The organism is Methanothermobacter sp. K4, from assembly GCF_022014235.1.
Lineage (GTDB): Archaea > Methanobacteriota > Methanobacteria > Methanobacteriales > Methanothermobacteraceae > Methanothermobacter.
Genome location: NZ_JAKLTD010000003.1, coordinates 224,998 through 282,668, shown reverse-complemented (window position 1 = coordinate 282,668; position 57,671 = coordinate 224,998). Strand labels below are relative to the sequence as shown.

The following is a 57,671-nucleotide window of genomic DNA, read 5'->3' as shown; positions in this document are numbered from 1 at the left end:
TTTTCAAGTCCGCAAAGTTTCATGAGACCTGGTGTTTTTATACTGTATGAGATTGCTATTGCAGGAACACAACTTGAAAGAGCCGCTATGTTTGCATGCATTCGCGCCCCCAAGAAAAGATCACAATTCGATATGACATATTTAAGTTCCTCAGAATTGTAATCCGCCTCCAAATTAAAAACTTTTTCCTTATTTTTTACTTTATCAAAAACCTTTCTGTTTATTACACGGTCGTCATTTATGCCCTCAATGGTCACATGAGCTACAAGTATAACATTAGCACCATAAGTCTCAATGACTTTATCAAGTATTGGCCATTAAAGCCACATAATCATCATAATTTCCGCCGCTCCATGTGGATATGGCATCGCTAATTGAGAAACCTATCAAATTTTTTCTCGTTAAAAACTCATTTAGAGTTGGATCATTAACTTCCTTTTTATCAAGAAGAAAGGCTGTGTCTGCAGTGAGGTAAATTGGTGGCCTAGTAACTCCAATTTCTTGGATATAGTTATAAGATATTTTGTCCCTTGTTGTAATAAGTGAAACTCTGTTGAGGATACTTTTAGCTATAAAAGTTGTCAATCTAGTTTTAAAAGGTCCAATAGATTCCGCAAATACAATTACAGGTTTTTTAAGTAATATGGCCATGAATAGACCGCAAAATTCTGTTAAAAAATTGAATATACCATAATCTTCAGAAAGAACATCTCCTCCTGTTGTAACGATTATATCTGTATTTTTAATAACATTTAAACCCTCATTCCATGTGAAAAGAAATCCAAATTCTTTGATATTTGACAAAAACGACCAGATAGCAACTGATAGAAATATAAGTGGTGTTTGTAGAGCTACAAATGACGGATATATAAGACCAATCCTCTTGTACGAATTAAACTCATAATCAGCTCTTGGAATAGCTAAAGGATTTATATAGGGTATAAAAAACGTAGATTCATCTAAGAATTTTGTTATAACACTGATTCGACTTAAAATTAAAGCTTCGGTTCCTCTATTTAATCTATCAGTGGGGCCCAGAATCACTATTTTCGACATTTTCAACCTCATTAAAACATTCTTTTACAAAGAACTATTCATTCAGATTATTGAAACTGTTCAGAACTTTTTCTAAATCTTCACGCATTTTTTTTAAACTAAACTCCTTTTCAGCCATTTTCCTTGAATTATTACCCATCTTCATCAAATCATCTTTTGAAAGAGATTTAAACTCATTTATTCCTCTCAAAAGGTTTTCAGGTTGATTATCCTCAACAACAATTCCACACTTATATTTCCTGACAAATTCTGCTGCATCCCCCACATCTGTTGTGAGTATAGGTTTTCCCATAGCAACGTATTCAGCAAATTTAGTGGGTGCAGCGACTTCAGCAGATTTATGAGATGGTCTTGGAAGAACCAATACATCACAAGCACCATAGTAATATTTAACCTTATTAAATTCAACTTTTGGTAGAAATAACGCATTATGATATCTTCTTTTATTTTTTGGGAATCCCACATATAAAAAGAAAACATTGTTATCATTTAAGAATTTGGTTGTTTTAATGAGATTATCAATACCTTGCCATCTGTCATCTGCTCCGATGTATCCAAATGTTAGTTTATCAACTATTCCCAGATTCATTTTCATATTTTTTATTTCTTGATTATCTAAGGGTTTGAAGAGATTTAAATCCGTGGCATTTGTTACGTAATGTAATTTTCTCCGTGGAATTCCCCTCTGCATCAGATCTTTAATCATTAAATGTGATACACAGATTATTACATCAGATACACTAAAACTCAATGAAGAAATGATTCTATAATAAATGGATCTCAGTAACCCTGGTTTTAATAAGTCCATTTCACTTATCAGATCCCCATGATTATCTAATAATATAGGAATCCCTTTTATCTTAGATAGAGAACATATGAACGCTGTTGGAGCCAGATTGCAGAATACTAAATCATATTTTTCCTTCGATATTTTAAGAAAATGTTTTAAATGAACACTTAAAGGTGATACTCTGATAACTGAATACTTAAACGAAGGTTCAAAAGTCAATTTCTGACGACTATAAAAACACAATTCAACTTCATGGCCTAATGAAAATAAAAGCTCCGCTTGTTTTTTTATTCTAAACCACAATGAGGAATCCTTATCAGGTGCTCCAATAATAACACTTAAGATTTTCATGGTACACATTCCATATGTTTGGTTACTTCTTATTTAGTGCTCTAAACCATTAAATAACATTTTGCAGGTTTAGCCACTGCTAGATCCTAACTTTACAGTATTCACTATAGGAAATTTTTAGATCCCCTAAAAAAGTAAATAATCATATCTAAAGGTTGATGTGATTCCTAAGGAGCCTTCTAATTAATTCTTTACAATCTCCGTGTAAAATATTAAATTTAAAAGTTTCTGCTAATTAATCTCAGTGCACTGTTTAATTGCAAATTTCAGAATATTGCTTACTCTTGCATTCGTTGCATAGTTCTCCATATGTTGGCTTTTGGTTAATTTCTTCATAATCATTTATTGGCCAGTTAGAACAATTTTTACAGAAATGCCAAGTATCACTCCCTTTTCGTCTACGGTATGTACGGTATGTCAACATTTTACCCCTCCTTTTTTGACTCCATAGGAACCACAGGATGGCTACATATACAATGCAGTTTATGTATAGGATTTAATATCTCACGATAAAAAATTTTACACTCAGTATAATATCATACTATGCTATACTATGCTAAGACTATACGTTGGAAATAATAAAATTAACAAACTCAGGATCCTCCTAAAATTAGTGTACCACCATTGTCATAAATCCTATCTTTATCTCCAATGAGATTTTTATAGTCCCCAATGGGTTCAACATTGTCCATTTTCAGTTTACCCCCAATGAATCTAGGTGGCCTTCCAGGTGAATCCAAGAACACGAGTCCCCTATTCACATTTGCCCACCTTAGATAAATGTAACCCTTCTCCCTCTTTGTTTCATTTGTGAAGAACTCTGTATTCAATTTTGGAGGGTTATAGAATCCCTGAAGTATCCTTGAGTAACCAAAGGTATCCGTGTTTACTGTGAAGTTTCCACCGTTACTTGAAAGCCATTTTGCAGCTGTCACCTCACTCGTAAAAATAAAGGTCTCATACCTCCTCTCACCTTCACTGTTATATGCATAGGAGTAGGGTATTCCTGCAAAGTGATAGTTGAGATAGCTGACACAGGAAAAGAGCAGAACGAGAACAAGAAGGATTATGGGTAATTTCAGCGATTGTCTTTTAAGTAAACTCACAAGTTCCTGGATACCCATTATAAAAAGAGGTGCGAGGATCACAAGCATCTGCGTGAATAATCTTGTACCCCCATAACCCTTTGATATGAACGGAAGTATTATAAATGATGCCAATAGACCCATTGAAATTAATATTACTGCTGTGTACTCCCTGTTTATATCATCCCTTCGATGGAATATAATGCTTAGGAAACCCACGGCTATAAGGAAGAATACTGTATCATGTATCATGACACTCATGAAGTTTGGAAGCTGTGCTATACCAATCCCCACTACTGACTGCTCTGCGTTGTTTCTCATATCCGCGGCGAAGAAATCTGCCATACTTGAAAAAGTTGTCTTGAAGAATTTAACCGCATCATCGAATGGAGCCCCTGTTGCCTGTGCATACCATGCAAAGACAACCACAAAGAATAGTACAGCCACTGAGACACCGAAGAAGTAACTCCTTTTTGGTCTCCCAATCGAGAACCTTTTAATGAGCCATGCGACGGGTGGGATGAGAATAGTGAGGATTGCAAAAACATATGCTGTTGTGTAATGGGAGAGAACCGTTGAAACCATGAAGATTATAAAAAGGATCTTCTTATCTCTCCTCCGCAAACTTGAAGTTAAAACCATTATCGCCAGGGAGAAAAACACGAGGGCGATGAGCTGTCTGCACCAGCCGAGAATATATATAAATGAGAACTGGAATATGAAAAGGAGGGCTGCGTAGAAAGCCATTGTCCTATCCTTCAGTATCCTTTCACTTATAAGGTAAACTGCGAGTGGCATTATCGCCCCAATGAATCCATAATATAATTTAAAGATGTAGACCGCAGGCACATCAAGAATCAACCGGTATATCGCAGGAAGTATCGTGATGCTGAGGCAGGCATTGTATGCATTGTTAATTGCACCTGAAACGCTCCAGTACCCATTCATGATTACCGTGCGGAAAAGGTAATATTCTGTATGGATATCCCTACCTATTAGGTAATTTGAGGGAAGCCCATTCATTATGAGAAGTGAAAGACCGATATTGAAGAGAGCCATTGGGTATGCTGAGTGATGTAGCCGCTCCCCAAGCAGTGTTAGGATTATCAGGTAAATGGGTATTATGAGAAGGACACCCAGAAGAACCGTGTTAATGTGATAGGTGTTCATTAAATAGGAGCCAATAACCGTCAGGACTGGAAAAACTAATGAGAGCATGACAGGAGAAAAAAGAGTGTTCCCAGAATTAAATTTATGCGCCTCAGATGGTTCTGATCTCAGGTAGTATCCTGTTAAGAGTATAAAAATAAGGATGTTCAGTGCAACAAGCACGGGTCCAATGGTTATTGGTTTTGAAATAATGGGGTAGGTGGAATTAAGTAAGAATCCTGTGAATATTAGAAGGGAAATACTGAGTCCTGCCGATAGTAGAGATTTTTCAAGTAATTCGAGATCAAGTCGCATGATCTTTACAAGTAGATAGCCAGGGACAATATTAAAGAATATAAACGGTATGGACTGTCTTAGGACTGGGATGTCCATTAGGATAGTTATATCCACGAGCGCCAGTAATATCAGCAGGTAAAATATATCCTTTCTCATTTTAAACATCTACCCTACTCATGAAGTTAAAGATCATCTTTTTGAAGAAGGTCTTTATAAATACTGATTAACCTTTCTAACGTAACCTCTATCTGGTATTGTTTACAGGATTCATAAGCCCCACGCTCAAGTCCCTCAAGGATTGATGGATCTTCTGCAATTTTATTTATTAAGCTTGTAAGTTCACTGACATTACCCGCTTCAAAGAGAACCCCATTATAACCATCAGTTACGAGTTCGGGTATTCCCCCTATCCTGCTTGCAATTACAGGTGTCGAGTTCATAAAGCTTTCATAAATCACTAGTGGAGAGTTATCATAGCATATTGAGGGCAAAACCGTCACATTGGCCCTTCGGTAAATAGCAGCAAGGGCCTTGCCAGATAAAAAGCCATGAAATATTATCCTCCAATCGTCCTTCGCCATTTTTTTAAGTTCTTCCTCTATTGGACCTCTCCCAACAATATGCAGTCTCAGATTATCGGCATCAATATCCCTGAAGCTTTTTATAAGAATATTTGGTCCCTTATGCCTTGACAATGATCCCACGAAAAGAATATCAATTGTGTCGTAATTTTTTTTAATTTTACAATAAGTTTCCTGTTCTATTGAATTTCGAAGGACTAATTTAGGAACCTCATTGAAAAAACCATTTGAACTCAGTTTTTCAAGTACAAATTTGGAAGGGGATGTGAAGACTTCGACTTTTCCATTTACCAAAAATCTTTGTAGTCTTTTATATAATTCGCAAATAAATGGAGGATTTTCACAGATCATTTCTTTTGAATTTAGAAGAGTGGAACGTACACAAAGAAGAGAGAAATCATGTGCTGTGAAAATTAAAGGTATTTTGAGGTCCTTAACAGCTTTAAAAGGAGCTGCTGAAAGACCCTTATAGTTATGTATGTGTACGATATTAGGTCTTTCTTCTTCTAGGATCTTCCTTATTTTTCTATATGAATCCACATTAAACAAATCTAAAATATGATAGATTATTTTTTGATAAATTGGTTTTTCAGAGGCTTCATAGGCACACGAAACATTGAAAGGGGATATCCTATAAACTCTCACATTATTTATATCTTCAGTAATTTCCTCTTTTGATTGTGATGGTGTTATAACAAAAACATCATAGCCTCTTTCAGCAAGTTTTTCGGCTATTTTACCAACATAAATTTCGGCTCCTCCCTTTATGTATGGCTTATAAAATCTACTGATGAAACATATCCTCATGATGTATCCTCCTTTAAAATAGTTAATATAAGCGGAGAGATGTCCATCAAATCCATTTCTTCAGAAATAGACTTTAAATTTGTATTGTAGACAAATAAAACTGGAGTTTCAGCCCTATGATTACCTGAGTGAAGTTTATGAGAGGAACTTTCTGAAAATATTTCCTCATCCACATCCCATCCAACTCCCCATTCATCAACAAGTTTAAAAAGTATTTCAGGGTATTTTTCAAGGTGATCCCCCTCATATACATCTTCCCTTCTAGCGGCCCATTCAACCAATTTTTTTCCTTTGGGATCTTTTATCGATAATAAAAGATCAATTAACTCTTCTCTTAGGGAATCATAAGAATCAATGACCTCTTTATTTATTCTGATTCCAGCATAACTGTAGGATTTTATACCTCCCGATGGGTCGGAAAGATAAGCCAAACTCAGAGAGCCATCAATGAGAGTTGTATTAACATAATACCTCATTGCCCTAGGGAATAATCTTAAAAACAGAGAAGCCAGCTTACCGACTGACCTGTGTTCGTCCACCACAGATAAGATAGTCTTTTTAATTTTATTTATAAGGTTACTTTTAATATCCTTTTCATCTGCTAACTTTAGAAATCCTTTTCTTCTTAAAATTTCGTTGATATTGACAACTTTAACAGGTCGCATAGCATGTCCATGATCACTTAGAACAATCAAAGCTGTTTCATCGTCTAAATTATCCATTAAAGGGCCTATAACATTCCTATCATAAAACATGTAAAAATCTAGGATAACATTTTCATATGAATTACCTTCTTCATAATAAGGGTCATCTTTATCACAGTACATCCAAAAAAGATGTTGAATATTATCTAATGAAGATGAATAATAAAAATAGAGATCCCAATCAATGTCATTGAAAAGCTGGAGAGCCACTTTCATCTCATTTAAGATAACTTTCTTTGTTGGTTCAATTATATCCCCAATATTCACCGGGTATGAAGTAAGTGGTTTAAGACCTTTAAGATCATAATTAGAAACTAGCTCCTCTGGCCAGCATTGGATATCGAAATCCTTTATATCAACCTCAGTTGTACGCCCAATCATGATACCATTAACTTCCCAAACCGGGTAGCCCATGTGAGGAAATAATACGCACACTCGTTTGCCAATACGCCCAGCAACATCCCAAAAAGTCCTTCCTGAAATGTCATTTCCAATATAACTTCCATATTTTATCTCATTAAAAGGATCTCTGAAGGATATAATTCCATGTTGGGCAGGATTCTTTCCAGTATAGATGGATGCCCATGCAGTAGGTGAATCAGGAGGAAATACTGATTTAAGTCTTATATTAGGCGAATTTTCTTTCAAAATTCTGAAATTAGGTAAAAATTCCTCAAATTTATTTAACAACTCCCTGTCTAAACCATCAATGCCTATTACGACAACTTTCATCCAAGCACATCCTTAAAAACTATATCTTCAATAAACAACTTATTTCTTTCAAGTTTATCGTTGCCATCGACCCTTATCATCTTGTATTGATCCGCTACAAAATCATAAAGACCAATTCTCTCTTGAAGATATTCTAAGGAGGGAGTATCATCTTTCCGCTTAAAAGCAACATTTGCAGAAACCTCTACATAAAAACATAAATCAGGTACGGATAAAAACCTTAAAAACATGTCAATTTTATCCTTAAGATCATTATAAGAATAATCCATGTCGACAGCTAAGTCAGTTACTATCGTATCAAAGATATACCTATCACATAAAACGTTTCTTCCGAAGAGCAAAGGTATTTTAACTTTCCATAGTAGCTGCATTATATAATCGAATAGCATTATAAGGTAATAAATCTTAAAAAGGTATTTATGTTTTGAAATTTTTTTCTTTTTTGTGTTTGAATAATCCCTATAGTCCGTAAAAATGTCCTTTTTTCTTAGGAATAACCTGCGACCAATAATTATAAATGGCCTCAGAATAATAGGTTCTAGCCTTCCATACACATAACTGCAATCAATACCCTTTTCCCTTAATGAATTGACCAGATGTTTTGTATAGGTAGTTTTTCCAGACCCATCAACACCGCTGAATGTAATTAAAATTCCACTAGACCTTTTTGTAGGCATCCAAGAGTCTCCTAGAAATATTTATCCATGAGTAATCCTTAACTTTATCATGTGTTTTGATAGTGAGATCCTGGTCTTTAACAAATTCAACAGCATCTACTAATTCACGAACATTTCTAACAAATATCAAACCATCACCCTCATCAAAAACTCTACTAAGACCTCCAAAATTTGTCGTTATTACAGGAAGGTTGCACGCCATTGCCTCAATTACTGAAAGAGGCATATCAATACAGTCCGCTTCGCTTTTTCCAACGATATTTTCCCTATAAACAACAGGAAAAACATAGCAATCCGCAAGGGCATATATGTTCTCTATATCCTCAAAATACCTGTTCCATATTATACATCCTACGTCCTTTAATTCCCGTAACAATTTTTTATCGGAACCCTGTGATACTGCCCCTACAATTAAAACTTGGACATTTTCAATACTCTGTATATTAGAAAGCCATTTAAGGTTTCTGCCATTTTTTATAGAACCAACATGGAGAACTAAAAAGACTTCTGGTTTTAAATTGAACTTTCTTCTTAAACGAATCTTATGTGTTCTAACAGAGGGATTAAATCTACTCATATCAACTCCCACAACGGGTAAGAAAACCGTGTTGAAATCTAGATTTCTGAATCTTTCTTCTGTTAGAGATGCTTGAGCAATTAAAATGGTAGGTTTGAAAAGTTTAATAAATCTTAGTGAGATTGCTGAAAAAGTTGGTCTCATAATAGAAATAATCGACTTTGAACCCACAGCCATGCTCACAAGTTTCAGTATCACAAAACTTAGAAGGGACGAACCGCTTACATAATGTACAACTGATGGTCTGAAATTTATGAGATCCGTCCAGAATTTGAAGGAAAGGATATCTCGTGGATTAAGTATTAAGACCTCATTTTCCCTAGAGAGATGTTCATATAAATAGAAAGCCGTTTTTCGCATCGCCTCATCAAGTTCGACGTCAAATTCACCAAGTAAACATATCCTCATGAGATTACCTCTTTAAAGACTCTCTCCGTCATTCTTGCTGATTTATCCCATGTGTAATTTTTCATTACCATTTTTCTACCATTTGATCCCATCTTAGCGGCAAGTTCCTCATTATCGAGGAGTCTGGTTATTGCATTCGCCAGCGCCACCGGATCTCCAGGAGGTACAAGAATGCCCGTTTCACCATCTCTTACAACATACTTTATTCCGCCGACCTCTGAACCTATAACAGGTGTGCCACAAGCATTCGCCTCAATTAGGACCATTCCAAAACCTTCAGCCACGCTGATTGTTGGAAGAACAAGAAGTGATGAGAGTCTGTACAGTTCAATGAGTGACTCTTCATTTATAAAGCCTGTGAATATTGTTCTATCACCGATTCCAAGTGATTCAGCAATCTTCTTATATTCTGGAATCATGTCACCTGTACCTGCAAGTATCAGGTATGTTTCATCTGATTCAATTCTGCTGAAGGCCTTTAAGAGGATTTCAACCCCCTTATGTGTGTGTCCCCGATTCATTGAACCGACAAATAGTATAGACTTTGATTCCTTATTTAATCCATATTCAATCATTGCACTGCCTTCGGAGGGACTGTAAAGTTCAGGGTCAACGCCTGGAGGGATCAACACTAATTTTTTGGAAAATTCTTTCATTATATCTGATTCATTATAAACGTATGGTGATGGAGTTATTATCCTATCAGCAGCCCTTAGGGTGATCTGGAGGAGGGTGTGATTATAAAGAGATGAAATCAAACTCAAAGGCCCTCTATTTTTAACCACGTCATTATGGTAAGTTAGAACAAAGGGGACTCCTGCCCTCTTACTTACAATTGCAGACATGTCTGCGTAAAATGGTACCGGCATGTGCGCATTTATGATATCAAAGTTTTCTTCCTTAAGAATTCGTGAAATAAAATGTACTAGATGAATGTCTAGAGGCGTGTTTGAAAGAAAATTTTTGGTTTTAAGCCTCCTGACCATTATGCCATCCAGTATTTCTTCCTTAACACCACCTGTACCCGTGGTGATTACGTTTACATCATGACCCCTCTCCAGAAGTTTCAGTGATATATTGTAGGTGTAATGTTCAACCTCCCCTGTTTTTGGAGGAAAATATGGTGTTACGATGAGTAGTTTCATGAAATCACCGCACTACTGAACTATAAATTGATATGAGTTTTTCCACATTCTCTGACCAGCTAAACTTCTCAGCATGTTTTCTTGCGTTCTGTGACATTTCATTTAGTATATCCCTGTTTTCTTTAAGAAATCTTATCTTTTCAACCATCTCACTGGTATTATCAACTACATATCCATTTAGACCGTCACATATAAGATCAGCGTGTCCTCCACTATCCTTCACAATAACAGGAAGTCCAGAAGCTAGGGCCTCAAGCATTACTAATGGGGAAGATGCTTCACCCTTTCTCGAAGGGAATATAAGAACATCTGCACTCCCATAGTATTCTCTTAATCTCTTTTTATTTGAGATAATTCCAGTAAGGATTACATTTTCAATTTTATCCCTTTTTAGCGTTTCCTTAATTTCATCCATCTTAGGACCATCACCTAAACAGATAAAAATTGCTTCATCTCTCAGATTTTTCGCAACATCGATAACAATATCTATACCCTTCTTATAGGTGAATCTGCCAACGAATAAAACTTTAAATTTTTTATCAGATTTTTTATTATTATGATTTTGAATAAATTTTTCAATTTCTACAGCATTTGAAACCACTATGGAGTTCCTAGCAAACCTTTTAGAAATATAATTCTTTATTTCTTCTCCTACTGAAAGTATTACATCCACATTTTTCACGACATAATATGAAAGCATTTCATTAATGCTAAACAGCATTCTATAAAGCGATTTTTCATATTCAATAAAACCAACATGTACTGTTAAAACAACTGGTTTACCCAATTTTTTCGCGATCTTAGTGGCAAAAAGGGAACTCACATAATACCTATCATGGACATGGACAACATCAGCTTCCTGAATAAATTTTTTTAAAATTTTTTTGAGCTCAAATAAATTAAAAAGTGGCTGGGGTATATCAAAGTTACGATATAAAAAATCACTTGCAGAGACCCTATAAACAGTTATGCCACCGTAGTTCTCTATTTTTTTCAACTTTGTCTGGTTACCAATGTTGCTTGTAATTACAGTGACATCATGACCCCTCTTAACAAGTCCCTTGGCCTGTTGAAACGCTACCTCCTCAAGACCACCTATGAAAGGATAAAAATGATGAGCAATGATCACTATTTTCATCGAAACACCATTATCTTAACCTCTCAAAGATGAGCGTCTTGAAGATTCTGAAACCATCAGGGAGGGATGAAAGCTTGGGTTCATCGGACCTCCTCCTGTAGGAAATGGGGACCTCGACCATCCTGAGGTCTGACCTTGCAAGTTTTGAGAACATCTCCGCCTCCAGTTCGAATCCAGGATACTTCAATCCCCTCTCTAGGAGGTAATCTATGGCCCTCCTCCTGAAGGCCCAGTGCCCGGTGCAGACATCACTCACCGGGTTGTACAGGATGGTGGCTGTGAAGCTCAGTATATGGTTCCCGATCCTGTTGAGACTGGATATTGCACCATCCTCCATTTCCCCCCTCAGTCTTGAACCGAGGACCACATCAGCACCCCTATCCTTAAGCACATCTATCAGGAGTGCTGAATCCTCAGGAGAGTATGTGCAGTCGGCGTCCATCATAATGGCATACTCCGTCCTCACATTCCTGAAGGCTGCGAGCATGGCATTCGTCTTCCCCTGCCTCCCCTCAAAGATGACCCTGACACCACGTGATGCTGCAATCTCAGCAGTCCTGTCAGAGGAGTTGTTATCAACCACGATGATCTCAGCGTCAGGGTAGAGCATCATTATCCTGTCAAGGAGTTCCCCAATGGATCCCTCCTCATTGTAGGCAGGTATCATGAAGGTTACATCATCCAGTTAGGACACCCCACATGGCAGTAATACTGATATCAACATTGCAACACCATTCCTATAAGTGTGAATGATTTTTCTATAATATGACCTTTTCCATTATAAAAAGGTTTCCGTTTAAGGAATTCACCCACCTTTATATGGGGCGCCATTCAAAATTGTAATGGGGGGATAATATTGAAAAGATTTTTTCCAGTAATCCTTGGCCTGATTTTTATCATTGCATGCAGTCCATCCCATGCAGTGGATAACAACACAGACTGCAACGGGACACCCGACCACCTGAACCGCTCATACTACCTGGACAGTTACCAGGAACTCCTCAAAGGGGCAGTTAAAAATAATACGAGGATAAGGAACCACCTTTATACGCGGTACACATCCACAGGTGATAGAAGGTACTATCAGGCATACATAGATGCAGGATATGCCGTTAAACTCTTCTTAGGGATCAAAGGTAAGCGGGCCCTGAGGAGTGATGAGAAGATCATCGAGATCAAGACCATACAGGCCAATAACGCCTACTACTCCAGGAAACTTTCACCATCAGAGACAACAGTAACTGTATTCAACAGCAAAGCCTGTCAGTTCAGGAACATGCCAGTACCGGAGTTCAGGAGCAACCTGCCATTTGTCTACTACAAGAACAGGGGATGGCATATTTACCCTGTAACAACATCCAACCTTGCAGGTGGCTGCAGGAACACCTCTGACTTCCTTGAAGTGCTGGATGAGCAGAAACTCACGGTAACCTTCAGGACATACAGGGGCATGCGCTACGCTGTATTCCCCATGTACTTCGACTACCATGGATCAGGTACCGGCTGGCTTGACAGCTTCGCCCAGGGAAACCTTGCAGGCCACTACGCCAGGGCATACAACCTCACAGGTAACAGGGGGTACCTTGACATCTCAAATTCCCTCATAAACAGTTTTCATGCCCCAACCGGCCTTGTAAAACCCACGAAATACGGTAACTTCTACCTCCACTACAACTTCATGAGGGAACACTACATCCTCAACGCACACCTCATCTGCACACTTGGACTCCACACCGCCTACAGTTACACCGGGAACTCAAGAGCGCTTAACCTCTTCCGAACTGGCGTTTCAACCTTCAGGAGGATGAACTGGATTTTCGACAGTGGGCGATGGACATATTATGCTGTGAGCGGCAGGTACTACAGGCCGGCATGGTTAGCCAGTGAGAGCTACCACAGACTCCACGTACAGCTTGCAAACAGGGCCTGGAAAGCAACAGGGGACAGCTACTACCGCAGCATTGCCTTAAGGTGGAACAGTTACCTCAAAAGGAAGGGACTCAGACCCGAGAGGATCTGATCTGATACAGAGGAAACACTGCCTATAACCTCATGAGGAACTCCTTCAGCCTCCTCTGCAGAGTCAGGTGATGGTGTTGAGAACCCCCGGAGGTCCACACCACGGGGACCCTGTGCTTTTTCATTATGGCCCCCATTGTGGTGTAGTATTCAGGGGACATGGAGTAACCCGGTGACCTGTGGTGGGCCTTCAGAGGGACCGCTTAGATCACCATTCTCTTTAAGGGTGAGGCGCTGGTCAACCGCGTATAGGTGCCAGTGGCTGCATTTCCACTCATCAGGGATGCCTCAGCCGCGGATCTGAACCCAGTATGGTGTTATCAGGGAGTATGAACTCATTCTGTGATAAGGATGAAATGTAGGAAACACTTCAAGTTTATCAAGAGTATGAACTCATAAATAATCCCCTTCATGGAGACCCCTGAGGGTTTCTCTATTAGGCACATCCCACTGATATCATCCAGTAAAAGTACTGGTTCCAGTAAAATAAAAATAAATTGTTTTTTCAGGCAGGAAACCTGCCCCGTGTTGCGTTGGCTATCCTCACAAGTGCAAGCATCACCGGGACCTCCACCAGGACCCCAACAACCGTGGCGAGGGCCGCCCCTGACTGTAAACCGAAGAGTGATATGGCCACCGCCACCGCCAGTTCAAAGAAGTTGCTTGCACCTATGAGGGCTGCGGGTGCAGCCACCGCATGCCTCAGCCTCCATAGGCGGGCCCAGAGGTAGGCCACCGTGAAGATCAGGAAGGTCTGTATTATGAGGGGAACAGCGATTAAACCTATGTGGAGGGGGTTCTCAATTATGACCATCCCCTGGAATGAGAATATTATGATGAGGGTTAGGAGGAGTCCGATGACCGTTATGTTCTCGAATTTCCCCAGGAACTCCTGGAAGTACTCGGGTCCCCTTGAGGTGATGAGCCTCCTCCTTGTGAGGTACCCTGCAAGTAGCGGTACCACCACGAAGAGCACCACAGAGAGTATGAGGGTGTCGTAGGGTACCTGGATGTTACCTATACCCAGGAGGAAGGCCACTATGGGGGCGTAGGCGAAGAGGAGTATTATGTCGTTCACCGCCACCTGCACCAGCGTGTAGGCCGGGTCACCCCGTGTGAGGCTGCTCCAGACGAAGACCATGGCTGTGCATGGTGCCGCCCCGAGTAGTACCGCCCCTGCAAGGTACTCCCTCCCGAGTTCAGGCGGTATAAGATTTGAGAAAACTCCGAGGAGGAAGAATGATGCCACGATATACATGGTGAATGGCTTTATGAGCCAGTTGGTCCCGCAGGTAACAGTGAGCCCCCTGATTTCCCTGGTGGCGCGTATTATGCTTGAGAAGTCTATCCTGAGCATCATGGGGTATATCATTAGCCATATCAGTACCGCCACCGGGAGGGATACCTGGGCGTACTGTAACCTGTTGAGGAGGGCCGGGAAGGCGGGTATGAACTGTCCGATCCCAACCCCTGTGATTATGCAGAGTATCACCCAGACTGTGAGGTACCTTTCGAATATTCCCATCTCTTCACTTTCCATGACATCACCGGTTACACATCAGTAAATTCAGATATGTTGATTTATTATTAGTAGTTTCCCCTCAACCGGAAAGGTTTTTATGAAGTAAAAAACATGAATGTAATTATTAAGTGTTCATGGTGGTAAATTTGAGACTCAATGTGAATAGAAATGGTGAACCACTGCTGAAGTGGCTGAACAGTAAGCTGAATGTTTTAAGCTCCGTATTCGGGATACTTGTGGGTGCAGTTGCAGGGACACTCACCGCGTTACTCCTTGGCGGTGTCCTCATGGACGGATTCATGGACCCCATATTCTTTGTATTCATTGTAGCCTTCGTCTTCCTCTTTGTGGAATCCTTCGTTGCAGGCCTGGGGGCTGAAACCTACAGTGAATCCCTGGTGAACTCAGGGTTCCTGGTACTCATCTACCTGACCATCGGTATGGTGGGGCTCATGGCAACAACCACTGGTGGCATGATGGCCCTCTCAGCCATCTCACAGGTATTCCCTGACACCGGTGGGGACATGACAGGTGCAGCGGAACCCATGGGACTGGCACCTGAACCCACCTACGCACCAGCCGATTACCTCCAGCTCATATCAGGGATACTCATGGTCATTTCACTGATACTTGCAGCATTCGTGGGGGGCCTCCTGGCGGTCTACATCAGAAGAAGGTTAAATACGGGGTGTAGCACCCCATAAACTATTAATCTGGAGGTTTGCACAGCAAATTAAGCAATAAACTTTTTTCTTCCATTAAGTAACCCTCCGTGAAGGGAAAACATTCAGAACCATTAAATCCGGGAAAAATCAGTCCCCGTACCTTCTGAGCCTCCCTATAAAGAGCCTTGCCCAGAGGTAGGCTATGAGGCTTCCCCCGATGTCACCTGCAACCACACCCCACCAGACTCCAACCTCACCGAATCCCAGGGTCACACCCAGGAGGTAGGCGAATACAGCAACAAGGAGGACCTGCCTTATAACCGAGAGTGTGAGGGACGTGAGCCCCCTCCCGGCCCCCTGGAAGATGGAACCTGACATTATACCCGGTGGGAGGAAGAGGTAGAAGAGGCAGATGACCCTCAGGAACCAGGTTATCCTGGGTGCCAGGTCCGCGGATGCCTGGGAGTACGAGAATACCCATGAGATCCAGGGGGCAAGTATGAAGGTCAGGAGGGCGGTGGCAGCGGCTATCATAAGCCCCAGCCTTATGGAGTACCCGTGGACCACCTCAAGGTTTCTGAAGTTCCTTGAACCATAGGCAACCCCCGATACACTCACAAGGGCAGTTGCAACCGATATCACCGGGACGATTGCCAGCATGACTATCCTCCACCCCGCTGAATACACTGCAACTGCACTGGTACCTCCGACGGCTGTGAGTATCCCGTTGAGTACCGCGGTTACCAGGGACATGACAAAGAACTCTGCACTCGCAGGTACCGTCACTGAGAGTATTGAGAGGGCAACCCCACGGTCGGGTCTGAAGTGTTTCATCCCTATGGAGGTGTAGGTTCCGCCCCCAAGGAACCAGTAAAGTACAACGAGTGAGACCGCAAGCTGGGATATCACCGTGGCCCAGGCCGCCCCGGCTATACCCCACCCTGCCGTGTATATGAGGAGGGGGTCAAGGACCATGTTGAGGACCGCTGAGAGGCCCATGGCATACATTGGCCTCTTTGCATCACCCTCGGATCTTAGTATCCCGTAGGCTGCCCCTGTGAAGAGTGTGAATATGGTACCTGCAAAGACCACGCTACCATACTGGAATGCCGGCTTCAGTGCATCACCTGCCCCCAGGGAGAGGAGTATGTCGCCGAGTAGAAGTTCAAGGATCACTGTGATTACAACTGAAACCGCAGCTGTTATTATAATCGTGTGGGTTGCGCTGTTATTCACGCCCTCAGCGTCACCTGCGCCCAGGTACCTTGAAACCGATGATGCCGCCCCGGCCCCGAGGCCATTGGATAGCCCAACGAGTACCATGTAGAGGGGTGTCACGAACCCTATGGCTGCGAGTGCCTCACCACCCAGGCCAGCCACCCATATGGCATCCACCAGGTTGTAGATGGATGTGAGCAGCATCGCGATTATCATTGGCCCTGAGAGTTTCAGGAGGGCCCTCTTCGGGTCCCCCCTCATTATCTTAACACCCTCTGTCATCTTCCACACACCTTATCCTCATTGCCTCCTCTGCCAGTCTCCTGCAGATCTCCATAAGTGTCTTCCGCTCCTCATCTGTGAGGTTTTCAAAGAGGAGGTCTGTCCACCTATCCTCAACCTCCCTTATCAGGGGTATCAGTTCCTCCCCGTGAGCTGTGAGGCTCAGCATATACCTCCTCCGGTTTTGGGGGTCCTGTTTTCTCATGATGAGTCCCTTCTCCTCCAGGCGCCTTGTGATCCTGGCTATGGTCCCCTTGTCCACCTGGAAGAACCATGAGAGTTCATCCTGGGTAACCCCTGGTTGCCTGTGGATCCTGAAGAGGCAGGCAACCTGGGCGTCTGTGAGTTTAAGGTGGGATAACTCCCTTGCCACGAATACACGGTGGCTCCTGAGTATGATTGATAGGAGCCCCCTGAATGGTATGTCACTGTCGATCATCATGTCCTCCTCAATGTTCCGGTGCTGAAGTTATCTGGATAACACCATATAAATGTTGTCATTGCAACTGTTGCACCTGCAACATAAATATATATTAAGCCATCAATTCATATCAAATAATGCAGAAATAGTTATCTGTGAACTGCAGGTGAGATGGGATGGCCTCAGTTAAACTTGAGCTTCCAGTAAAGATTGAAAAAGAGGGAAACCTGTTCGTGGCGATATGTGAGCCCTTTAACATAGCCAGTCAGGGCATCAGCAAAGAAATTGCTCTTGAGAACATCCGGGAGGCGCTTGAACTCTTCCTTAGCGACGAGGATGTTCTTGAAATGTATCAAGACCTTATAAGCAGTTACACTGTACCTGAAAAAGAGGAACATGTGAGCGTTAAGATAGATGGCTGGCAAAAAAGGAAAACTATCAGGAGTGAAGCTCTGTAAGATCCTCCAGAAAGAGGGATTTACGTATTCTGGAGGAAAGGGTAGTCATGTGAAACTCAAAAAGATAGATGAAAATGGGAAGAAACTCATTGTGATCATACCTCTTCATGATGAAATTGCCCCCGGAACCCTGAAATCAATTCTTAAACAGGCTAAGCTCACATATCCAGTTCATGAAGCTCATGAATTCCAGAAAAAGAACATGAATGTCTATTTCTCAGAGCCATGAAAAACCTGAATCCTGAAGCCCTCCACCTCAACCGGTGTACTGGCCTCAAGCAGCCCCAGGAGCTCATCCGGTCTGTAGAGGAGGCTGTACTTTATATGGGCCGCCACATCCTCCGGGAGGTGCTCTATGAACTTGTTCTTAACCATCCTGTCAAGGCTGTCATGGAGCCTGAGGGGGAAGTCCTCCTCAGAGATGATGGATGGGATCTCATTCAGAGTAGATACCACGTCATCGTAGTCGACCTTTGCCCTGAAGCGCGCCGCAAAGGCATCATCCCTGACACGGTATGCATCATGCTCCATCCTGAATATATCTGAGATCAGGCCGTTAACCCTCTCCCCTCCAAAGGTGTGGATCTCCACATCCGACCCGACACTCACAGGGATAACATCCCTGGTTAAACCTGCGGCAGAGGCCCTGGCCATCTCAGATAGGACCCTCTCCCTTGATGCATCATCGAGCCACATGAGGAGGTCCCGGTTGAAGTTTCCAAGGATGATGTCATAGGCGTGCCTTGCAACCTCAAAGCTCACCGGGGCACCGCCCCCACTCCAGTCAGGTATATTCGCCTTCCTGGAGCAGGGCTTAACCTTAACGATGAATCTTTCATGGTCGATCTCCTTCACAATCCAGTTTTCACCACCAAGCACGAAGCCCCTCCCCTCCTCAAGGTATTTTACAGCGAAGAATGCGTCAAGTGTTCCTATGATCTTCGTGCCGTGCTTAACAGTGAACTCATAGGTTGGGTAGAACACAGAGTAGAACTCCAGGAAGTTCATCTTACCGAAGACCTTCTCAAAGTTGAAGCCATGGTAGAGGTAGGTCCCGTGTTTCCTTATAAAATCATTCTCACCCATGAAGTCAAGAAGGTGCCTGAAGTCCCCTGAATTTATATCAGAGAATACATGGGCCCTCCCCAGGCCCCTGTATATCTCGGCGGGCCCCGGTTTTTCAATCTCAAACACAGAGCTGAGGATCTGGTGGAAGTATATGTCAAGGGGCCTTCTGGGTATCCTGAGCATCTCCAGTTTACCTGAAAGTGCCAGTGAGACAACCGAGAGTGCAAGAAGCACCTCACCCTCATGGAATATGATGGTCCTCTGTTTGCCACTCCTCCTGCCGCTTCGTCCGGTCCTCTGGAGGAACTGGTTCACGGTTGCCGGGCTCCGCAGGTGGACCACCACGTCGATGTCACCCACATCTATACCGAGCTCCAGTGTACTGGTGCTCACCATGAAGGCCGCTGATATGGATTTGAATTTCTCCTCTGCCTCCTCCCGTGACTCCCTGTTCAGGGAGGAGTGGTGTATGAAGACGTCCACATCCAGACACCTTCTTATGATGTTGTAGTACTTCTCGGCATCCCTCCGTGATGGGACGAAGATGAGTACCTTCCTGCCGGTTAACCTCCTTAAAACATCAACGACCCCTGCTTCTCCACCAGAGAATATCCTGTACTGGAGTCTCCTATCAGAGCTCTCCTCCACAACAACACCCGAGGGGCTCATCCACTCAAGGACGTCCTCAGGGTTTCCAATAGTCGCAGAGAGCCCTATCCTCTGGGGCCTCACAGCGGTGTACCTCTCAAGCCTTGCGAGGAGGGAGTTCAGCTGGACACCCCTATCCGACTCTATGAAGTAGTGGATCTCATCCACTATGATGTAGCGGAGGTTTCTGAAGATCCTCTCCCTCTCATCCAGGGTCCTGTTCACCATGATAACCTCAAGGGACTCTGGTGTTATGAGGAGGATGTCCGAAGGGTTCTTTATGAACCTCCGCTTGGTGTCTGGCGGGACATCCCCGTGCCACTTCATGACCTCAAGGTTGAAGTGGTTGCCCCAGTACTCCAGTCTGCTGTGCATGTCATTTATGAGTGCCTTGAGGGGTGAGACATAGAGCAGGCTGACCGGTGGGAGGCCATCTGTGAGTATGGAGTTGAAGACAGGTATCATGGCTGCCTCGGTCTTACCCGAGGCTGTGGGTGCAACTATGAGTGTGTCCTCGCCCCGTCCTATGGCTTCAAGGGCGGATTTCTGCACATCCCTCAGCCTCCTCCAGCCGAGCCTGTTGGCGAGGAAGTGCCTGAGGCGGGGGTTGAGTGAGTCGGAAGACATCAGATGACCCCTCAGAGGCTTATCACCCTGGAATTAAACCCAGTCCTCATCCTCGAACTCCTCAAACTCCATCTCCTTCTCTTCGAAGAGGTCAAGGATCTCCTCCTGGGTCCGGAGTTCAGGGTTCTGCTGGACAACATCAAGGACACTTATGAATGACTTCACAAAGTTTCTCGGTGAAATGTAACCTGTGAGTTCCGCGTTGGCCTCATGCCTTGCTATTATACCATCAAGGGACTCCCTGACCGGTTTGGCCTCCCATTCATAGACCTCCTCGTGCATCCTTATGAGGCGATCTGATAGCTCCATGAGGTTATCCTTCCTGAAGCCATCAAGTCTGATTATGGGTTTCCTGAGGTCCTTGAAGTCCGTGTTTAGGACGTCCTCTATCCTCTCATTGAGTGCGGTGTAGGATGGCACGCCCATCTTCGGGTCCTCAAAGAACTCGGGGGTCCCTGCGAATATGAAGAGGGTGTTGTGGAATCTGCCGAGGCTGCACTCATCGTATATAAACCTCATGTAGTCGTAGGCTGTGTCCCTCAGCTTCTTTGTGTGTAGGGTCATTATGTGCTCTGCCTCGTCTATGAGTATTATGAGCCCTGCGTAGTTGAGTGCCCTCAGGAATGAGGAGAGGGCCTCGAGGTACTTGAAGGCGTTTTCCCTGTCAATATCACCCTTGACACCGAACTGCCTTTTTATGGTGTAGGGTATGTTCTTCTCACCGCTAAGCCAGGCCATTGCATACTTTGCTGTCTCCTGGTCACCCCGCGCAGAGAGCTTGTAGTAGTTTTCTATTGCAGCGGCGAATGTTGTGGCGTGTTTACGAACCTCCTTGAGGTCGTTGTTTATGTTGTCTATCACTATCCTCTCCTGCTGGTAGGGGTCCGTGGTTTCCCTTAGGGCCATCATGCGGAGCTGTGTGGTCCACTTTTCAATTATGTGTTCAAGGGATGTGCCGGTCTTGCAGCGGAGCGAGGCAACGATGCTCCTGTAGACGACCTCGAACTTGTTGAAGGGGACGTCGCGGCTGAGTGTCACCTTTGCGACGACGAAGTTGTCTGCAAGGGCCCTTTCCTCCAGGAGTTTCAGGAAGAAGGACTTCCCCGACCCGAATTCACCGTTTAGGAACCTTGTTACCGCAGCCCCCTCCTTAACCTTACCGAATATCTTGTCGAACTCCTCCAGTTCCCTCTCACGCCCGACGCATATCTCGCCCACCCCCTCCGGGGGGACGTTGCCATTTTTAAGGGCATTTATGATACTCTCTGCATTCATATTAAGCCTCCTATTCCAGGGATATCAATCCAAAGTCTCTTCCAGCCCCTCTGCTGTTGTAGAGTGTTACTATTCTCTCGGGATCCCGTGACGGGTAGTGTTTTATACCGGTCCTCCAGGCGTTGATGGAGTAGAATTCCTCAAGTTCATCATATGACTTGTTAATCCCGTAGGACTGGATGAATTCATCAAGGAGTTTTATGAAGGATTTTATCTCCATCTGCTTCCGGCCATCGGCCTTTCTGAGCATGCTGTGGAGGCCCATGATGGAGTTCAGGATGAATTCATCCATGCTGAAGGATACCTCCTCAAGGTAGGCGGGGAATTTCTCTATGAACTTTGCCCTGGACCTTATGGTCCTGAAATCAGCCTCATCTATCTGTCTGTACTCAGATTTGAGTGCAGATGACCATTTTTTAGAATCAAGGGAAACAAGTTTATTCTTGAATTTAATTAGGGGTATGGGGGGGTTGAAGAACTTTATCCCCTTGAGCTTCAGCTTCCTGGGGGATTCATAGTAATCATATAGGCTTTCAGGGTCACTGTATACCCTTTCAACCAGGGTGTATGCAACAAATGAGAGTGTCCTCCGTCCATTCAAGGGGATCGGCTTGAAGAGGAATATCCTGTCACCGGATCGAATTTCATTTATAAGTTTACCCCTCTTCCTTACGGAGCCAATCACGAGGTTCTCGGATATATCTTCAAGTATATCATCATCTACCCTGTGAAGCCAGTATCTGGACTTACCCCTGGGGACCAGCCTTTTCTGTTTTATTATGTTAAAAACCCCCTTTACGGCATTAAACTCATTTAAATGTTTCTAAAAATTGATAGATAAATTTTTTTATAACCCTGTAAATGTTAATGATTTAAGTATCTGTAAAAATATTAAATTTATACTGTATTGAGGGGAGTATGCCATATGGATAACTGTGTCCTCTGCTGTAGAGAATCAGATAAACTTTTATGCCTCTCCTGCGGCAGTGAATCATCTTCTTCATCCTGTGAAAACTGCAGCTCTGAGAACCTGGCCGTTTGCAGGGAATGCTACGATAAATATCGGATTTTAAAGGCCATTGAAACACTTCGTGAAATGGAGTCCTTCACCTTCGATGACTTTAAGAATGAGAAGGACCTCGACGCCTGGCTCTTCTGGATTCTCCTCAGGGAGGGATTCATAAAGAAGCATGTCAGCGGTGAAGGGAACGGGTTCATAAAGAATCAGGGATTCAATAGCTTCAGAACCCTTTACGTTTTATCTGAGAAATGCGATGACTTCATGGAACTCAACCTGGGCTTCAAATCCGCAGCCGAATCACTTTTCAGGACCGCCATGAGACCTGAAGAATCCATGAATGAATCTTATAATCCATCCAAGGATGAATTCCATTCTGAAAACCCGGACGATGACCTCTGGACTGATGAACCCGGATCTGATGGCAATCCAGTCGACCTGAAAGCAGGAACGATACTGGAGAATGAAACCAGGGATTCCACCAGCGCAGAGGAAACGGATCAGACAGAAGATGAAGAAGCTCTAACGGTAGGATCCCATCAAAGAAAGGATTCATTACCTAAAGTATCCGTCAGTGGCCTTGAACTCTGTTCTGGCTGCCATGAAGAGCTTGAAACCGAAACTGAGATGTCCCAGGGGATCTGCAGGGAATGCTCAAGGAAACTCTATGCCCTCGAATCCCTTGAGAGAATCCTCAGAATTTTTAAACCTGAGGATGAAATTAAAGTTGACATTTACACAGCCGGGATGGATGATGTGGAGAGGACAGAATTCACAGCCATGATCTGGATACTCGAAGAGTTCAACCTCCTTGACCACGACGGGGAATCAGGGACCTACATTTTAAAACCCGAAGAGGATGTCCAGAAGTTCATCATAGAGAATGTGGATCTTAAAAGGCTCAAATCAGCATCAGCCGATCCAGTTCAGACCGAAAGCACCGCGACCCCTGAGAAGGATGAACTGGAGTGCTCAATGTGCGGGGAGGTAAAACCCGCCACAGAATTCAATTCATCCGATGGAACCTCCCCCATATGCAAGGAATGCTCAAGGAGGCGCTGCGCTGCAGAGGCCCTCGTTAAGATAAGAAAGCTTGTTGAACCAGGTGTGGAATTCGCTGTTGACGACATCATAGAAAGTGAGGATGAAAGGGTTATAGTCATGGGCCATATCTGGCTGCTGCAGGACTTCGACCTCATCGATAGCAACCCGGCCTTCGATACCTACACCCTTAAACCAGACGAGGAACTCAAAGCCTTCCATGAAGCCTACGGTGAAGGGGAACTTGTTACAGAATCAGATATGATCAGAACCTGCCCAATATGCGGCAGGAAACTCAAGAAATCCAGCTTCTACAGTACAGTTGATGGGAAAAGAGATGAGTGCAGGGAATGCTATGACAGGATACTGGCATGGGACATGTTCAAGGACATAAGGGAAGCCGTAGGTGAAGGACCCTTCAAAAAGGAGGACCTGACTGAATACTTTGATGAACCCAGCACACTTGATTTCAGTATATGGACCCTCCAGGAGCATGACCTCCTTGAGGAAGGCCCCGAGGGATTCATTCTTAAACACAACTCCGAGGTTGAGGAGCTCTACCTAAGGTACCATGGATCAGATACTGAAGAAGATCAGGATACACTGACTTCAAAACAAGAAGAAACCCCGGTTACAGCAACAGAACCTGTCCCCTCAGAGGACATGATCCACAGAAAGGAGATAATCTACATAAACCCCAGGGGCGAAAGCCTCAACCTCATGATGAACGGACTTGTAAGTGGTAACGGTCTCATGGATACCATGAATGAACTGGGGGACCTCCTACCATCAATGAAGAAGTGCATGATCCTAAGGAATGATGAGTGCTTTGAACTCCTCATTGAACTAACTGTAGAGAAGGAATCACTTGATGACATCCTGGGGGTTCTTGAGGGTATGAACTGGGAGAACAGAATCCAGGAAAACAGCTGATCAGATCAAACCCACATATTCCAGCACATCGGTTGTCTTCTCCCTGAGGACCTCCTTTGATCTCTCATAGCAGAGTTCAACAACCTCTTCAAGGTCTTCCTCTCCCTCCCAGTACTCTGAGAGGAACTCGTAGCCATAGACGTCCGCCAGGATCCTTATGACGTAGGCTGTTATGAAGATATCATCAATGTACCCGTATGCACCGTAGACCGTCTCAGGGATGACATCCATGGGCACAACATAGTAGGCTATTGCCGCGCTTATTTTGAGTCTGAGGTGGCTCTTGAGGTGTTCATAGCCAAGGAAGTCCGCCAGGAGCTTGAAGAGTTTAGGACCGTGATCTATGAAGGATGCATATTCCCCGTTGAAGGATTCAAGGTTCTCAACCAGCACGTCATAGAAATCCTTAAAATCTGCCGCTGTCATGGAAACCACTGTAATTCTCTTGGAGATAATAATACTTATCCTTTACCCCCCATCCCACGCCAGATGGACTCCACGTCAGGGTCACCCCCGGATAGCTTACCTGTGAATTCACCTATCTTCACCATTGCAGGGACCGGTGCCATGAGCCCAACCACAACCGCCTCACCGATATTCAGGGACGGTAGATGAGATAGGAGGTCGTCACTGAGGGCCTCGCTGGCCCTCTGAACATGCATCTGGTCATTGGGTTCGATCAGACGCATTATTATCATGTTATTGGCCTGTGAGAGGGCTGCAGGATCAAGGGACTTGGGGCTCTGACTCACAAGGGCAAGTCCCACGCCGAACTTTCGCCCCTCCCTTGCCACGCGGCTTATCCAGTACCTTGACTCTGTGGACCGATCAGCGGGTGCAAGGATATGCGCCTCCTCAAGCACGATGAATACTGGGGTTTCAAGTCCCTCCCCATGGTTTATGTAGTCCTTCCTGCTCTGGAGGACCTCCTGGAGGACGTGGCTCACTATAACATCAGATCCCGTCTCATCCACCAGGCCAAGGTCGATCACATTGGCATGGTTTAACCTGAGCCTCTCGATTATCCCCCCTGTCTCCAGGTCTATTATCTCATCATAGGCTTCTGCCATGTACTCCAGCTTGTTCTGCACATCGATTATGCTCCTCTTATCGCTGCTGTTTTCTGCAAGCAGATGGTCCAGCTCCTCATGCATCCTCCTCAGGAAGTCCTCAGCGGATACCCCACCACCCTCAAATTCAGGTGCCACCCTCCTGTGGGCCCTTGAAAGGTACCTCTCCTGAACGTAGGCGTTCTTTGTAACATTTGAAAGCCTCTTGATCTCCCTCAGGGAGAGCCTCGCCGGGTTTATGGCAGCCCCTATAGGGTTAACACTTCCATGGTTGAACTCCGCACTCACATACTCTGAGTGCATATCAAAGATTATGACCGTTCCACCGGCCCGCAGGAGCTCATCAACTATCACGGCCACGGTGTTGGATTTCCCCGCCCCTGTAACTGCAAGTATCGCGATGTGCCTTGTGACCATACGGTTTATGTCAACCCGGAATGGTACATCAGCAGAAAGTAGCCTCCCAAGAGTCAGGCTTCCCCGCCCGAATATCCTCCTGAGGGTTTCTGTGTCTGCTGATCGGACCTCTGTCCCGGGCCCTGGGGGTACACGTGGAATTTCAAGTGTCTCAACATCTCCAAGTATTCTAACTGTGCCGCGGAGATACTGCCGCCCCCCTGTAACCCTAACTATCCTCTCAACCGTCTCGGGGTCATTGAGGTCCTCTGTGACCCCGGGGACACCCCGCAGTAGTGACTCTATCATGCCAAGCACCCGCCGGCCATCATACTCCATCACCACGTACTCGCCAACATGTGGCATCTCCCTTGAGACAAAGCTCACCCTTGATGGTGACGTCTCCCCATAGCACTTACCTGTGAATCCCATTGCGAACCTCCACTCTACCTGTAAATACCCTCAAGGATCAACCCTGCGATGGCATCCATGTCCTCATCGGTGATACGGACATCATCCTTCACCCTCCTGAGAAGGTGTGGGTAGCCGCCAGCAGACGATGCCCTGAGGCTCTCAAAGTGGTCCGCCACGGCATCAGCACTGATACGGCGTGGAACCTCAAACTTGAGGACCCTCCCGTTCTCCTCGAGCCTGGCATAGAATACAGTGAATTCTAGGCTCCTGAAGAATGCGTCCAGTACAGGGAACCTCCCCTTGAGATGTGATAGTTCCCTGTGAACCGGTACTGAGTATCCAGGCCCATCTGTGAGTTCATCGAAGACCGTCATATCAGGTATGTCCTCAAAGATGTCAGACATGGTTGACCTCTCAGAGACCGCTATTATATTCCTGGTCTTTTTAAGGAGTTTCCATGCTGATATGAGCCTCTCAAGACCCTCCAGGTACACAAGTGGCCTGTGAGACTTAAATTTATCCTTCAAGGTTTCCTTGAATGACCCTGAATGAACCGCCATGGTATCAGGAGATGCTGATATTTCTCTAAGGCAGTTTCTCCTTATCCATCCCTTAACATCAGCCTGGAGGGTTCCATCATACCTTACTGGCCTCAGGATTGTGCCTATGAGTGATCCATCCATGAGGAGGATGTCCGGTCTGAGTTCAGATACAGCCCTTAAGCTGTTCCTTAATTCAGAAATTGCTGTGAGGTTTCTGACCCTTTCCCTGAAGCCGGCGTGGGCCTCCAGTAGATCCAGAAAGCTTCCCTCAACCACATCACCAGAATCAGATACCGTGGCTGTATTTACGGCCACCAGCCTCAGCCCCGAGAATTCCCTGAACCCTGATGCCCCATCACAGGCTGCAGTTGATAGTGAATCATCCTCACCATCATGGCTGAACCAGTACTCCCTGGCGTCGGGGAGTTCATCCAGCCTCAACCTGAGGTAACCCCTTATCTCATCTCTCCTCAGTGCTGCTTCTTCATAGAGGGATCCAGGCAAATTAAACACCATCAGTATCTTAAATGTGATCATTATTATCATTTACTGAAAGCAGAGGTTTTCATATAAATGAGCATTCTGTAGATTCATTTTTTCTGGGGGAGCTAAAGTTATCAACCCATTAAGATCCCTATCTTCACCTTAGAATATTAATTATTACTTAATACAGGCTTTAATTAAAATTTTTAATAATTATCTATATAAACATATTATAAGAATATTTTATTGAAAGCCAAGGAGAGGTGAAATAATTAAAAGGTATCTGTTATTGATACTGATTCTACTAGCATTCCCGGTGATGGACACTGTGACAGCTGCAGATGAAAACGTTACCATCCATGGGACAGTAATGAACAACACCACAGCCGCGGGGGGCACCATGATCACCATCAGGGACCCCGCAGACAATGTAACACTCATATCAACGGCTGCAGATGTTGGGGGCAGATTCAATGTGACATTACAGACAAATCTTACACGTCTCCTTGTTGAGATGAACTACAGGGGACAAATTTACAGGACCACCGTAACACCAGCAGGGGCTCCCAGGACTGCTGAGGTGAACCACAGGTTCGGTGTGCCCCTTATAAAGGAACCCCTTAAGATGATGATACTCACAACGGGGATAAGTGGCTTTGAGAAGCTCATTAACAGCGCCTATCAGGATATGCTAATGGATGGTTACCGGTTCCAGCTGAAACTGATACCTGCAGATAGATTATACGAGAACAGAACGCTAAATGTCTTCAAAGAGGAACTCCAGGATACAGGGGTGCTTTTCTTTTTCTTCAGCAGCATTAACCCTGATCTTGTTTCAGTCATCACACCCATCCTCCAGAATTCCACAGCAAAGATGTATGCCAACTATAACTTCAGGGTCACCGGCACCAACATCACAATCCTAGGAGGGGAGTACTCAACTGTTGCACCGGGATACACGATACTAGCACTCCTCAATACAGAGAACATGAAGAAGGTCATACTGGAGGTTCTGAGGTTAAGTGGCTATGCCGAAGTCTCAAGGGATGAAACAAGGATCATAAGTGGCAACCCTGCCATGACAACCATTCCAGACTTTGCATTCCACCCATCAACATCAAAGGTGTTCTATGACAGGGCATCCTATCTAAACTGGTACTCCTCAAGCGGCCATTACAGACCAGGAGCACCCTGGGTTGGTATGGTAATCCACTCCTGGCACTACACAGCAGGACAGCTTGAACCATACAGTATGATCATAGACGCCCTTGAGAGGAGGGGATGCAATGTACTCCCCATCGCCTCACATGTCAGTACCACCAGAAGGAACACTACCATGAACTTCTTCATGGAGAACAACTCATCTGCAATAGACCTCATCATCCCGATACTGGTAAACGCCTATGGATACACCGTTAATGAAAGCTATGAGATATTCAGGATGCTCAATGTACCGGCCCTCAGTCCCGTCTTTACCACCGATGTAACCTTTGAGGAGTACCTTGAGAATCCCCTGAACCCGGATTACAGTGTCGACATATCCCGGTGGTATCTTGCAGCAGAAATCGATGGAAGGATAGAACCCATATTCATAGGGGGTTTCAGTTATTCAACCGACCCCCAGACCGGGATCCTTGTGAGGACACTGAAAGGTTACCGGTATGGTGTGGAGCAGCTGGCGGATAGGGCGATTTCATGGATCAACCTCAGAAGAAAGGAAGCATCAACCAAGAGGATAGCAATTATATATGCGGATAGTGCACACGATGAAACGGTACCTGTTGCTGATGGATTAAACGTGATAGAGAGTCTGATAAGCATACTTGGCATGCTCAGGGAGAATGGATACTGCATCGGGAACACAACACCGACGGCTGAATACCTGATCAACAGTATAAGGAGCTGTGGCAGGAACGGTAACTACAGCAGCAGCCAGCTCAAAAAGCTCGTTGAATCAGGCTGTATCACAGTACCGGTTTCAGATTACCTCCAGTGGTACTCAAAGCTCCCTGCAACCCTCAGGCGTCAGGTTGAGGCGATCTGGGGTCCGGCTCCAGGGAACATCATGATCCACAATAACAGCATAGTGATCCCTGGCTTCATCCTCGGCAACATGTTCATAGGTCCGCAGCCGGTCTGGAAGTGGAACGGGACCCTTAAACTCAACAACGGCACCCTTCCACCGACACACCAGTACATCGCATTCTACCTCTGGCTTCAGAATGGATTCAGGGCCGATGCCTATATACAGATGGGAACCCATGGAACCCTTGAGCTTTTACCGGGTCGAAGAAGTGGTATGGCAGAGAATGACTGGCCAAACACTCTCATAGGGTCACTGCCACACATCTACATCTACCGGATGGACAGCTTCGGTGAGACGGACCTCGCAAAGAGACGATCATACGCGGTCATAATATCCCATATGATACCACCGGTTGCATCAACAGAACTCTATGGTGTCTACGCAGAATTAAGGGATCTTCTAAGCGCCTACAGAACAGCCTCAGAATCAAATGACACCGCAAGGATTTTAGAACTCAGGAATCAGATAACAAGGATAGTAACCACAGATGATACACTGAAAACCAGAATAAAAAGCGACGGGGACTTTGAATCACTGAGGAGTCAGCTTGAAAGTTACCTTGAAATGCTTGCAGGGACCCTCACATCCCATGGGCTGCATACATTCGGGAGACTGCCAGATAATGAAACACTTGAAAGGTTCATCAATGCAATCGTAACCTATGATGGCAACAGAACCTCAAACACTGTAAGGGAGCTTATTGAAAGGAGTGTGGCAGAGGAAAGATCATCCCTTCTAAATGTCCTCAATGGCGGCTATGTAATAGCAAGGGTTGGTAGGGATCCCATAAGAAGCCCTGACTCAATGCCAAGCGGTGCAAACATCTATTCCTTCGATCCAAGAAGGGTTCCTGATACAGCAGCCTTTAACATTGGAGGGCAGATCGTCAATGAGACACTGAAATTATACCTTAAATCCAGTGGAGCCAGGTATCCTGAAACAGTCGCTGTCCCGGTGAGTGCCTCAGAAATAATGGTGACCTCCGGTCAGAGTCTCGGTGTAATATTCAACCTCCTTGGGGTCAGGCCTGTATACAGCAGCGGAGTTCTGATTGGAACCGATATCATACCACTCAGTGAACTTGGAAGACCACGTATAGACGTTCTGATCCAGGCTGCAGTGAACTTCAGGGACCTCTGCATGTATCCCCTTGAGATCCTGGATGATGCTGTGAGGAAGGTGGCGATGCTCAATGAATCCCCTGAAATGAACTACATCCGCAAACATTACCTTACAATGAAGGCTGACATTAAAGATATCTTGAGGGACCAGGGCCTCTCTGAAGAGGATTCTGATTCAAAAGCGGATCTCCTTGCATCTTCAAGGATATTCAGCCTTCCTTTAAGTGCGGACACCCACGCTGTGAGCCTTGGAAGGATGATACTGTACTCTGACAGCTGGACCGAGGATGCGCTTGCATCCACCTACCTGGATTACTACACCTTCATATATGGAAGGAACATTGAGGGTATACCCGGGAGGATGCTGGTTGAACGGTTCATTGGTACCGTGGACACAACACTGGCAATTTCATATCATTCACAGCCCGGAAGGACATACTATACTGGTTCAGTGACACTCAACTTCATCGTAAGGTACCTCACAGGAAAGGAGATAACAAGCTACATCGCAGGCACAGCACAGGGTAGGCTAAAGGTGAAAACCCTCAGTGATGCCCTCAGTGATGATGTGACACTGACACTCCTCAACCCCTACTGGAGGGACTCGATGCTCAGGGAAGGGTACTCAGGAAGAAACACCATAGCAGTATTCATAAGAAACCTCTATGTCTCAGATGCCCTCGCCAGGGTAATAGATCCATCGATATGGAACAGTGTGAGGGACATCTACTTCAGGGATAGCAGCATATGGAACAGGTTCGACGGTGAACAGAAGGAGATAATCGCAAGGGCACTCCACAGTGCATATACAAGGAGCATGGTCAGCCTAACCACAGATGAACTGGGTATCATAAAAAACATCCTTGGAAGTGTTGATGATGAAAATACAGAGCCGGTGCCTCCAGAATCAGAGGGATCAAATACGCCAGAAGAATCAGATACTGACTCCACCCCTCCAAGATCCGGAACACAGAGGGGCGAGTTCAATGGACCGGAATCCGGGCCATATGAAGATGAATCATCACTGGAATACGGGACGCCTGGCCCTGGTGGGGGTGGTGCCTATGAGGTCAAAGCCGCTGAATCAGAGAAACCAGAAAGCCATACCATGTTACCCTACACAGTTCTGGTGGTCCTCGTCTTTTCATTGCTTGGAGTGGGTTACTACCTGAAAAAATAATCTCCACCTTCTTTTTTTAAAGTGAAGCATATTTGCCTTTAAGTCAATCTGATACATGACCAGCAATAAGATATAGAATGATCATAATATCCATACGGATGAATCTATAAGAACCCGCATTGATGGGTTTCTCCGTGTGATCAGGGGGTTCGAGGATGCCGAGAGGGTCAGGTTCATAATACTCTATGGCTCAGCCCTTGGGGGTGAGGAGTGGTCTGATATAGACCTTGCAGTGTACTATGATGGAACCCCTGATGAGGCAGCGGATTTCAGGCTGAGGGTCCTCTGTGAGGTGGATGAAGTATTCGATGTCCAGATATTCCAGCAGCTACCACTCTATGTGAGGGTCCAGGTACTCAGGGGTGAGGTCGTATACTGTGACAGTGAGAGGTTCCTCCATGACATTGCATGGGAGACTGTGAAGGAGTTCGATGACTTCAAACACCGCTTCTATGATTACATCGGCATGTCCCCCATGAGGTGAGTGTCCAATGATAAGAAAGACCATCATACTCACGAAGATAAGTGAGATTTGAGGAAAGCGTAAATCTTATAGATGATAACCTTCCCGAAACCTTTGAGGAGTTCCAGGGGCTTGGCCTTGTAAGGGATGGTATGTATAAGAGACTTGAATTTGCTATTGAAAATGTATTTGACATATGTTCCATCCTTAACTCCGACCTGAAACTCGGTGTCCCTGGATCAGATGGTGATGTCCTTGAGAACCTTCTTGGAGCCGGGATAATAGACGAGGAAACCTTCAGGAAAGTAAAGGCAATGAGGGGATTCAGGAATATCGTGGCCCACAGGTATGGTAAGATAGATGACCGTATAACATTCAGGATCCTCAGGGAACACCTGAGGGATTTTCATGAATTCACCGAAAAAGTCAGGGAAACCCTTAAGACCCTTGAGAATAAATGAAAAAGTTCATTGAAAACAAAAAATAAATAAAGAGTTTTAAATTGCTATATCCACCGGTAGCCTTCCGTTTGCGCCGTAGAATGCGAGTACCCTGCTGTATACGTATACAAGGCGAACAAAGCTCACCCGGCCATAGGATGTTGAGGCATACCTGGGTGCCCTTCCCTGGCTGTTTATGAAGTTCCTGATACTAACTGCCACTGACACGTAGGCTGACCTTGAGAGTTTACCTGACCCCCATGTGCCTGTGCTACCCAGATAACCCACGGACCGTGGTGTTAAGGGGTTCTGGTTTCCTGAGTTGAGCTGGACCGTTGCACGTGCAAGTAAATCCAGGAACTGGGCCATGGAGTACCCCTTTGATGCAATTGTGACAGATGCTGGTAGCTTACGGTAGCGTGCATAGTGGTCCCTGACAGTCAGGGCGGCAGCTGCAATCTGTTTAACCGTTAAACCCTGGGATTTCACCGTAACTGTCCTTGCAGGAAGACCCCCTATGGTCACCATGTACACCCCATCCCTGGTGATGGTGTAGTTGAACCTCACATCCCCTGATTCACCGGCTGCAAGTGAAATTACCATTGATGCAGCTGGGACAGAATTTACAAGTAGCTCTGCACGGTAATCACCCGGGGCCTCACCTGTATTCCTCACCCTGGCAGATACGCTGATCCTGAGGGGAGCCGTCCCTGAGAGTGGACCTGCAGTGAGGTTTGAGAGTTCAAATGCCGCCTTCCTGAGGATCCTGAGTTCTGCCCGGGATGAACTGTTATTGAGGAGTTCATCACCCTGGAACTCTGCAGTCACATTGTAGAGACCCGGCGGAAATATTCCTGGAAGGTTGAGGCTTGCCCATCCATCTGAATCGGTGGTTGAAGTTCCCATGTTAACCCCATTTATCTGGAACCTGATGGCCTTCCCTGGAATGGGGTTCTGTGCCATTAAACGTGCCCTTAAATTGAATGCATCGCCCTCAACAGCCTCAGAGTCATCCATTGTGATGGATGATGGGACCTTAAGGACATCCACATCCACTGAGGCGCTTTCAGCGTCAAGGGTCGCGTTCACGGTTACTGTACCCGGTGCCGTCAGACCTGTGAGTGTTGAATTTGCAGTTCCAAGGGACATCACAGCATCATCGATGCTCCCTGCAGTGGACGAGAAATCCACATTACCCGTGTAGGGGACGAAGAATGTATCATGGTATCCTCCGGCACTGTCATGCCTCAGATCTGCCTTTATGAGTGAGGTGCCCCCTGCAGCAACAGCCGCTGGATCCGTGGTTAATGTGAGGACCATCCATGGTGCCACAGCAACGTCACCTGATGTGAGTTCACTGAAGTCCGGTGCGTTACAACCCCACCAGTTGAATCTGGCATCCACTCCCGGGCCGTCCTCACAGAAGACATCGGCGCCAGGGTTATCCAGGATACGGCAGAACTTGATCACTGTGACGGTGAAGTAGCTGAGGACCGCTGATCCTGTATTCCATGACTCTGCAAGGTTGCCTGTGAATGTGGATTCTGTGATATCTGCAAGTACCGCAAGGAAAGAACTTATACCACCACCAGCTGATCCTGCCCTGTTATCTGTGAATGTGGTGTTCCTGACTGTCAGATTCCCATAATTGTTCCTGATTGCTCCACCATGCTCTGACGCCACGTTCTCAGTGAAGGTGCACCCTGATACTGTGGTGTTAACATTATCTGCATGGATACCGGCACCGTAATCTGCAAGGTTTGATCTGAATAGGGAGTCCGAAACCTGTAAATTCAGGAATGAATCGTCAGTGTTTCTGAATCCTGAGATACCCCCACCATGGCGTGCGGTGTTGTAGAGAATCATGGAGTCGGTCACGGTAACCGTGATTTCCGTCCCATCTGCCGCCCACACATATAACCCGCCGCCCTGGCTCTCTGCGATGTTCATTGCAATTGTAGAGTTGCATATGAGTGTATCGCCACCGGTGTAAATCCCGCCACCATCCTCTGCATGGCCAAGGGCAAATGATGAGTCCCTGATGTTAAGGGATGAGTATGAGGCACTGTATATGGATCCCCCACACCCTGAGGCCTCATTCCCGTTGAAGGTTGATTCTGTAACCTCAAGGACTCCCCTACTGTATAATGCACCACCATCCTCTGCTCTATTCTCGATGAGGTAACTTCCAGTCAGTTTCACTGTACCGTCACTGTAGATGGCGCCACCCCCTGTGGCGTTGCTGCACATGAGGAGGCAGTTCTCCACCTGGAGCTCACCGTGGTTCATCACCGCCCCACCCTCAGGTGCACTGCCATTCCTCAGTGTGAGGTTCCTTAGGACCAGAACCACACCGGAGGATACATTGAAGGCCCTGCCAAGGGCCTCGCAGTCTATCACCGTACCGGTGGTTGACTGACCGGTGATGGTGAGGTTCCTGTCAATGAGGATGTCCCTGTTACGTTCACCTTTGTACTCACCGTCTGCCACCCAGATGCTGTCACCTGAAGCCGCAGACCCTGTTGCGTTTCCAATTGTAGCCTTGGCAGCCGCCCATGAGAGCCCATCATTATCATCGGACCCCCCTGTGGCGTTGACATAGATATCGGCTGCGCTGACACATCCAGGGATCAGCATGATCCCCATGAGAAACAGAAAGAAACATGTGATTATTTTTATCATTTAAACCCCCTTGAGTATAATATAATGATTATAGGATAAAAAATTTTCACTGAACTCCCCTGAAATGGGGTTCCTGTTTAACTGATTATCAAAAAATAAGTTTAGACCTCTAAAATGGGATTCATCTCTGATTGATCACAAAAAAATAAAGTTTAAAAAAATAAAGGGTTGGGTTAGATTATCAGGTAGTTTGGAAGCCTCCTGTTGTTACCGTAGAATCTGAGGACCTCACTGTAGCTGTAAACGAGGCCCACAAAGCTCACCCGGCCATATACAGTTGAGGCATACCTGGGTGCCCTTCCCTGGCTGTTTATGAAGTTCCTGATACTGGCTGCCACTGACACGTAGGCTTGCCTTGAGAGTTTACCTGACCTCCAGATGCCAATGCTACCGGCATAACCCACAGTCCTTGGTTTTAAGGGGTTCTGGTTTCCTGAGTTGAGCTGGACCGTTGCACGTGCAAGTAAATCCAGGAACTGGGCCATGGAGTACCCCTTTGATGCAATTGTGACAGAGGATGGCAGTTTACGGTAGCGCAGGTAGTGGTTCCTGACGTTCACGGCTGCAGCGACAAGCTGGTTGATGGTTATACCCGTTGCTGCTGGAGCAGCCCTAACCGTTACCGTGGTGTTAACCATCTGGTTATCCAGAACAGCGGATACCACTGCAACCCCTGGTGCATTGAGGTTCCTGAGGGTCGAGGATGCAACTCCACCGCTCATCACAGCATCACTGATTGTACCATAGGTTGTTGAGAAGTCCACAACTCCTGTGTAGGGCACTGCGGTTGTATGCAGTGTGCCAGCACTGTCATGTAACAGGTCAGCCCTGATGAGTGAAGTGGACCCCACAGGGACATTTCCGGGGTTTGCTGTTATGGTCAGTACAATCCATGGGTTTGCTGTAACATCACCTGATGTGAGTTCACTGAAGTCAGGACTGTTGTTACCCCACCAGTTGAATCTGGCATCCACTCCAGGACCTGCCTCACAGAAGACATCGGCGCCAGGGTTATCCAGGATACGGCAGAAGTTGATCACTGTGACTGTTAAGTAGCTGAGGACCGCTGATCCTGTATTCCATGACTCTGCAACGTTACCTGTGAATGTGGATTCTGTGATATCTGCAAGGGCTGCCCGGACATTGCTTATACCTCCCCCGGCGTAAAATGCCCTGTTACCTGTGAATGTGGTGTTCCTGACTGTCAGATTCCCATAATCGTTTCTGATTCCACCACCGTGTGCTGATGCCACGTTCTCACTGAAGTTACATCCACTAACAGTTGCATTGACACCGCTCGCAAGGAACCCGCCACCGTACCATGCTGTGTTGCCGGAGAATGTGCTCCCCCTGAGTAGAACCCTTAGAGTGCGGGTTTGATCTGTTGCAACTGCCCCACCAAAAGTTGCGCTGTTTGATGTGAATGTGCAGTTCACGATCTCTGCAGAATCTGAAGCCCGATATCCATATACATATATAGCACCACCCGTCTGACTAGCGCCGTTATCATGGAATGTTGCTGAGTTAATATAGATGTTGCCACAGCTGGAAATTGCCCCGCCCATATATCCTGTGTTTGATGTGAAATCTGAAGAGCATACTGTCATATTCCACTGGCCTGATGTTAGATAGTTATGAATTGCCCCGCCATACGTTGCGCTGTTTGATGTGAATGTGCAGTTCATGATCTCTGCATTTCCTGATTCGCTGTATATGGCACCGCCCGCTCCTGCACCGTTTTTTGTGAATACACTGTCCCTTACTGTGAGGTTGCTTTCACCCATGCTGGATATGGCCCCGCCACTATTGGTGACTGAGTTGTTGATGAAGGTGCAGGATTCCACCACCATTGAGGTATATTGTAAACTGCAGAGAGCCCCTCCTATAAAGTTTGGGCTATTAAAGGAATTGTTTTCGAAGTGGCTGTTTGAGATCCTTGCAACAGCATAGTTAGACGATGTGCCATTGTTTGTTATCACAGCCCCGTATAACCCCATGTTCTCAATGAAGCTGCAGCCCCCAACAGTGAGGTTGCCATGGTTCAGGATGACTCCACCATAGTCTTCGTTCCCATGCTTCACGGTGAGGTTTCTGAGTGTGAAACTAACACCCTGTGGAACAGTGAAGGCCCTGCCAAGGGCCTCGCAGTCTATCACCGTACCGGTGGTTGACTGACCGGTTATGGTGAGGTTCCTGTCAATCAGTACGTCTCTGTTACCAGCACCACGGTATTCACCATCCGCGAGCCAGATGCTGTCACCTGAAGCCGCAGACATAGTCGCGTTCCCAATTGTCGCCTTGGCAGCCGCCCATGAGAGCCCATCATTATCATCGGAACCCCCTGTGGCGTTGACATAGATGTCAGCTGCAGAGGCTGTTCCTGATAAAATGAGGAGCGCTACAATGGCAGCTACGGCAAATAGATGCTTTATCATTTATCTGTCTCCTGATATCTGCACATTAAATGTGCATGTATATAATCTGGTTTAATATGGTTAAATGTTTTTCAAAAAAGACGTGGCAAAAGTTTTAAATGATAGAAATCCATAACATAATATGGTTAAATAATTTTAATTTTGAAGAAAGGGTATGCTAACCGATCCTCCAGATAAATAGAGGAAAAAATGGAAGGGTATGGTTAATCCCTCATTCCCTCCAGATACCTGGCAACAAATACAGCGAACATCTCCAGGTCCTCCAGGTCCCGCTGAAGGTAGAGGTAAACCCTCTCAACATCTATTTCAGCGTACATATGCACCAGTATATTCCTGAAACCTGCTGCAGGTGCGAATTTATCTGCAAAATCCCCGGGCAGAACCCCTATTTCTCCAAGTATCTCTATGACTTCCCTGTATGTTTCAGGTTTCCTTGCCCTCTCCCATGATATGATCATCTCACCAATATCCAGACAGCACTCTATGGAAACCTCAAGGTACCTTTCAACTGCCCCCCTCAGGGTGACGTCCTTTTTAAGGTCCTCAAGTGAATGCGATCTGTAACCCCTGAGTATCCTAAGGTACTCCTGGAGTTTCTCGAGTTTTGATAGTACCTCATCCTTCACTTCAAACCCTCACGTGCCATCATCCTGAGCGCCAGTCTGGTGTGTCTGTCGTTATGGTACCTTCTATCAAGGTACTCTGACATGACACGTCCCTCGAACCTCACCCTCTCCTCCTCACTGTCCTTCAGGACTATTCCATCCCTGATTATATTGTAATTCAGGGAGAGTGGCGCCCGATTCATTATAACAAGGTCCACCCTGTCTGTTCGGAGTGCGGATACAAGTTCATCTATGAGTTCCAGCTGAAAACTGAGTTCATCGTATCCCTTCAGGGTTTCCTTCAGGAGGACACCGATATCAAAATCTCCGAGGGTTCCCTTATCCCCCCTTGCAGTGGAGCCAAAGAGGTATGCAATGCTTACCTCATCCCTTTTCCCTAGAATCTCCACAAGTTTTTCCATTTTCTGGTTTTCAATATCCATCATGGTTCCATTGATAATTCTGAATCACCTCATATATAAGGTGCTGGCCAGCCAGAAGATTAACTTCGTAATAGAGAACTATTACGCAGATCCCGCTGCTCTTCCGGCCCTCTATGATTACTGACAAAAATTAAACCAGCAGATCCTGTTTACTCATAAAACAAACTTCAAAACATTTCCCGGCGACATCTAAAAAAATTAGTGCATGTTCAACCTGTCAACGGAATAAGCCTAAAAATGTTTCTAGAAGACCCCTGATTTTTTCAAAAGGTCCATCAGATTTTTCACTTGAATAGATAAATTTAACACCATCATTTTCAGTTACCTCTCCATTGACAGTGTAATCCTCCGAATTAACTTCAAGTGAATCATGGTCGGTTTTACCAGAAAGTTCAATTAAATCAATCCACTCCCTCAATAAATCATTGCCTTCAAAATCCTCCCACATATCATAATTTAGAATAATACCGGTTTTAATCAGGTATATAATGATATCGCACTGTTCCTCAGGTTCCAGTGCCTCAAACTCATCGGAAACATCCTGAACACGCCAGATTCTCTGGATGATATCAAGAATCTTGCTTCTGGAGATGATTTCTGGAGGCAAATATACATCTTCACCTGTCAGGGAATTGTCAATAACCAGTGACTCAACGGTCTTCACTATAGAACTGGAGGAAACACCCTCAATAATAAATTCCAACATAACTTCCGGGGAAACTCCACGGACCTCCAAACCAAACGTATCAAGAAATTTTTCATTGAACAAACTCTCCACCAGACCTATATTAACCTTAGCAAAACTCCGCAGGATGGGCATGAAATCCCCAATGGGCACCTTCTCTTCCCCTTCAAGTAGAAGTGATAATCTGTAGGCCGCTTCTATATCCTCCTTTGAGAGTGGTTCATTGCAGCTTTCAAGCCATTTCTCATAGGCAGATTCCGGATGGAAAAGGTGGTTTAATGCAGATGGATAATCTATCTTCCCGGTACTCAGGTCAACCAGAATCTGTTCTCCACCATAGGGTCTTTCCTCATAAAATCCAACTATTTTAAGGGGGTAATTATAAAGGGTTCCCCCATCAAAGGCTGAATCCCATCCAAGGTTAACTTTGAGTTCATCGGGAATATAGAAGAACAGCTCATCCAGTAACCCTGACACATCATCGGAACATCCATATAAAATCAGGTTTGGAAGTTCATGATACCCTCTGGCCGCCTTAAACAGGTAAAATACCATTTTTAATTTAAATCTGTCTGATAATGGGGGCCAATTCATCTTTGATTGGGAATAATTTCCAATGCATATTGGCCTGATGCTGCCTTTACTTTTATCAACCATTTCTGAATCAAGTAAAACTTCCAGGCCTGTGAAAACATAATTCTCCACAAGGTCAAAAAGTGCAAGGGGTGTTTGAGCCTCCATCCACAATTCAGGGGGAAATAAGAAGCCATGACATAAAAACAATCCCCCCCTCCCAAAAACGTCTCTATCATCAGGGAGATCAATAATGTAGAGGACAGCGAGATAGTTTTTACCACTTATTTCCTTAAAAAAAACCGTGAATTTCTCTTTAAAACCATCCACCTGGGGTTTATGTATCATTTTTTCTATATCATTAACATCTCCCCCTGAAATAACGTCTACTGGATAGAAAACAGTGTGAAAGTCCATTATGTTCCAGGGGGACTCCCCGGGCGGCACCTTAGTATACACGAGTTGGTACACATTATGCTGCATAAAACCATCACCTACTACCTAACCCTGGAAATGAACCTTTCTATTCCGGATTTAGGAGGGTTGAAGTTAGAAGACTTGTTCCTCATTGCAAATACAAGGGGATCTATCACCCTCTTTGGATGATCATATTCAAGATTAGTTATCAGGGTATCGCCAACAGGTTTGGCACCTGTTGATGATATAAGAGTATAATTAACACTTTTAAAATTATTTTCAGCAAGATTAACAAATCCTCCGCAATCCTCACTTATAAGCCATTTTTTTATCCTTTTAGAGTAATCATCAAGCTCTTCAAACCTTCTTTTCAGATCAGCTGCCCCCTTAGTTATCCACCAGTTACATGATCCCTTGTTTAAAAAAATTTCAAGGTCCTCAGGCAGGGTGTTGAGCTCATCTGCCTTGGTTAGTAGTACGACCATCTCCTGTTTAGAGAGGTCCGCATCCAGTTTCTCATATACGCCCCGTATGTATGTATCAAGAAGGCGCTCCATCTCAAACCCGGCGTCATACCCATCTTTACCAAACCCGCTCTCATTTAAACTTATTATGAAAAAAACATTATCTGCGTGGGCAACAAATCTTCCCATATCTGTTATTTTATCAGTGCTTTCATAAACCCTTCCTGCAGTGTCATAAAAGCTTAGAAAAGTATCTCCAACAGCGGGCACATTCTGTAAATGTAGAAGGGCTGGTCTTGGAAAATTTTCAGGGGTGCTCTTTGGAAGCTTTGACTTTTCAAAATTCCTGACATCTGAATATTTTATTTTGTGGGTATAATCATCACATGTGCGCCAGGAAAAATTTTTCCATATATTCTTGTTTGAGAGAACCCTCAGAGTATAAAATAGGCTTGTAAGATAGACCGTCTTTCCATGTCCCGTGAATCCTATAAGCCCTATCCTAACCTTTAAATTACGGGGGTCAATATAATCCTTTGGAAGACCCTCACCACAACCTTTAACAGTGCAGCAGTAACCTACCCCTTTTTTAATCTGGGGACTGACTTCATTCAAACAGTAAGGACATATTACATTCATTTAATTAACCTCCCTTTTGAATTCCTCCCAGAAATCCCAGTCAAACATTCCCGTAATGTAAACACCATCATCACATATTTTAAGTTCCACCTCCCTTGAAGAGCATTCATTAACCGTGCCCTCAAGATGGGCATAGCGATCTGTTAGAAAATGGACTCTCTGATTTTTGCTGCCACGCCAGAGAAGGGGCGCACTTTCTTCTTCAATGTAACGGCCATCTATGAGTATATCTATAAACTCAAGAAGTTCTTTCCCCTCTATTTTGCCTTCAAGAATCTCTTCAATCTCATATCCAGTAAAACATACCAGTGTAAGACCCATGGACTTAACGGCAGAAGCGAGATTTACCAGCTCCTCAGCCTGAGCCATCGGCTCGCCACCAGTGAATGTAACACCCTCTATGTTATCCTTAATACTGGAGATGGTTTCAATCAAAGTATCAGTTTCTAATAAAACTCCCCCACCTTCTTCCTGGAATTCCGGGTTGAAGCAACCCCTGCAACGAAATGGGCAACCCTGAAACCATATAACAAATCTTCTTCCTGGACCATTGACATTGGTGGAAATCAGGCACCTGCCAACCCTTAACTTTCCCATCCTCCCACCATCCTAAACGTTAAAATCCTCGGTGACAATACTATCAACCTCATTCCCTTACAACCCTGAAGCCAATCATTCCTATTCCCTTCTCAATGTTAACCTTTTTAGGTTCTTTTGGATCCCAGGTATTCGGGAGAAGCCCATGGAAGGGTTTGCCAACAAAGGATACATCATTTTCATGAATCCTTTCAAAAATCCCTTCATTCACAAGAGGGCAGAGACCTCGTTCAATCCAGGAAAGAACTGGCTCTGGGGACCTGTCAGAGCATAGCTTTTTGAGATGAGAAGACGATTCTTCTATAACATCTGAAACTTCAAAAAGAGCCTTCCACTCATCAAGAGTGGGTAATCTGTAATTAAAGCCAAGATAATTGAGAAAGTCATCAATAACATCCAGATCCAGTCCCGTCATGAAAAGCTTCCATATTTTACCATAGGCCATTCTCCAGCTCCTTCTGGGGTTTAATTTAAGAATATCACGGTACCACTCATCAGTATACCTCGAACCTCCCTCTTCCGCCAGAAAACGTTCGAATTGATATTTACTGACAGGGAATAAACCGATGAAGTGTTTCCATCCCTCAAATTGAATTAATGGAAAACCTGTCCTGTCAAATTCTATAGAATAATCCCCATAGACCATCATCAACCCTCTCATAAGGCTCTAAATCCTTCAGGTATTCCCATGAACCTTCATCATTTAATCTGTAAATTTTACCATCCCCTGTCAGCAGCCTGGAATTTCCAAGAGGATATGAGGAGGATTCCCTTAGGAAAAGATATTCATCTTCCCTGAAGATCAGGCACCCCCCTACAGGAAGCCCCCTTAGAATCGGACCTCCTTCAGGGCAGGTAAGAGTATTTGATTCATGTTTTTTCTTGCATTGAGGGCATATGAAATGCTCTGAACTGATACATGATCTTATTATACTCCTTAAGTTGTCAGGGATTTTATTCCATTTATTCACTTTGAACCAGGGATTTTCAGGTTTAAAAGCTATTTTTTCTATTTTAAAACTCTTCTGACGCTTTATATTGAGTTCAGGATATGATTTATCAGTGCAGATAGCTGCAAGATGGATTTTGAGATTTTCAGAGGATGGTTCGATTTTAATAACAAATTTACCCTCCTCAAATAGTACACTTGATGATTCACATGATTCTATACTGTAATAAACAGGTGCAAATCCATCTCCAGAAACAAAAACTTCTAAGGGATCGTTTTTTACCAGAGAAGGTATTTGGACACTTACATCTGAAAGATTAACCACATTGTATTTGCCATAAATTTCACCATTCCCCATGTCAATAAAAATAATCCTTTCAATAATACCGGTATCCTCCCAGTCATCCAGGTCAATTGGAAGCTTTGATGAAAGCAAAAAGATAACACCATTAAAATCTTCACCGCCCAGGTCCTCCAGAACCGGATTTATCAATAGGGGCCTTCCAGCATTTTCCTTGATCCAGCCGGGACCACCTCTTTTTATATCTCCCTGTGTTCTAACCGGGTACCTTTCATTCCTGCCAAGGAAGTATAATCTCCTAACCCTTCCCGGAAGTATATCAATAATCTCTGTTGAAACCCGGAGGATATCCTTCCAGTTATCCTCTGATGGCTCAACTACAAGTACAACTGGAACTGCAAAGCTTACCTCACAGTAAAAGTTCATGATCTCCGACATTCAATTGCCCCATCATTAACATATACGCTGAATTCTATATCCCGGAGCCCCTGATCTTCAGCAAAGAGTAATTGGTCCGCCAGTATATGCCCTACTTCATCTTCAAGTGCATTGACAAGTCCTCTACCACCAAATTCTGATATTGAGTCCCCATGTTTTTTAAGGAAATAATCAACCACCTCTTCCTGGAAATTAAGCCTGTAACCCTTATTGGAAAACTTGTCGCGGAAGTTATCTGAAAGATCTTCAAGTTTGCTCTGAATGATACTCCTCTGAAAATTCGCCTTATCCAGATAATTGAATGCAATTATATGTGAACCTATCCTGTTTAGAAGCTCTCTTCTTGATATTTCATGTGTAAAAAATTCTCTTACCGCCCTGGTAAAATGTTCCCTTACTCTCTTATCCCTTTCGGACTCAGAAAGGCTTCTGTCATTTAGTATATCATCAAGTTCATTCTGTTCGGATACTGGATTCCCCCTGCTGTCAACGGTCCTTGTACCTATATTGGAAGTGAATATTATCACACTCTCTGTAAAGAAGACTGTCTGTCCCCTGCTATCTGTCAGACGACCATCATCAAGGATCTGAAGGAATATATCCAGAATCTTTGGGTGTGCCTTTTCAATCTCATCAAAAAGTATCACAGAGAATGGCCTGTTTTTTATGGCTTTTGTGAGCTGTCCGCCCTCATCATAGCCAATATAACCTGGAGGGGAACCTATGAGCTTTGATACTGTATGTTCCTCTTTGAATTCACTCATGTCAAATCGGAGGAACGCTTCTTCGGTATCAAAAAGATACTCTGCAAGTTTTTTTGCCAGAAATGTTTTTCCAACCCCTGTGGGACCTGCAAAGAAAAATGTTGCTTTTGGTTTTGATTGTCCTCCTGATGCGAGCCCCACAACGCCTGCACGGGCTTTCTTTATGGCATTCACTATTTCTCTTACAGCATGGTCCTGTCCGATAACCCTTTCTAGAAACCAGTTTTCAGCCGAATCTATGAGCCCTTTGGGTGGTCCAATGAGAGGTATTCTGCTCCATGGATCTTCTTCCGTCCCTATACGGTACCTGTTTACTATCTTCTTAAGCGTTGAGGATGATAATTCCCCATTTTCATCTATTTCTGCCAAAACATCACTTAGGATGTTTTCGAGGTCCTTCATGTAGAGGCCCTCTGTTATGTTAGAGAGAAGATCGATCTGGTCTGACTGAACATTGTTTAAGGAGAGTGATGTGGAGTAGTAAAGGTGCCTTTCTGTTTTATCAGGAAGCGGTATCTCCATTACTGCCACTCTGGGGGAGTTGGTGTAATATTCAACAGGGACCATTGTGTCTCTGAGTGATACCATTATCAGGCGGTTATTTTCAGAAATATTCTCTATTATTTTCTGTATAATCGTTACAAGCTCTGCTGTATCCTGAGAATACATCCCATCAGGGCAGTAACCTGTAATTTTATCCATATAGTTTATGACGAATATTGTTCTTTCGTCAATGGATTTCACTTCATCTTCCAGCCACCTGTGGAGGACGTCACTGACCCTGTCCTGGCTTTCGGTTTCACGTATATCAGGTTGACCTCCCTTTAGCGGTGTTATTTTCTCAAGGGACCATATTGGTGAGTGGCCCCTTTCCTCATGGTCAAAAAAGGTTCCCCAGCTGACTGTTCTGTCATAACCCAGTTCCGCCCCGATACTGTTTATTAGATCCGTCAGACCCCTTATCAGGCTTCCATCATCTTTTATGTAAGCCGTATCCCTTATATTACCGTGAAGGATGAGTACCTCCTTCTGGTTCAGTAATCTTTTGAGATTTTCCTGCCATACCGCCATCAAAAAACATCTCCTGTATTAAATGCTTCTTCGATGGGTTCTGGGAAGAAGTTTTGCCCTTTTTTCTTTGAGGATGGGTTTTTTCTGTGGCCTTTTTTCTTCTCCCTTAAATTTGGTCATGATGCCATATTCATTAAGTTTTTCTGAGAATCTGTCGAACTGTTCATAGCATGCCCCATCTTCATCTGAAAATGGAGATTTGACTTCTATTCTCTCAAGTGTAAGTGAGAACCGCATTTTTCCCGCGGAATATGATTTTAGCTCATAGATAATCGGGCTTGAAGGGTCATTTTCGTCCTGTAGATGGGGTTCTGCCACCTCTTTCCACCCCATTTTATCAGCCACCCTCTTTATTGAGGATAGGACCTTTTTTCGCATTGAATCCTGTGACTCAAGTTTTCTTGCCTCTTCATTGAGATCCTTCAACCTTTCCTGCAGAATTCTAATTCTGTATCTGGCCTCTTCAAGGTTCCCCTTCTTTATTTCATCTGAAAGCATCCTTATCGCATTGGCTAATCTCCGGGAATCTGATGGCTTCCATTTAAAAATGAGTTCCTCTGTCCCTTTAAATTCAGCTTCCAGTTTCTCAAATTGAGATATGAGTTTTTTTTCCTTTAGGACTTTAGATTTTATTTCTATAACCGTCTTCAGGTTTTTTTCTCCAACATCCTCTGCAGCCTTCAGAGAATCAGCAATCCTTCGAAGTTCAATGCTATCCATTGAATCGTCAAAATAGACATTCAATGGTTTTCTGGCCCATGAATTTATTTCTTTAAGTTGCGGAAAACTCTCCCATGAATCAGAAGGGATCTGATCCATTACTTCCAGCACCTTACCCTTTAAACCATCAATACGGCCCCTTGAAAATATTATGCTGGATATGGCGAGCTGCCTGGCCTCCAGCTCCCTTTCAAACTGGATATCTGAAAACTTGAGTCCACTCATTTAATTCACCGCCAACCATGACCATTAATTACCTCCACTTGACGTATATGTTATAATGACCTTTAATATAACTTTGTATCAGAGAATTTAATTATATAATGGAAACATTAATAGAGAACTGATTAAAACTGGTTTATGTTAGGAGAGGATATAAATGTCTGATACTGATAATGATGGATGCGGAGGATGTGTACTTCTAACAATATTCCTTATTGGCTCCTATTTAATTATATCAGCAATAGGTTTAGAAGGTTATGTGATACTGATAGTGATTGTGGTTTCACTGTACATAATTTTTAGACCCCGCGAGACCAGTTCAAAGACAAAATATGTACCCAAAAAGACCAGTTCAAACCCAGGATCTGCAAACAAAGATTATTTTGGCTACAATAATGAAAAAAATTCTGTCCAAACAATAAACGAATCAGTGCAATACAATGCACATCCACCGCACGTCCAATGTTTACCAGAAGATTTAATAGTTGCTCTTGATTCTGAAAACAGGGAAAGTTACATTGAAGCAGTGAATAGACTTATAGAGATACTCCATGATTCAGAAGAAGCATATTATAGATCAATGGCGGCAAGTTACCTTGGGGAAACAGAAGATACAATAGCAGTAAGGGCACTTATAGATGCAAAGGATGATCCCGACGAAAATGTTAGAGAATCAGCTGCAAGAGCCCTGAAAAAAATTAAAAACGCACAAAAAGACCTTATAAAAAACTATGAAACACTTATATGTGAAAACGACTTTTTCAGGCCATATAAAATCTATCTGTCTGAAGGGAAATTCGTAGAGTGCAGAGTTTGTGGACACTCCAAATTCTTGCAGAGCGGAGTAGAAGAAGTCATAGGATTCATAGGAGATCAGAAATATCCGCAAAGAGATGGAAAAAGGTTATTCGTCGATCTATGGGATCAGGAAAACAAAAAAGCTAAAAATGCGGACATAGATGCCCTATGGATAATACAATCAGAAAACATAGACTACGGATGGGCAATCAGTGCGGTGGTCCAGACACTCAAAAACGATATAACAAGACAGAAAGAACTAAATGAAATACCTGTTACAATAAAGGGAACTCCAGAAATACCCGACGAAGAAGCAGAAATCCTTGAGGAACTCTTCGCAGAAATAAGATTTGAAATCTAACCATTTCCAACTTATTTATCAATTAATATCATTCCATCTCAAAGAGTGCATATACATCACATAAGTCAGAGAACAAAGGTTTTGGTTAAAATGATTTTTATGTAAATGTATGTACTGCTAAATTATATACTTAATTGTCTATATTTAAAATATAGTCTTTAGTTATAAGGTGGTTAAATGTCGATAGATTCTGATAGTAGCGATAAGAAAAATGGAAAGTTTGCTGGCTGGTGGAACCGCAGGGGACCACTCACAAGGGCGGCCATCATTGTCCTTGGGGTAATCATCTGGTCCGCCACCACCTATTCCTATGGTTACGATAAGGGTCTTGCTGGAGCCATAGAATACGAAAAGGACTCCTTCCAGGTGAGCATTGTGAACTACACAATCCAGAAGGGCGAAGGCGGATTATATGAGATCCAGGGGGAAATCCAGAACAACTATGATAAACCCATATTGCTCAACCCTAGCCTGGAAGCGAAGGGCTTTAACTCCAGTGGTGAAATGGTTCTGTACGCCCCTCTATTCATAACCTGTTCAGGGGAAATCAGGCCAGGGGAGAAGGTGAAGTTCAGGGGAGATTGCCCTATCCTGGAGGGTTACAGCCCCGATGATATCCTCATTGGGATTAAAACTGAGTGTTCAGGTTATGCATGGGCCTAGAAAGGTGATCTGAATGGCTGAGGATTTTCGTGAAGAAAATAATGGAAACTTTTTCATACGCTGGTGGAGGAGGAGGGGGACCTTCACAAAGGCAGGTATAGTGGTATCCCTCGTCATAATATGGGGGTTCCTGATGTTCATCATCGGTTACAGCGATGGGTCATCCTATTTCTACGACCTTCACATGGGGGATGTCCAGGCAGAGGTGCTCAACCACACAGTGCTTGTTGATCCCAGCGAAGGCTACGTGGTGGAGGGGGTTGTCCAGAACAGGTACAGGGCCACACTCCTACTGGACTGTGTATGGGTCAAGGGCTATAACTCAGATGGAGAGGTAATTGCCCTTGGAATGGCTCCAGTATTCACCAATTCATCCACGGTAAAGACTCTGAGACCTGGAGAAACCGCCTACTTTAAAACAACAGAGTGGGCATTTGAGGATGGATACTACCCTGAGGATATAGCCTACTTTGGTTTAACAGCCAGAGGTAACCTCTTAACACCCACAGGGACTTTATGTGGGGTGGAGACAGAGTGATGGTCTGATGTGCCCCTCTCCATCATGTGAGGAGCAGGGTGAGAAAGATGGATATTGCCAGGGACAGGAGGAGCAGAAATCCAGTGGCACAGCACCATGCTGAAATGGTTCTTAGCTCCTCAGGAACAGGCATTCATAAACACCCCCATCTTCTATTTTTAGGGAAATGGAGATCCCATAAAACTTTCTGCTTTCATTCAGTGAGGCTGTCAAATTTTTCTAAAAGATTGAAATTCCCTAAGTGACATCCAGTAACTCTCCTTTTTCATGTCATTTTTAATTATCTATTGATTCATATTTTCATAAACACATATATAACATCTGTTGAATGGGTGAACTTATCGTGAAGTAAAGGTCCGGAGGAGTAAACATAGAACACCTTAGAGGAGCAGAATATACATATCTAAGGCACTGAAACACTGCTCTGAACCCCTAACAGAACATGCATGCAGCCCATGAATGGATAACTGGTTCGGGTCAGCATCAGCTTCAGAACCCTACAGTTATCCGCCTCTTAACCATTCATCTCTCATATTCAGCCTCCTCTTCAGCCGAGACACTGGTGAGTCTCACGTGTTCAACTCCCCGGAGGCCCATCATCCTCTCTGTGAGTTCACGTATCTCTGAAACATCACCTCTCACCACGAGGACCTCAAGGCGATGTTTTTCTGTGAGGTGAACCCTCATGACAGCGTCTATGTACTCCCTGTAGTGGTGCTGTATGTCAGCTATGTCCTCCATTGCCCCTGTGTGGTGGTTGTAGATCACTGAGACAATACCTGTCCTCTCACCCTCCATCTCATTCATCCACCGGTACCTGACGATGTAATCCTTTATTGCATCCCTTATACCCTTTGATCTTGACTGGTATCCCCGGTTCCTCAGTACCTCATCAAATTCCTCAAGAAGTTTGCGTGGAAGAGACATGCTTATCCTGGTCATTGTGTTCATGGTATCACCCCTAATCTGTGACACCCTAAAATCTGTGTATGAAGTATAAATAATTAAATATTATTTAATGTCAGAATAGCATGAGATGTGTATTACTATAATTTACATCTGATCTTATAACTCCATCCATAGAGGTGTCTGGAGGGTCTGTGATTCCTGGTTTGAAAGATAGGGTAATCATGCTCAGATTACCCCATCAAAATGAAGTACTCTCCTCAGAGGTTCCTCCCTGCCCTGCGGGCCCTCCTGAGATTTATCTCCCTGCAGGAGTCATCCCCTGGCACCATACCCCCAAGGATCTCCATGGTGACACCCTTAACACCCACCCCGAGCAGCCTGTCACCTAACATGACGCTTCGCATGCTCTCTGCAATGCCTGTCCTCTCAAGGTGTTCCTCTGTGTGGCCTGCAGAGCAGAGCACCACAGCCTTTTCAATGTCAATCCTCGTGCCCCGCTCTCCATCCTCATAGAAGTAGGCGTACCCGTAGGTCCAGACCCGATCAAACCATCCCTTGAGTTTCGCAGGGCAGTCACTCCACCAGAGAGGATAGATGAATGCAAGGGCGTCAGCCCTCCCGATCTTCTCATGCTCCTCTATAACATCCAGTGGTAATGGTGACCCCTCATCCTGACTGATCTCCCTGAGGTACTCCTCCTGACTCAGTTCTGACCTGAAGTTCATCCCGTAGAGGTCCCCGACCTCATATGTGTGTCCGGCTTCACTGAGGCCCTCTGTAAATGCCTCCAGAACCTCCCTTGAGAAGGACGTCCTGGATGGATGTGCAAAGAGAATATAGACGTGCATATAAATCCCCTCCTATATTATGTTGGAGAGCACTTATAATCCTCAGGAAGCCCATTGAAATCCATGTTACAGGACACCCTTAGAGTCTCCTCCTGTAGTGAAGCTCCCTGAAGGGTACCGTGACATCTGTACCCCCTACATCCTCCCTGAGGAGTATCCTGAGGTCCCCCTCTATCTGCCTGGCAAGGTTCAGTGCAAGCTCGAGGCCCATCCTTTTCTCACCTGAAAACCCCACACCATCATCCACTACCCTGAGACAGTAATCTGAGTTCGTTCTGTTGATTTCAACCTTCACGGTACCCCTCCCCTCAGGGAAGGCGTGCTGAAGGGAGTTGGACACCAGCTCATTTATTATCAGGGCCAGTGGCATGGCTGTCTCAACGTTGAAGGTATGGCGGGCGTCTATGTGAAACTCAACATCCAGTGCATCAAATGCTGATCTGAGGTGTTCCACTATCCTCATTATGCACTCATGCATCCTCACCTCTGCCATGCTCCCCAGCCCATACACTGATTCATGGATTGCTGCCAGTGTCTGGACTCTGGTTGATGTCCGTATGAGAGCCTCCCTTGCATCCTCACCGGCAGATCTCATCTGCATGTTTATGAGGCTCAGGATGATCTGGAGGTTATTCTTCACCCTGTGATGGAGTTCCCGGAGCAGCGCATCCTTCTCCATGATGTTCCGCTCTAGTTCCTCCTGAACCCTCATGAGGTCTGTTATATCTGTCAGGGAGATTATTGCCCCCTCATCAATGGGGATGTACCATCCTGTGAAGTGTCTCCCCCTAACTGTAAGGCTTCTGATGTGTGATGGCGCTTTCACATCTCTGAATCCATAATTAATGGACCTGTAATCAATTTCAAGTTCTCGCATTGCCCTGTTGATGTGCAATGGATTGCCATCTGCATCTATAACGGCTATGGCCTCCTCAAGATTCTCAATCACATCCCTGAAGAATCTTCGTGTGCTTCTAATCCTTCTTTCATTCATGAGGCGTTCATGGTCGAGTGTATTGAGCCTGTGGGCTGTGAAGGTTATGGTGATTATGATAAGTGCAACTGTCATTGAAAGGAGGAACACCTCCGCAGGGAATGGGAGCTGCTCCCTCCCCCTCAGTACAAGGACCCCTGCTACCGTTACTGTTGTGATGATGGTTGCAAGGAGAACCCGTGCTGTGTAGCCCCCCATCATCCATGAGGAGACAGGCTCAATAACTCCCCTATCAGGGTAAAGGCCAAGTATCCCCACACCGGCCATGAGAAGTTCCACTGAAATGATGGGGTTCACCCTCAGGGCCTCGACGGTTTCTACCACACCTGTGAGGTGGGTCATCACCAGGGCATAGGATATGATGCCTGTGATGTATGCAAGTGTCTGACCTGCATGATAGTATCTGCGGATTATGAGGATTAAACTGCAGGAATAAGCTGCTATCAGCGGATTTACAGGTAAGGTAGCTGTACTCATCCCCAGAAAACCAGGGAAGTGTAACAGCTGAAATGTGATCAAGATGATGGATAGAAGAAGTGCTGTTTTTTTCCGGGATAGTCCAGTCAGAATTACAGATGCACCAAGCAGCACGAGTCCCATGTGGAATGGAAGATCCATGCTGGAAGGCCACCCCTGTGCACCCACCATTAAAAGCGCTGATGATGATATCAGAATCACAGAAAAGCCCATCAGATGGGGTACAGTATTTTTCATTTTGAGATTTTTAGAGGGGAGATCCATTTCAACACCTCATACTTATCTGAAGAGGATAAACATAAAAATCTATTGAATAAGCCACAGAATCATGGTTATTAAATCATTGAACCTGAATTCATCATGCTGATGGACAAAAAGAGTCATTTTATCCGCTGATAATGTCCATAGATCATGATAACCGGTGTATTCAGATTTGAAATATTGGGTGCGCAAAGATTATATACCATTTACCACACAGTAGTGTGTACAACACATAGCTGTGTAAAATGAGGGTCATGAGATGGGTGGTATATGTGAAAGGTTCGAAAAGGAGATCAGACGTGGGGCCATACAGCTCGCAGTGGTCTGTCTCCTTGAAAGAGAACTCTACGGATATGAAATCGTGAAAAAACTTAAAAAATCAGGATTCAGAGTTGAGGAAGGAACCATCTATCCACTGCTCAGAAGACTTGAGTCCGAGGGAATACTTGAGAGCAAATGGAATACAGGTGGAGGTAGACCCAGAAAATATTACAGGATCACAGATTACGGGAAGAAGGTAAGGAAGAAATGGCTTGAATTTTTCAGGACAGTGAACCAGGCGATAAAAGAAATTGAAACGTTTATGGAGGCAGATCAATGAATAAACTTGATGAATTCATAGAAAGGGCGACCAGGAGATTACCATCAGAGGAAATGGAGGAGGTTGCCTGTGAACTGAAAAGCCACATACTTGACAGTGCAGAGGCAATAGCCGCATCAAGAAAAACCGAAGTTAATGAGGAGGTGATCGCTGAGGCCCTGGAGAGAATGGGGTCACCTGAGAAAATCGCAGAGATGTACCCCTCAGAGAAAAAATGGAAGCCTGGAAAGATCGTGGAGTCAGGAATCTGTGCAAGGTGCGGTACCTGTGCAGTCATATGTCCCAACAGCATCATATCATTCAATGGCCATCCTGAACTCAGAGAAGAGTGCCTCAGAAACGGCCATGGTATGTGCTTCGAGGTATGCCCCAGGGTCTCCTCAGACGGTTATCAGATCAGCATAAGGGAGAACTTCCAGGAGGAGGTATACCATGGAAGGGGAACCGTGAGGGGCCAGGACGGTGGTGTGGTAACAACGTTTCTCAGATACCTCCTCAAAAACAGCAAGATCGACGGTGCCATAGTCGTCGGCGATGAACACTGGAAACCTGTATCACTCCTTGTGCAGACAGCAGAGGACCTTGAGGAGACAAGCAAATCAAAGTACAGCATATCAACCCTTGATGCCCTCAGAACCGCTGGTGAACTCGGACTTGAGAGGGTGGCAGTTGTTGGACTTCCCTGCCAGATAAACGGTCTAAGAAAACTCCAGTACTTCCCCTACCTTGCAAAGCATGACCTGGAACTTGGAAGAAAGGGCAAACCAGTGAAACTCCCCGAGATACGTTACCTCATAGGCCTATTCTGCACCGAGAAATTCGAATATGGCGACCTCAGAAAGCTGCTGAGGGAAAATGGTATCAGAATGGAGGACGTTGAAAAATTCATCATAAGGAGGGGTAAGCTTGAGGTTCAGCTTGCTGATAAAACAGAAACACTTAACCTCAGGGACATCAGGATCTCAGAGGGCTGCAGATCCTGCAGGGACTTTGACGCAAGCCTTGCAGACGTCTCTGTGGGCTCCGCTGGAAGCCCCGAAGGTTACTCAACAATCATAGTGAGAACCAGGAGGGGCGCTGAAATAGCCGATGCGGTTGAACTCATGGAGAGTGCAGATAAAACGAAAATAAAGAAGATGAGGGACCTGAAACTCAAAAGATTCCAGAGGGAACTTGAGAGAAGGAGAAAGAATGGTGAATACATCTCCTTCTACTGGACCTCCGATTACCCTGGCGTATCCAGGAGGGCCGATGGCACCTACTTCATAAGGGTCAGGGCCCGGCCATCAGGATGGTACAGCCCCTCAGAGGTGAAGGAACTTGTGAGGATCGCCGAGAAATACGGTGCAAGGATCAAGGTCACCAACAGGGGATCCTATGAGCTCCACGATGTGAGTGGCTTTGACGTTGAGGACGCCGTTGCTGAACTCAACTCCGCAGGGCTCCTCACAGGATCAGAGGGTCCCCTTGTAAGGGCCACACTTGCCTGTCCAGGTAAGGAGAACTGTGGAAGTGGGATCATAGACACCACAGCCATCTGCAGTGCCATAGAGGAGAGGTTCAGGGAGATGCCAGCACCATACAAGTTCAAGATAGCGGTGAGTGGCTGTCCAAACAGGTGCATGAGGCCCCAGATCCACGATGTGGGTGTTGCAGGTGTTGAATTCCCTGAGACCATTGAGGAAACCTGTAACGGCTGCGGCAGGTGCTTCGAGGTCTGCAAGGTGGAGGCCATCAGCGTGCGTGGTGAGACCTCCCACACCAACCATGACCTCTGCGTGGGCTGCGGTAAATGCATAAGGGAGTGCCCACACACTGCAAGGAGGGCTAGAGAAGAGGGTTACATACTCTACATAGGCGGTAAGGCTGGTAGAGAACTGGTTGAGGGTATAAAGACCCGTGTTAACACTGTTGATGAGATACTGGAATACATAGACGCTGTTATCAGGGTCTACACCAGGTATGCCAGTAAGCCGCAGAGGGAGAGGCTCGCATCAACCATGAAACGTGTCGGTGAGGAAAAGTTCATGGGTGAGGTGAGGAGGCTCATAAAGGGGAGATCACATAACCAGTGAGAAGGAATAAAAAAGGAGGGATCCCACAGGGGATCACTCTAACTTCACAGTCTCAAGTATGGCATCAAATGTTGCGTCATTCTTTGGTCCGCTGTACATGAATGCATAGCCGCTTGTCCTGTTGAGTTTCAGGTACACGAAGACCGTCTGGCTCGTTGAATCTGTGGCCTTCACCATTGCTGCGTTACGCCCGGCGACCTTTATTATGCTGGATGATACAACACCCTCATTGCTGGCCATCTCCTTCCTGACGGTTTCAGGATCCTTCAGGTAGTAACCTGCACCTGCACTTACCTCTGCAACTGCAAGCTCTGAGGTGCTGTTACCAAGGTAAACTATGACATCCTTGGAGATTCCCACCTCCTTCTTGAAGGCCCCCTGAGCCCCTGCAGGGTCAAGGGTCTCCCATGATGCGGGATATGTGAAGTTCAGTTTTCCGTCAGAGAAGCTCTTATACTGGGGCTCCTCACTCACACAACCAGATACAAGGACCGTTGCGGCCACAAGAACCAGAAATAAAATTTTCTTCATAATCAACCTCCCTTATTAATAGTTGTCAGGGAGATGATTTATAATTTATCCCAGAAACCATCAACATATAAATAGGGGGCTGTTGAAAGATCAGAAACTATTGTAGTAGCCATGTTGTGGCCAGGTCAGCGGGATTGGGAACTATATATATACTTCTCCCCCAAAGTATAAACACCCGCATGATTAAAGATTCATGATCTGTAGAATTGATTTTAGGTTGATAACCATGAAGGTGAAGGAATGGTGTATGTTCTGTGGGGAATGTGCAGGTGTGTGCCCACGGAACCTCATAGAGGTCAGGGAGAATTCCCTGAAATTTTCAGAGGACCAGTGCAGGGAATGCAACATATGCATACAGGTATGCCCTGTGAGGGCCCTTGAGAGGTGATTGACATGGTAACTGAAGTTGATGTCCTTGTGATTGGAGCCGGCCCGGCCGGTTCAACAGCAGCAAAACACGCCGCCATGGGCGGGGCAAGCGTACTCCTCATTGACAAGAAATCAGAGATAGGGGCCCCCAAGAGGTGCGCCGAGGGGGTCTCAGTTGGTGGACTCGAGTCCCTGGGGATAGAGCCAAATCCCCGCTGGATCACAAAGAAACTTGATGGTGTGCGTCTGGTCTCCCCCAATGGCACAGATGTATGGCTGACCTCAGATAAGGTGGAGCTGCCAGAGGCAGGATACATACTTGAGAGGAAGGTCTTTGACAAGCACATGGCAATGGACGCCGCAAGGGCAGGGTCAAAGATCATGGTGAAGACCCTTGCAACCGGGATGGAGAAGACCGTTGACGGCTACCTTGTCAGCGCAGAGTGCATGGGAAGGGAGTTTGAGATAAAGGCCAGGATAGTCATTGCAGCCGACGGCCCTGAGTCAAGGGTTGCCAGGTGGGCCGGCCTCAACACAGCCACAAGGCCCAAGGACATGGAGTCAGCGGCCCAGTTCGAGATGGTTGGAGTGGAGATGGAGGATAATAACTGCATCGAGTTCTACTTTGGAAGCGTGGCCCCTGGTGGATACGCCTGGATATTCCCAAAGGGGGATGACATCGCCAACGTGGGTCTGGGTGTTCTCTCAACAGAGACTGATAAGAGCGCCTATGAGCACCTCCTGGAATTCGTTGAATCATGCCCGGCAACAAGGAACGCCCAGCCTGTTGAACTCAACATCGGCGGGGACCCTGTTGGTGGAATGCCAAAGGAGCTTGTGGCCGACAGCCTCATGGTTGTGGGGGACGCTGCAGGTCAGGTGAACCCCCTCACAGGTGGCGGTATAATAAGCGGTATGACCGGCGGTATGCTGGCAGGAAGGGTAGCTGCTGCAGCGATAAGTGAGGGTGATGTCAGCAAAAGGAGGCTCAGCGAGTATGAGAGGATATGCCGTGAGGAGATCGGGAAGGAGATAGATAAGTACCTCAGGGTCAAGGACTACATGCTCACACTCAGTGACAGTGAACTCGATTCAATCGCAGAGGCATTCCAGGATGTTGAGTTTGAGAAGGTGAGCACCACAGAACTTGTTAAGAAGCTCATAAAGGTCTCTCCAAAGGCCCTCCTTAAACTCGGCAAACTATTCTAATTTTATATTTGAGTGCCAGTGAAGAACCCATCAACTGAAACCTATCTTTTTAATCTATTCTGTGAATCCAGACTCATTGTAGCATTCTATCCTGTAGTGGCGCTCACCATCTATCTCCCAGAAGAATTCTTCCCTGAACTTATCT

General features: G+C 45.0%; 53 protein-coding genes (1 of these 53 running past the window's edge). 17 read left to right on the top strand and 36 right to left on the bottom strand.

The annotated features are described in order from the left end of the window. The 11 genes from L5462_RS09285 to L5462_RS08275 all read right to left on the bottom strand — a co-directional run. Nucleotides 1-257, bottom strand: the 5' portion of a protein-coding gene (locus L5462_RS09285; RefSeq protein ID WP_370637042.1) for a polysaccharide pyruvyl transferase family protein. 181 nt of this gene lie to the left of the window's left edge; only the first 257 of its 438 coding nucleotides appear in the window; the start codon lies at nt 255-257; its stop codon lies beyond the left edge, outside the window. 46 nt (nt 258-303) lie between these two features. Beyond that, complete coding sequence (locus tag L5462_RS09280; RefSeq protein WP_255772571.1) at nt 304-1,056, bottom strand: polysaccharide pyruvyl transferase family protein; 753 nt, start codon at nt 1,054-1,056, stop codon at nt 304-306. A 34-nt stretch (nt 1,057-1,090) separates the two neighbouring features. Continuing rightward, a complete protein-coding gene (locus L5462_RS08315; RefSeq protein ID WP_237780302.1) occupies nt 1,091-2,197 on the bottom strand; it encodes a glycosyltransferase family 4 protein in 1,107 nt (368 codons plus the stop codon). Between the two features lie 593 nt (nt 2,198-2,790). Further along, nucleotides 2,791-4,884 carry a DUF2206 domain-containing protein gene (locus L5462_RS08310; protein ID WP_237780301.1) on the bottom strand — a complete coding sequence of 698 codons (2,094 nt, stop codon included), beginning with the start codon at nt 4,882-4,884 and terminating at the stop codon, nt 2,791-2,793. A 26-nt stretch (nt 4,885-4,910) separates the two neighbouring features. Next, the gene (locus L5462_RS08305) at nt 4,911-6,116 is read right to left on the bottom strand and encodes a glycosyltransferase family 4 protein (RefSeq protein WP_237780300.1); all 1,206 of its coding nucleotides are present in this window, start codon (nt 6,114-6,116) and stop codon (nt 4,911-4,913) included. Further along, nucleotides 6,113-7,552 carry an alkaline phosphatase family protein gene (locus tag L5462_RS08300; protein ID WP_237780299.1) on the bottom strand — a complete coding sequence of 480 codons (1,440 nt, stop codon included), beginning with the start codon at nt 7,550-7,552 and terminating at the stop codon, nt 6,113-6,115. Before L5462_RS08300 ends, L5462_RS08305 begins: the two co-directional genes overlap by 4 nt. Then, nucleotides 7,549-8,229, bottom strand: coding sequence for a hypothetical protein (locus L5462_RS08295; protein ID WP_237780298.1), 681 nt, complete (start codon nt 8,227-8,229; stop codon nt 7,549-7,551). Before L5462_RS08295 ends, L5462_RS08300 begins: the two co-directional genes overlap by 4 nt. Then, the gene (locus L5462_RS08290) at nt 8,210-9,214 is read right to left on the bottom strand and encodes a glycosyltransferase family 4 protein (protein WP_237780297.1); all 1,005 of its coding nucleotides are present in this window, start codon (nt 9,212-9,214) and stop codon (nt 8,210-8,212) included. The genes L5462_RS08295 and L5462_RS08290 overlap by 20 nt, the downstream gene beginning before the upstream one ends. Further along, nucleotides 9,211-10,359, bottom strand: a complete 1,149-nt coding sequence (locus L5462_RS08285) for a glycosyltransferase family 4 protein (RefSeq protein WP_237780296.1) — start codon at nt 10,357-10,359, stop codon at nt 9,211-9,213. The genes L5462_RS08290 and L5462_RS08285 overlap by 4 nt, the downstream gene beginning before the upstream one ends. A gap of 4 nt (nt 10,360-10,363) precedes the next feature. Next, a complete protein-coding gene (locus L5462_RS08280; RefSeq protein WP_237780295.1) occupies nt 10,364-11,497 on the bottom strand; it encodes a glycosyltransferase family 4 protein in 1,134 nt (377 codons plus the stop codon). Between the two features lie 10 nt (nt 11,498-11,507). Beyond that, complete coding sequence (locus tag L5462_RS08275; RefSeq protein ID WP_237780294.1) at nt 11,508-12,164, bottom strand: glycosyltransferase family 2 protein; 657 nt, start codon at nt 12,162-12,164, stop codon at nt 11,508-11,510. A 189-nt stretch (nt 12,165-12,353) separates the two neighbouring features. Here L5462_RS08275 and L5462_RS08270 point away from each other — a divergent pair, with 189 nt between their 5' ends. Continuing rightward, nucleotides 12,354-13,517, top strand: a complete 1,164-nt coding sequence (locus L5462_RS08270; protein WP_237780293.1) for a D-glucuronyl C5-epimerase family protein — start codon at nt 12,354-12,356, stop codon at nt 13,515-13,517. A 22-nt stretch (nt 13,518-13,539) separates the two neighbouring features. Here L5462_RS08270 and L5462_RS08265 read toward each other — a convergent pair whose 3' ends face one another. Together L5462_RS08265 and arsB are read right to left on the bottom strand one after the other, a co-directional pair. Continuing rightward, on the bottom strand, nt 13,540-13,677 hold the full coding sequence (locus tag L5462_RS08265; RefSeq protein WP_237780292.1) for a hypothetical protein: 138 nt from the start codon (nt 13,675-13,677) through the stop codon (nt 13,540-13,542). Between the two features lie 344 nt (nt 13,678-14,021). Continuing rightward, nucleotides 14,022-15,056 (bottom strand): ACR3 family arsenite efflux transporter, encoded by a 1,035-nt coding sequence (arsB, locus tag L5462_RS08260; RefSeq protein ID WP_237780291.1) that lies wholly within the window; start codon nt 15,054-15,056, stop codon nt 14,022-14,024. A gap of 128 nt (nt 15,057-15,184) precedes the next feature. On the opposite strand from arsB, the gene L5462_RS08255 reads away from it, so the two are divergent. Further along, entirely contained in the window at nt 15,185-15,742 is a 558-nt protein-coding gene (locus tag L5462_RS08255; RefSeq protein ID WP_237780290.1) for a hypothetical protein, read from the top strand. A gap of 108 nt (nt 15,743-15,850) precedes the next feature. Here L5462_RS08255 and L5462_RS08250 read toward each other — a convergent pair whose 3' ends face one another. Beyond that, nucleotides 15,851-17,203, bottom strand: a complete 1,353-nt coding sequence (locus tag L5462_RS08250) for an MATE family efflux transporter (protein ID WP_237780289.1) — start codon at nt 17,201-17,203, stop codon at nt 15,851-15,853. Beyond that, nucleotides 17,187-17,642, bottom strand: a complete 456-nt coding sequence (locus L5462_RS08245) for a MarR family transcriptional regulator (RefSeq protein ID WP_237780288.1) — start codon at nt 17,640-17,642, stop codon at nt 17,187-17,189. Before L5462_RS08245 ends, L5462_RS08250 begins: the two co-directional genes overlap by 17 nt. A 158-nt stretch (nt 17,643-17,800) precedes the next feature. Here L5462_RS08245 and L5462_RS08240 point away from each other — a divergent pair, with 158 nt between their 5' ends. Together L5462_RS08240 and L5462_RS08235 are read left to right on the top strand one after the other, a co-directional pair. Continuing rightward, nucleotides 17,801-18,082: a type II toxin-antitoxin system HicB family antitoxin gene (locus L5462_RS08240; RefSeq protein ID WP_237780287.1), complete on the top strand. Its 282-nt coding sequence runs from the start codon at nt 17,801-17,803 to the stop codon at nt 18,080-18,082. Continuing rightward, nucleotides 18,039-18,311, top strand: coding sequence for a type II toxin-antitoxin system HicA family toxin (locus L5462_RS08235; RefSeq protein ID WP_237780286.1), 273 nt, complete (start codon nt 18,039-18,041; stop codon nt 18,309-18,311). Before L5462_RS08240 ends, L5462_RS08235 begins: the two co-directional genes overlap by 44 nt. Here L5462_RS08235 and L5462_RS08230 read toward each other — a convergent pair. From L5462_RS08230 to L5462_RS08220, 3 genes are read right to left on the bottom strand one after another with little or no spacing between them, the layout of a single operon-like run. Continuing rightward, the gene (locus L5462_RS08230) at nt 18,293-20,425 is read right to left on the bottom strand and encodes a DEAD/DEAH box helicase (protein WP_237780285.1); all 2,133 of its coding nucleotides are present in this window, start codon (nt 20,423-20,425) and stop codon (nt 18,293-18,295) included. The two genes, L5462_RS08235 and L5462_RS08230, sit on opposite strands and share 19 nt — an antisense overlap. A gap of 33 nt (nt 20,426-20,458) precedes the next feature. After that, complete coding sequence (locus L5462_RS08225) at nt 20,459-21,700, bottom strand: BREX system ATP-binding domain-containing protein (protein ID WP_237780284.1); 1,242 nt, start codon at nt 21,698-21,700, stop codon at nt 20,459-20,461. 10 nt (nt 21,701-21,710) lie between these two features. Then, entirely contained in the window at nt 21,711-22,385 is a 675-nt protein-coding gene (locus tag L5462_RS08220; protein WP_237780283.1) for a hypothetical protein, read from the bottom strand. A gap of 240 nt (nt 22,386-22,625) precedes the next feature. On the opposite strand from L5462_RS08220, the gene L5462_RS08215 reads away from it, so the two are divergent. Beyond that, on the top strand, nt 22,626-24,692 hold the full coding sequence (locus L5462_RS08215; protein ID WP_237780282.1) for a hypothetical protein: 2,067 nt from the start codon (nt 22,626-22,628) through the stop codon (nt 24,690-24,692). Here L5462_RS08215 and L5462_RS08210 read toward each other — a convergent pair whose 3' ends face one another. The 3 genes from L5462_RS08210 to L5462_RS08200 are packed head-to-tail and all read right to left on the bottom strand — an operon-like array spanning nt 24,693 to nt 27,660. Then, entirely contained in the window at nt 24,693-25,118 is a 426-nt protein-coding gene (locus tag L5462_RS08210) for a YkvA family protein (RefSeq protein ID WP_237780281.1), read from the bottom strand. A gap of 35 nt (nt 25,119-25,153) precedes the next feature. Then, nucleotides 25,154-26,590, bottom strand: a complete 1,437-nt coding sequence (locus tag L5462_RS08205) for an ATP-binding protein (RefSeq protein ID WP_237780280.1) — start codon at nt 26,588-26,590, stop codon at nt 25,154-25,156. 14 nt (nt 26,591-26,604) lie between these two features. After that, on the bottom strand, nt 26,605-27,660 hold the full coding sequence (locus tag L5462_RS08200; RefSeq protein ID WP_237780279.1) for a DNA double-strand break repair nuclease NurA: 1,056 nt from the start codon (nt 27,658-27,660) through the stop codon (nt 26,605-26,607). A 226-nt stretch (nt 27,661-27,886) separates the two neighbouring features. Between L5462_RS08200 and L5462_RS08195 the strand changes: the two genes are divergently transcribed. The 3 genes from L5462_RS08195 to L5462_RS08185 all read left to right on the top strand — a co-directional run bounded on the left by L5462_RS08195 (nt 27,887) and on the right by L5462_RS08185 (nt 32,908). Continuing rightward, nucleotides 27,887-31,984, top strand: a complete 4,098-nt coding sequence (locus L5462_RS08195) for a cobaltochelatase subunit CobN (RefSeq protein ID WP_237780278.1) — start codon at nt 27,887-27,889, stop codon at nt 31,982-31,984. 136 nt (nt 31,985-32,120) lie between these two features. After that, on the top strand, nt 32,121-32,468 hold the full coding sequence (locus L5462_RS08190; RefSeq protein ID WP_237780277.1) for a nucleotidyltransferase domain-containing protein: 348 nt from the start codon (nt 32,121-32,123) through the stop codon (nt 32,466-32,468). Nucleotides 32,469-32,509: 41 nt separating this feature from the next. Next, nucleotides 32,510-32,908: a DUF86 domain-containing protein gene (locus L5462_RS08185; protein ID WP_237780276.1), complete on the top strand. Its 399-nt coding sequence runs from the start codon at nt 32,510-32,512 to the stop codon at nt 32,906-32,908. A gap of 36 nt (nt 32,909-32,944) precedes the next feature. Here the strand turns inward: L5462_RS08185 and L5462_RS08180 are convergent, their stop codons facing one another. From L5462_RS08180 to L5462_RS08130, 11 genes are all read right to left on the bottom strand, one after another. Continuing rightward, nucleotides 32,945-35,569: an Ig-like domain repeat protein gene (locus L5462_RS08180; RefSeq protein ID WP_237780275.1), complete on the bottom strand. Its 2,625-nt coding sequence runs from the start codon at nt 35,567-35,569 to the stop codon at nt 32,945-32,947. A gap of 173 nt (nt 35,570-35,742) precedes the next feature. After that, a complete protein-coding gene (locus L5462_RS08175) occupies nt 35,743-38,004 on the bottom strand; it encodes a pseudomurein-binding repeat-containing protein (protein WP_237780274.1) in 2,262 nt (753 codons plus the stop codon). Nucleotides 38,005-38,207: 203 nt separating this feature from the next. Continuing rightward, the gene (locus L5462_RS08170; RefSeq protein ID WP_237780273.1) at nt 38,208-38,630 is read right to left on the bottom strand and encodes a DUF86 domain-containing protein; all 423 of its coding nucleotides are present in this window, start codon (nt 38,628-38,630) and stop codon (nt 38,208-38,210) included. Next, nucleotides 38,627-39,055: a nucleotidyltransferase domain-containing protein gene (locus tag L5462_RS08165; RefSeq protein ID WP_237780272.1), complete on the bottom strand. Its 429-nt coding sequence runs from the start codon at nt 39,053-39,055 to the stop codon at nt 38,627-38,629. Before L5462_RS08165 ends, L5462_RS08170 begins: the two co-directional genes overlap by 4 nt. A gap of 214 nt (nt 39,056-39,269) precedes the next feature. After that, nucleotides 39,270-40,793, bottom strand: a complete 1,524-nt coding sequence (locus L5462_RS08160) for a hypothetical protein (RefSeq protein WP_237780271.1) — start codon at nt 40,791-40,793, stop codon at nt 39,270-39,272. 14 nt (nt 40,794-40,807) lie between these two features. Further along, nucleotides 40,808-41,830, bottom strand: coding sequence for a hypothetical protein (locus L5462_RS08155; RefSeq protein WP_237780270.1), 1,023 nt, complete (start codon nt 41,828-41,830; stop codon nt 40,808-40,810). After that, nucleotides 41,831-42,427: a 4Fe-4S single cluster domain-containing protein gene (locus L5462_RS08150; protein ID WP_237780269.1), complete on the bottom strand. Its 597-nt coding sequence runs from the start codon at nt 42,425-42,427 to the stop codon at nt 41,831-41,833. Between the two features lie 49 nt (nt 42,428-42,476). After that, nucleotides 42,477-43,076 carry a formylglycine-generating enzyme family protein gene (locus L5462_RS08145; protein ID WP_237780268.1) on the bottom strand — a complete coding sequence of 200 codons (600 nt, stop codon included), beginning with the start codon at nt 43,074-43,076 and terminating at the stop codon, nt 42,477-42,479. After that, nucleotides 43,042-44,115 (bottom strand): hypothetical protein, encoded by a 1,074-nt coding sequence (locus tag L5462_RS08140; protein WP_237780267.1) that lies wholly within the window; start codon nt 44,113-44,115, stop codon nt 43,042-43,044. Before L5462_RS08140 ends, L5462_RS08145 begins: the two co-directional genes overlap by 35 nt. Then, nucleotides 44,100-45,950, bottom strand: coding sequence for an AAA family ATPase (locus L5462_RS08135; protein ID WP_237780266.1), 1,851 nt, complete (start codon nt 45,948-45,950; stop codon nt 44,100-44,102). Before L5462_RS08135 ends, L5462_RS08140 begins: the two co-directional genes overlap by 16 nt. An 18-nt stretch (nt 45,951-45,968) precedes the next feature. After that, a complete protein-coding gene (locus L5462_RS08130; protein ID WP_237780265.1) occupies nt 45,969-46,895 on the bottom strand; it encodes a hypothetical protein in 927 nt (308 codons plus the stop codon). 154 nt (nt 46,896-47,049) lie between these two features. On the opposite strand from L5462_RS08130, the gene L5462_RS08125 reads away from it, so the two are divergent. From L5462_RS08125 to L5462_RS08110, 4 genes are all read left to right on the top strand, one after another. Continuing rightward, nucleotides 47,050-48,051, top strand: a complete 1,002-nt coding sequence (locus L5462_RS08125) for a HEAT repeat domain-containing protein (protein ID WP_237780264.1) — start codon at nt 47,050-47,052, stop codon at nt 48,049-48,051. Nucleotides 48,052-48,228: 177 nt separating this feature from the next. Then, nucleotides 48,229-48,714 (top strand): hypothetical protein, encoded by a 486-nt coding sequence (locus tag L5462_RS08120; protein WP_237780263.1) that lies wholly within the window; start codon nt 48,229-48,231, stop codon nt 48,712-48,714. Between the two features lie 13 nt (nt 48,715-48,727). Continuing rightward, nucleotides 48,728-49,252: a hypothetical protein gene (locus L5462_RS08115; RefSeq protein ID WP_237780262.1), complete on the top strand. Its 525-nt coding sequence runs from the start codon at nt 48,728-48,730 to the stop codon at nt 49,250-49,252. Between the two features lie 47 nt (nt 49,253-49,299). After that, nucleotides 49,300-49,497 (top strand): hypothetical protein, encoded by a 198-nt coding sequence (locus tag L5462_RS08110; RefSeq protein WP_237780261.1) that lies wholly within the window; start codon nt 49,300-49,302, stop codon nt 49,495-49,497. Between the two features lie 277 nt (nt 49,498-49,774). Here L5462_RS08110 and nikR read toward each other — a convergent pair whose 3' ends face one another. The 3 genes from nikR to L5462_RS08095 form a co-directional block, all read right to left on the bottom strand. Then, nucleotides 49,775-50,194, bottom strand: coding sequence for a nickel-responsive transcriptional regulator NikR (gene nikR / locus L5462_RS08105; RefSeq protein ID WP_237780334.1), 420 nt, complete (start codon nt 50,192-50,194; stop codon nt 49,775-49,777). A 224-nt stretch (nt 50,195-50,418) separates the two neighbouring features. Then, a complete protein-coding gene (locus L5462_RS08100) occupies nt 50,419-51,009 on the bottom strand; it encodes an NAD(P)H-dependent oxidoreductase (RefSeq protein WP_237780260.1) in 591 nt (196 codons plus the stop codon). A 79-nt stretch (nt 51,010-51,088) separates the two neighbouring features. Further along, nucleotides 51,089-52,480, bottom strand: a complete 1,392-nt coding sequence (locus tag L5462_RS08095; RefSeq protein WP_237780259.1) for a sensor histidine kinase — start codon at nt 52,478-52,480, stop codon at nt 51,089-51,091. 46 nt (nt 52,481-52,526) lie between these two features. On the opposite strand from L5462_RS08095, the gene L5462_RS08090 reads away from it, so the two are divergent. From L5462_RS08090 to L5462_RS08080, 3 genes are all read left to right on the top strand, one after another. Beyond that, entirely contained in the window at nt 52,527-52,793 is a 267-nt protein-coding gene (locus tag L5462_RS08090) for a hypothetical protein (protein WP_237780258.1), read from the top strand. A gap of 207 nt (nt 52,794-53,000) precedes the next feature. Then, entirely contained in the window at nt 53,001-53,342 is a 342-nt protein-coding gene (locus L5462_RS08085) for a PadR family transcriptional regulator (RefSeq protein ID WP_237780257.1), read from the top strand. Then, nucleotides 53,339-55,417 (top strand): Coenzyme F420 hydrogenase/dehydrogenase, beta subunit C-terminal domain, encoded by a 2,079-nt coding sequence (locus L5462_RS08080; protein ID WP_305067734.1) that lies wholly within the window; start codon nt 53,339-53,341, stop codon nt 55,415-55,417. Before L5462_RS08085 ends, L5462_RS08080 begins: the two co-directional genes overlap by 4 nt. A gap of 33 nt (nt 55,418-55,450) precedes the next feature. Here L5462_RS08080 and L5462_RS08075 read toward each other — a convergent pair whose 3' ends face one another. After that, nucleotides 55,451-55,948, bottom strand: coding sequence for a hypothetical protein (locus L5462_RS08075; protein ID WP_237780256.1), 498 nt, complete (start codon nt 55,946-55,948; stop codon nt 55,451-55,453). A gap of 226 nt (nt 55,949-56,174) precedes the next feature. Between L5462_RS08075 and L5462_RS08070 the strand changes: the two genes are divergently transcribed. Beyond that, entirely contained in the window at nt 56,175-56,336 is a 162-nt protein-coding gene (locus tag L5462_RS08070) for a 4Fe-4S binding protein (protein ID WP_013295546.1), read from the top strand. 5 nt (nt 56,337-56,341) lie between these two features. Next, nucleotides 56,342-57,526, top strand: a complete 1,185-nt coding sequence (locus L5462_RS08065; protein ID WP_237780255.1) for an NAD(P)/FAD-dependent oxidoreductase — start codon at nt 56,342-56,344, stop codon at nt 57,524-57,526. The last annotated feature ends 145 nt before the right edge of the window (nt 57,527-57,671 follow it).

Excerpts from the sequence above, each read along its gene's own strand:
- L5462_RS08160 (WP_237780271.1), bottom strand. The coding sequence starts at position 40,793 with ATGCAGCATAATGTGTACCAACTCGTGTATACTAAGGTGCCGCCCGGG.
- L5462_RS08250 (WP_237780289.1), bottom strand. The coding sequence starts at position 17,203 with ATGACAGAGGGTGTTAAGATAATGAGGGGGGACCCGAAGAGGGCCCTC.
- L5462_RS08265 (WP_237780292.1), bottom strand. The coding sequence starts at position 13,677 with ATGTCCCCTGAATACTACACCACAATGGGGGCCATAATGAAAAAGCAC.
- L5462_RS08285 (WP_237780296.1), bottom strand. The coding sequence starts at position 10,359 with ATGAAACTACTCATCGTAACACCATATTTTCCTCCAAAAACAGGGGAG.
- L5462_RS08315 (WP_237780302.1), bottom strand. The coding sequence starts at position 2,197 with ATGAAAATCTTAAGTGTTATTATTGGAGCACCTGATAAGGATTCCTCA.
- L5462_RS08125 (WP_237780264.1), top strand. The coding sequence starts at position 47,050 with ATGTCTGATACTGATAATGATGGATGCGGAGGATGTGTACTTCTAACA.
- L5462_RS08095 (WP_237780259.1), bottom strand. The coding sequence starts at position 52,480 with ATGAGTACAGCTACCTTACCTGTAAATCCGCTGATAGCAGCTTATTCC.
- L5462_RS08065 (WP_237780255.1), top strand. The coding sequence starts at position 56,342 with ATGGTAACTGAAGTTGATGTCCTTGTGATTGGAGCCGGCCCGGCCGGT.
- L5462_RS08300 (WP_237780299.1), bottom strand. The coding sequence starts at position 7,552 with ATGAAAGTTGTCGTAATAGGCATTGATGGTTTAGACAGGGAGTTGTTA.
- L5462_RS08290 (WP_237780297.1), bottom strand. The coding sequence starts at position 9,214 with ATGAGGATATGTTTACTTGGTGAATTTGACGTCGAACTTGATGAGGCG.
- arsB (WP_237780291.1), bottom strand. The coding sequence starts at position 15,056 with ATGGAAAGTGAAGAGATGGGAATATTCGAAAGGTACCTCACAGTCTGG.
- L5462_RS08130 (WP_237780265.1), bottom strand. The coding sequence starts at position 46,895 with ATGAGTGGACTCAAGTTTTCAGATATCCAGTTTGAAAGGGAGCTGGAG.
- L5462_RS08305 (WP_237780300.1), bottom strand. The coding sequence starts at position 6,116 with ATGAGGATATGTTTCATCAGTAGATTTTATAAGCCATACATAAAGGGA.
- L5462_RS08145 (WP_237780268.1), bottom strand. The coding sequence starts at position 43,076 with ATGATGGTCTATGGGGATTATTCTATAGAATTTGACAGGACAGGTTTT.
- L5462_RS08200 (WP_237780279.1), bottom strand. The coding sequence starts at position 27,660 with ATGATAATAATGATCACATTTAAGATACTGATGGTGTTTAATTTGCCT.
- L5462_RS08085 (WP_237780257.1), top strand. The coding sequence starts at position 53,001 with ATGGGTGGTATATGTGAAAGGTTCGAAAAGGAGATCAGACGTGGGGCC.
- L5462_RS08205 (WP_237780280.1), bottom strand. The coding sequence starts at position 26,590 with ATGGGATTCACAGGTAAGTGCTATGGGGAGACGTCACCATCAAGGGTG.
- L5462_RS08180 (WP_237780275.1), bottom strand. The coding sequence starts at position 35,569 with ATGATAAAAATAATCACATGTTTCTTTCTGTTTCTCATGGGGATCATG.
- L5462_RS08245 (WP_237780288.1), bottom strand. The coding sequence starts at position 17,642 with ATGATCGACAGTGACATACCATTCAGGGGGCTCCTATCAATCATACTC.
- L5462_RS08120 (WP_237780263.1), top strand. The coding sequence starts at position 48,229 with ATGTCGATAGATTCTGATAGTAGCGATAAGAAAAATGGAAAGTTTGCT.
- L5462_RS08235 (WP_237780286.1), top strand. The coding sequence starts at position 18,039 with ATGGCTGGCAAAAAAGGAAAACTATCAGGAGTGAAGCTCTGTAAGATC.
- L5462_RS08090 (WP_237780258.1), top strand. The coding sequence starts at position 52,527 with ATGGATAGAAGAAGTGCTGTTTTTTTCCGGGATAGTCCAGTCAGAATT.
- L5462_RS08115 (WP_237780262.1), top strand. The coding sequence starts at position 48,728 with ATGGCTGAGGATTTTCGTGAAGAAAATAATGGAAACTTTTTCATACGC.
- L5462_RS08140 (WP_237780267.1), bottom strand. The coding sequence starts at position 44,115 with ATGTCGGAGATCATGAACTTTTACTGTGAGGTAAGCTTTGCAGTTCCA.
- L5462_RS08075 (WP_237780256.1), bottom strand. The coding sequence starts at position 55,948 with ATGAAGAAAATTTTATTTCTGGTTCTTGTGGCCGCAACGGTCCTTGTA.
- L5462_RS08135 (WP_237780266.1), bottom strand. The coding sequence starts at position 45,950 with ATGGCGGTATGGCAGGAAAATCTCAAAAGATTACTGAACCAGAAGGAG.
- L5462_RS08210 (WP_237780281.1), bottom strand. The coding sequence starts at position 25,118 with ATGACAGCGGCAGATTTTAAGGATTTCTATGACGTGCTGGTTGAGAAC.
- L5462_RS08225 (WP_237780284.1), bottom strand. The coding sequence starts at position 21,700 with ATGAATGCAGAGAGTATCATAAATGCCCTTAAAAATGGCAACGTCCCC.
- L5462_RS08070 (WP_013295546.1), top strand. The coding sequence starts at position 56,175 with ATGAAGGTGAAGGAATGGTGTATGTTCTGTGGGGAATGTGCAGGTGTG.
- L5462_RS08295 (WP_237780298.1), bottom strand. The coding sequence starts at position 8,229 with ATGCCTACAAAAAGGTCTAGTGGAATTTTAATTACATTCAGCGGTGTT.
- L5462_RS08275 (WP_237780294.1), bottom strand. The coding sequence starts at position 12,164 with ATGATACCTGCCTACAATGAGGAGGGATCCATTGGGGAACTCCTTGAC.
- L5462_RS08150 (WP_237780269.1), bottom strand. The coding sequence starts at position 42,427 with ATGGGAAAGTTAAGGGTTGGCAGGTGCCTGATTTCCACCAATGTCAAT.
- L5462_RS08215 (WP_237780282.1), top strand. The coding sequence starts at position 22,626 with ATGGATAACTGTGTCCTCTGCTGTAGAGAATCAGATAAACTTTTATGC.
- nikR (WP_237780334.1), bottom strand. The coding sequence starts at position 50,194 with ATGACCAGGATAAGCATGTCTCTTCCACGCAAACTTCTTGAGGAATTT.
- L5462_RS08240 (WP_237780287.1), top strand. The coding sequence starts at position 17,801 with ATGGCCTCAGTTAAACTTGAGCTTCCAGTAAAGATTGAAAAAGAGGGA.
- L5462_RS08280 (WP_237780295.1), bottom strand. The coding sequence starts at position 11,497 with ATGAAAATAGTGATCATTGCTCATCATTTTTATCCTTTCATAGGTGGT.
- L5462_RS08100 (WP_237780260.1), bottom strand. The coding sequence starts at position 51,009 with ATGCACGTCTATATTCTCTTTGCACATCCATCCAGGACGTCCTTCTCA.
- L5462_RS09280 (WP_255772571.1), bottom strand. The coding sequence starts at position 1,056 with ATGTCGAAAATAGTGATTCTGGGCCCCACTGATAGATTAAATAGAGGA.
- L5462_RS08110 (WP_237780261.1), top strand. The coding sequence starts at position 49,300 with ATGGATATTGCCAGGGACAGGAGGAGCAGAAATCCAGTGGCACAGCAC.
- L5462_RS08230 (WP_237780285.1), bottom strand. The coding sequence starts at position 20,425 with ATGTCTTCCGACTCACTCAACCCCCGCCTCAGGCACTTCCTCGCCAAC.
- L5462_RS08155 (WP_237780270.1), bottom strand. The coding sequence starts at position 41,830 with ATGAATGTAATATGTCCTTACTGTTTGAATGAAGTCAGTCCCCAGATT.
- L5462_RS08310 (WP_237780301.1), bottom strand. The coding sequence starts at position 4,884 with ATGAGAAAGGATATATTTTACCTGCTGATATTACTGGCGCTCGTGGAT.
- L5462_RS08165 (WP_237780272.1), bottom strand. The coding sequence starts at position 39,055 with ATGATGGATATTGAAAACCAGAAAATGGAAAAACTTGTGGAGATTCTA.
- L5462_RS08175 (WP_237780274.1), bottom strand. The coding sequence starts at position 38,004 with ATGATAAAGCATCTATTTGCCGTAGCTGCCATTGTAGCGCTCCTCATT.
- L5462_RS08080 (WP_305067734.1), top strand. The coding sequence starts at position 53,339 with ATGAATAAACTTGATGAATTCATAGAAAGGGCGACCAGGAGATTACCA.